This is a genomic window from Enterococcus sp. 22-H-5-01, from assembly GCF_050310005.1.
GTDB classification, from domain to species: Bacteria; Bacillota; Bacilli; order Lactobacillales; family Enterococcaceae; genus Enterococcus_A; species Enterococcus_A hailinensis.
In genome coordinates this window covers 921,922-978,084 of record NZ_CP189993.1, presented here as the reverse complement: position 1 = coordinate 978,084, position 56,163 = coordinate 921,922, and the positions used below count along the sequence as shown (strand labels likewise).

At 37.6% G+C, this 56,163-nt stretch carries 63 protein-coding genes, 1 tRNA gene, 1 pseudogene and 1 other annotated feature (2 of these 66 cut by a window edge); of the genes and pseudogenes, 53 read left to right on the top strand and 12 right to left on the bottom strand.

Going from position 1 to position 56,163, the window contains the following annotated elements; genetic code table 11:
* Positions 1 to 281, top strand: partial view of a Panacea domain-containing protein gene (locus ACQKTA_RS04990; RefSeq protein WP_427814407.1) — the 3' end only. Its footprint begins 475 nt before the window's first position; 281 of the gene's 756 nt are visible here — the last part of the coding sequence; its start codon lies beyond the left edge, outside the window; the stop codon is at positions 279 to 281.
* Between the two features lie 5 nt (positions 282 to 286).
* On the opposite strand, the gene ACQKTA_RS04985 is transcribed toward ACQKTA_RS04990, so the two are convergent.
* Together ACQKTA_RS04985 and ACQKTA_RS04980 are read right to left on the bottom strand one after the other, a co-directional pair.
* Positions 287 to 478 carry a hypothetical protein gene (locus ACQKTA_RS04985; protein WP_427814406.1) on the bottom strand — a complete coding sequence of 64 codons (192 nt, stop codon included), beginning with the start codon at positions 476 to 478 and terminating at the stop codon, positions 287 to 289.
* 400 nt (positions 479 to 878) lie between these two features.
* A complete protein-coding gene (locus tag ACQKTA_RS04980) occupies positions 879 to 1,136 on the bottom strand; it encodes a hypothetical protein (RefSeq protein WP_427814405.1) in 258 nt (85 codons plus the stop codon).
* A gap of 468 nt (positions 1,137 to 1,604) precedes the next feature.
* Here ACQKTA_RS04980 and ACQKTA_RS04975 point away from each other — a divergent pair, with 468 nt between their 5' ends.
* Both ACQKTA_RS04975 and ACQKTA_RS04970 read left to right on the top strand, forming a co-directional pair.
* Positions 1,605 to 1,805, top strand: coding sequence for a cold-shock protein (locus ACQKTA_RS04975; RefSeq protein ID WP_332580294.1), 201 nt, complete (start codon positions 1,605 to 1,607; stop codon positions 1,803 to 1,805).
* A gap of 350 nt (positions 1,806 to 2,155) precedes the next feature.
* Entirely contained in the window at positions 2,156 to 2,416 is a 261-nt protein-coding gene (locus ACQKTA_RS04970; RefSeq protein ID WP_427814404.1) for a DUF1648 domain-containing protein, read from the top strand.
* Between the two features lie 92 nt (positions 2,417 to 2,508).
* On the opposite strand, the gene ACQKTA_RS04965 is transcribed toward ACQKTA_RS04970, so the two are convergent.
* Complete coding sequence (locus ACQKTA_RS04965) at positions 2,509 to 3,198, bottom strand: CPBP family intramembrane glutamic endopeptidase (protein ID WP_427814403.1); 690 nt, start codon at positions 3,196 to 3,198, stop codon at positions 2,509 to 2,511.
* A gap of 150 nt (positions 3,199 to 3,348) precedes the next feature.
* On the opposite strand from ACQKTA_RS04965, the gene ACQKTA_RS04960 reads away from it, so the two are divergent.
* The 4 genes from ACQKTA_RS04960 (at position 3,349) to ACQKTA_RS04945 (ending at position 6,051) form a co-directional block, all read left to right on the top strand.
* The gene (locus ACQKTA_RS04960) at positions 3,349 to 3,564 is read left to right on the top strand and encodes a hypothetical protein (protein WP_427814512.1); all 216 of its coding nucleotides are present in this window, start codon (positions 3,349 to 3,351) and stop codon (positions 3,562 to 3,564) included.
* Positions 3,551 to 4,498: an SPFH domain-containing protein gene (locus tag ACQKTA_RS04955; protein ID WP_427814402.1), complete on the top strand. Its 948-nt coding sequence runs from the start codon at positions 3,551 to 3,553 to the stop codon at positions 4,496 to 4,498. Before ACQKTA_RS04960 ends, ACQKTA_RS04955 begins: the two co-directional genes overlap by 14 nt.
* A gap of 71 nt (positions 4,499 to 4,569) precedes the next feature.
* Positions 4,570 to 5,223: a DNA/RNA non-specific endonuclease gene (locus tag ACQKTA_RS04950; protein ID WP_427814511.1), complete on the top strand. Its 654-nt coding sequence runs from the start codon at positions 4,570 to 4,572 to the stop codon at positions 5,221 to 5,223.
* A gap of 186 nt (positions 5,224 to 5,409) precedes the next feature.
* Entirely contained in the window at positions 5,410 to 6,051 is a 642-nt protein-coding gene (locus ACQKTA_RS04945) for a lactate utilization protein (RefSeq protein ID WP_427814401.1), read from the top strand.
* 36 nt (positions 6,052 to 6,087) lie between these two features.
* Here ACQKTA_RS04945 and clpP read toward each other — a convergent pair whose 3' ends face one another.
* Positions 6,088 to 6,681 (bottom strand): ATP-dependent Clp endopeptidase proteolytic subunit ClpP, encoded by a 594-nt coding sequence (gene clpP, locus ACQKTA_RS04940; RefSeq protein WP_071858544.1) that lies wholly within the window; start codon positions 6,679 to 6,681, stop codon positions 6,088 to 6,090.
* A 406-nt stretch (positions 6,682 to 7,087) separates the two neighbouring features.
* Here clpP and ACQKTA_RS04935 point away from each other — a divergent pair, with 406 nt between their 5' ends.
* The 7 genes from ACQKTA_RS04935 to glnA all read left to right on the top strand — a co-directional run bounded on the left by ACQKTA_RS04935 (position 7,088) and on the right by glnA (position 13,876).
* Entirely contained in the window at positions 7,088 to 7,603 is a 516-nt protein-coding gene (locus tag ACQKTA_RS04935; protein ID WP_427814400.1) for a hypothetical protein, read from the top strand.
* A 41-nt stretch (positions 7,604 to 7,644) separates the two neighbouring features.
* Positions 7,645 to 8,379: a glycerophosphodiester phosphodiesterase family protein gene (locus tag ACQKTA_RS04930; protein WP_427814399.1), complete on the top strand. Its 735-nt coding sequence runs from the start codon at positions 7,645 to 7,647 to the stop codon at positions 8,377 to 8,379.
* Complete coding sequence (gene miaA / locus ACQKTA_RS04925; protein ID WP_427814398.1) at positions 8,376 to 9,299, top strand: tRNA (adenosine(37)-N6)-dimethylallyltransferase MiaA; 924 nt, start codon at positions 8,376 to 8,378, stop codon at positions 9,297 to 9,299. The genes ACQKTA_RS04930 and miaA overlap by 4 nt, the downstream gene beginning before the upstream one ends.
* The gene (gene hflX, locus ACQKTA_RS04920) at positions 9,296 to 10,540 is read left to right on the top strand and encodes a GTPase HflX (RefSeq protein WP_427814397.1); all 1,245 of its coding nucleotides are present in this window, start codon (positions 9,296 to 9,298) and stop codon (positions 10,538 to 10,540) included. The genes miaA and hflX overlap by 4 nt, the downstream gene beginning before the upstream one ends.
* Positions 10,524 to 11,777 (top strand): aminotransferase class I/II-fold pyridoxal phosphate-dependent enzyme, encoded by a 1,254-nt coding sequence (locus ACQKTA_RS04915; RefSeq protein WP_427814396.1) that lies wholly within the window; start codon positions 10,524 to 10,526, stop codon positions 11,775 to 11,777. The genes hflX and ACQKTA_RS04915 overlap by 17 nt, the downstream gene beginning before the upstream one ends.
* A 326-nt stretch (positions 11,778 to 12,103) precedes the next feature.
* The gene (locus ACQKTA_RS04910; protein ID WP_071858538.1) at positions 12,104 to 12,484 is read left to right on the top strand and encodes a MerR family transcriptional regulator; all 381 of its coding nucleotides are present in this window, start codon (positions 12,104 to 12,106) and stop codon (positions 12,482 to 12,484) included.
* A 51-nt stretch (positions 12,485 to 12,535) separates the two neighbouring features.
* Entirely contained in the window at positions 12,536 to 13,876 is a 1,341-nt protein-coding gene (glnA, locus tag ACQKTA_RS04905; RefSeq protein ID WP_332580285.1) for a type I glutamate--ammonia ligase, read from the top strand.
* Between the two features lie 84 nt (positions 13,877 to 13,960).
* On the opposite strand, the gene ACQKTA_RS04900 is transcribed toward glnA, so the two are convergent.
* A complete protein-coding gene (locus ACQKTA_RS04900; protein WP_427814395.1) occupies positions 13,961 to 14,428 on the bottom strand; it encodes a TspO/MBR family protein in 468 nt (155 codons plus the stop codon).
* Between the two features lie 211 nt (positions 14,429 to 14,639).
* Between ACQKTA_RS04900 and ACQKTA_RS04895 the strand changes: the two genes are divergently transcribed.
* From ACQKTA_RS04895 to ACQKTA_RS04860, 8 genes are all read left to right on the top strand, one after another.
* A complete protein-coding gene (locus ACQKTA_RS04895; protein ID WP_071858535.1) occupies positions 14,640 to 14,906 on the top strand; it encodes an IreB family regulatory phosphoprotein in 267 nt (88 codons plus the stop codon).
* Complete coding sequence (ruvX, locus tag ACQKTA_RS04890) at positions 14,906 to 15,334, top strand: Holliday junction resolvase RuvX (protein ID WP_332580282.1); 429 nt, start codon at positions 14,906 to 14,908, stop codon at positions 15,332 to 15,334. Before ACQKTA_RS04895 ends, ruvX begins: the two co-directional genes overlap by 1 nt.
* A gap of 15 nt (positions 15,335 to 15,349) precedes the next feature.
* Positions 15,350 to 15,655, top strand: coding sequence for a DUF1292 domain-containing protein (locus ACQKTA_RS04885; protein ID WP_332580281.1), 306 nt, complete (start codon positions 15,350 to 15,352; stop codon positions 15,653 to 15,655).
* A 172-nt stretch (positions 15,656 to 15,827) separates the two neighbouring features.
* Entirely contained in the window at positions 15,828 to 16,931 is a 1,104-nt protein-coding gene (locus tag ACQKTA_RS04880) for an alpha-hydroxy-acid oxidizing protein (RefSeq protein ID WP_427814394.1), read from the top strand.
* Positions 16,932 to 17,152: 221 nt separating this feature from the next.
* Positions 17,153 to 17,962 (top strand): transporter substrate-binding domain-containing protein, encoded by an 810-nt coding sequence (locus ACQKTA_RS04875; RefSeq protein WP_427814510.1) that lies wholly within the window; start codon positions 17,153 to 17,155, stop codon positions 17,960 to 17,962.
* A complete protein-coding gene (locus ACQKTA_RS04870; RefSeq protein WP_332580278.1) occupies positions 17,962 to 18,621 on the top strand; it encodes an amino acid ABC transporter permease in 660 nt (219 codons plus the stop codon). The genes ACQKTA_RS04875 and ACQKTA_RS04870 overlap by 1 nt, the downstream gene beginning before the upstream one ends.
* A 196-nt stretch (positions 18,622 to 18,817) precedes the next feature.
* Positions 18,818 to 19,024: a hypothetical protein gene (locus ACQKTA_RS04865; RefSeq protein WP_332580277.1), complete on the top strand. Its 207-nt coding sequence runs from the start codon at positions 18,818 to 18,820 to the stop codon at positions 19,022 to 19,024.
* 117 nt (positions 19,025 to 19,141) lie between these two features.
* A complete protein-coding gene (locus ACQKTA_RS04860) occupies positions 19,142 to 20,605 on the top strand; it encodes an amidase (protein ID WP_427814393.1) in 1,464 nt (487 codons plus the stop codon).
* A 46-nt stretch (positions 20,606 to 20,651) separates the two neighbouring features.
* Here the strand turns inward: ACQKTA_RS04860 and rnhC are convergent, their stop codons facing one another.
* Positions 20,652 to 21,560 carry a ribonuclease HIII gene (rnhC, locus tag ACQKTA_RS04855; RefSeq protein WP_427814392.1) on the bottom strand — a complete coding sequence of 303 codons (909 nt, stop codon included), beginning with the start codon at positions 21,558 to 21,560 and terminating at the stop codon, positions 20,652 to 20,654.
* A 135-nt stretch (positions 21,561 to 21,695) separates the two neighbouring features.
* Here rnhC and zapA point away from each other — a divergent pair, with 135 nt between their 5' ends.
* From zapA to ACQKTA_RS04800, 11 genes and pseudogenes are all read left to right on the top strand, one after another.
* Positions 21,696 to 22,130 carry a cell division protein ZapA gene (gene zapA / locus ACQKTA_RS04850; protein ID WP_407855678.1) on the top strand — a complete coding sequence of 145 codons (435 nt, stop codon included), beginning with the start codon at positions 21,696 to 21,698 and terminating at the stop codon, positions 22,128 to 22,130.
* Between the two features lie 12 nt (positions 22,131 to 22,142).
* Positions 22,143 to 22,691 carry a CvpA family protein gene (locus ACQKTA_RS04845; RefSeq protein WP_427814391.1) on the top strand — a complete coding sequence of 183 codons (549 nt, stop codon included), beginning with the start codon at positions 22,143 to 22,145 and terminating at the stop codon, positions 22,689 to 22,691.
* A 60-nt stretch (positions 22,692 to 22,751) separates the two neighbouring features.
* Complete coding sequence (locus ACQKTA_RS04840; protein WP_427814390.1) at positions 22,752 to 25,112, top strand: endonuclease MutS2; 2,361 nt, start codon at positions 22,752 to 22,754, stop codon at positions 25,110 to 25,112.
* A 114-nt stretch (positions 25,113 to 25,226) separates the two neighbouring features.
* Positions 25,227 to 25,541: a thioredoxin gene (gene trxA / locus ACQKTA_RS04835; protein ID WP_071858470.1), complete on the top strand. Its 315-nt coding sequence runs from the start codon at positions 25,227 to 25,229 to the stop codon at positions 25,539 to 25,541.
* A 122-nt stretch (positions 25,542 to 25,663) separates the two neighbouring features.
* Positions 25,664 to 27,439, top strand: coding sequence for an excinuclease ABC subunit UvrC (uvrC, locus tag ACQKTA_RS04830; protein ID WP_427814509.1), 1,776 nt, complete (start codon positions 25,664 to 25,666; stop codon positions 27,437 to 27,439).
* Between the two features lie 89 nt (positions 27,440 to 27,528).
* The gene (locus tag ACQKTA_RS04825) at positions 27,529 to 27,732 is read left to right on the top strand and encodes a helix-turn-helix transcriptional regulator (RefSeq protein ID WP_332580270.1); all 204 of its coding nucleotides are present in this window, start codon (positions 27,529 to 27,531) and stop codon (positions 27,730 to 27,732) included.
* Positions 27,732 to 28,196 (top strand): hypothetical protein, encoded by a 465-nt coding sequence (locus tag ACQKTA_RS04820; protein WP_427814389.1) that lies wholly within the window; start codon positions 27,732 to 27,734, stop codon positions 28,194 to 28,196. Before ACQKTA_RS04825 ends, ACQKTA_RS04820 begins: the two co-directional genes overlap by 1 nt.
* A gap of 57 nt (positions 28,197 to 28,253) precedes the next feature.
* Positions 28,254 to 29,153 (top strand): ABC transporter ATP-binding protein, encoded by a 900-nt coding sequence (locus ACQKTA_RS04815; RefSeq protein ID WP_332653915.1) that lies wholly within the window; start codon positions 28,254 to 28,256, stop codon positions 29,151 to 29,153.
* Positions 29,146 to 30,405: an ABC transporter permease gene (locus tag ACQKTA_RS04810; protein WP_427814388.1), complete on the top strand. Its 1,260-nt coding sequence runs from the start codon at positions 29,146 to 29,148 to the stop codon at positions 30,403 to 30,405. Before ACQKTA_RS04815 ends, ACQKTA_RS04810 begins: the two co-directional genes overlap by 8 nt.
* A 75-nt stretch (positions 30,406 to 30,480) precedes the next feature.
* On the top strand, positions 30,481 to 31,296 hold the full coding sequence (locus ACQKTA_RS04805) for an aldo/keto reductase (RefSeq protein WP_427814387.1): 816 nt from the start codon (positions 30,481 to 30,483) through the stop codon (positions 31,294 to 31,296).
* 165 nt (positions 31,297 to 31,461) lie between these two features.
* Positions 31,462 to 32,907 (top strand): annotated as a pseudogene (locus ACQKTA_RS04800) (alanine/glycine:cation symporter family protein).
* Between the two features lie 51 nt (positions 32,908 to 32,958).
* On the opposite strand, the gene ACQKTA_RS04795 reads toward ACQKTA_RS04800, so the two are convergent.
* Positions 32,959 to 33,681, bottom strand: a complete 723-nt coding sequence (locus ACQKTA_RS04795) for a gamma-glutamyl-gamma-aminobutyrate hydrolase family protein (RefSeq protein WP_427814386.1) — start codon at positions 33,679 to 33,681, stop codon at positions 32,959 to 32,961.
* 317 nt (positions 33,682 to 33,998) lie between these two features.
* On the opposite strand from ACQKTA_RS04795, the gene ACQKTA_RS04790 reads away from it, so the two are divergent.
* The 9 genes from ACQKTA_RS04790 (at position 33,999) to ACQKTA_RS04750 (ending at position 42,606) form a co-directional block, all read left to right on the top strand.
* On the top strand, positions 33,999 to 34,418 hold the full coding sequence (locus ACQKTA_RS04790) for a hypothetical protein (RefSeq protein ID WP_427814385.1): 420 nt from the start codon (positions 33,999 to 34,001) through the stop codon (positions 34,416 to 34,418).
* Positions 34,001 to 34,048: a sequence feature (sodium ion sensor (DUF1646 type); this cis-regulatory element may regulate processes involved in with the transportation of sodium ions), on the top strand. Its footprint overlaps the gene before it by 48 nt.
* Positions 34,405 to 36,366, top strand: a complete 1,962-nt coding sequence (locus ACQKTA_RS04785) for a V-type ATP synthase subunit I (RefSeq protein WP_427814384.1) — start codon at positions 34,405 to 34,407, stop codon at positions 36,364 to 36,366. Before ACQKTA_RS04790 ends, ACQKTA_RS04785 begins: the two co-directional genes overlap by 14 nt.
* An 18-nt stretch (positions 36,367 to 36,384) precedes the next feature.
* The gene (locus ACQKTA_RS04780; protein WP_427814383.1) at positions 36,385 to 36,855 is read left to right on the top strand and encodes a V-type ATP synthase subunit K; all 471 of its coding nucleotides are present in this window, start codon (positions 36,385 to 36,387) and stop codon (positions 36,853 to 36,855) included.
* A 58-nt stretch (positions 36,856 to 36,913) separates the two neighbouring features.
* The gene (locus ACQKTA_RS04775; RefSeq protein WP_427814382.1) at positions 36,914 to 37,495 is read left to right on the top strand and encodes a hypothetical protein; all 582 of its coding nucleotides are present in this window, start codon (positions 36,914 to 36,916) and stop codon (positions 37,493 to 37,495) included.
* 19 nt (positions 37,496 to 37,514) lie between these two features.
* Entirely contained in the window at positions 37,515 to 38,501 is a 987-nt protein-coding gene (locus ACQKTA_RS04770; protein ID WP_427814508.1) for a V-type ATPase subunit, read from the top strand.
* Entirely contained in the window at positions 38,491 to 38,802 is a 312-nt protein-coding gene (locus tag ACQKTA_RS04765; RefSeq protein WP_427814381.1) for a V-type ATP synthase subunit F, read from the top strand. Before ACQKTA_RS04770 ends, ACQKTA_RS04765 begins: the two co-directional genes overlap by 11 nt.
* Before the next feature lie 13 nt (positions 38,803 to 38,815).
* Positions 38,816 to 40,597 (top strand): V-type ATP synthase subunit A, encoded by a 1,782-nt coding sequence (locus ACQKTA_RS04760; RefSeq protein ID WP_427814380.1) that lies wholly within the window; start codon positions 38,816 to 38,818, stop codon positions 40,595 to 40,597.
* Complete coding sequence (locus ACQKTA_RS04755) at positions 40,590 to 41,966, top strand: V-type ATP synthase subunit B (protein WP_427814379.1); 1,377 nt, start codon at positions 40,590 to 40,592, stop codon at positions 41,964 to 41,966. Before ACQKTA_RS04760 ends, ACQKTA_RS04755 begins: the two co-directional genes overlap by 8 nt.
* A gap of 4 nt (positions 41,967 to 41,970) precedes the next feature.
* On the top strand, positions 41,971 to 42,606 hold the full coding sequence (locus ACQKTA_RS04750; RefSeq protein WP_427814378.1) for a V-type ATP synthase subunit D: 636 nt from the start codon (positions 41,971 to 41,973) through the stop codon (positions 42,604 to 42,606).
* Positions 42,607 to 42,623: 17 nt separating this feature from the next.
* Here ACQKTA_RS04750 and gloA read toward each other — a convergent pair whose 3' ends face one another.
* A complete protein-coding gene (gene gloA, locus ACQKTA_RS04745; protein WP_427814377.1) occupies positions 42,624 to 42,992 on the bottom strand; it encodes a lactoylglutathione lyase in 369 nt (122 codons plus the stop codon).
* Between the two features lie 138 nt (positions 42,993 to 43,130).
* On the opposite strand from gloA, the gene ACQKTA_RS04740 reads away from it, so the two are divergent.
* Positions 43,131 to 43,577 carry an NUDIX hydrolase gene (locus ACQKTA_RS04740; protein WP_427814376.1) on the top strand — a complete coding sequence of 149 codons (447 nt, stop codon included), beginning with the start codon at positions 43,131 to 43,133 and terminating at the stop codon, positions 43,575 to 43,577.
* A 20-nt stretch (positions 43,578 to 43,597) separates the two neighbouring features.
* Here ACQKTA_RS04740 and ACQKTA_RS04735 read toward each other — a convergent pair whose 3' ends face one another.
* The gene (locus ACQKTA_RS04735; protein WP_427814375.1) at positions 43,598 to 44,947 is read right to left on the bottom strand and encodes an HD domain-containing protein; all 1,350 of its coding nucleotides are present in this window, start codon (positions 44,945 to 44,947) and stop codon (positions 43,598 to 43,600) included.
* Positions 44,937 to 45,746 carry a lipoate--protein ligase family protein gene (locus tag ACQKTA_RS04730; protein WP_407855656.1) on the bottom strand — a complete coding sequence of 270 codons (810 nt, stop codon included), beginning with the start codon at positions 45,744 to 45,746 and terminating at the stop codon, positions 44,937 to 44,939. Before ACQKTA_RS04730 ends, ACQKTA_RS04735 begins: the two co-directional genes overlap by 11 nt.
* Positions 45,747 to 45,888: 142 nt before the next feature.
* Here ACQKTA_RS04730 and ACQKTA_RS04725 point away from each other — a divergent pair, with 142 nt between their 5' ends.
* From ACQKTA_RS04725 to ACQKTA_RS04715, 3 genes are all read left to right on the top strand, one after another.
* Positions 45,889 to 46,323, top strand: a complete 435-nt coding sequence (locus tag ACQKTA_RS04725) for a DUF1934 domain-containing protein (protein ID WP_332580251.1) — start codon at positions 45,889 to 45,891, stop codon at positions 46,321 to 46,323.
* Between the two features lie 118 nt (positions 46,324 to 46,441).
* Complete coding sequence (gene rpoE / locus ACQKTA_RS04720; RefSeq protein WP_427814507.1) at positions 46,442 to 47,005, top strand: DNA-directed RNA polymerase subunit delta; 564 nt, start codon at positions 46,442 to 46,444, stop codon at positions 47,003 to 47,005.
* Positions 47,006 to 47,120: 115 nt separating this feature from the next.
* Positions 47,121 to 48,380, top strand: a complete 1,260-nt coding sequence (locus ACQKTA_RS04715) for a cytochrome P450 (RefSeq protein WP_427814374.1) — start codon at positions 47,121 to 47,123, stop codon at positions 48,378 to 48,380.
* 42 nt (positions 48,381 to 48,422) lie between these two features.
* Here the strand turns inward: ACQKTA_RS04715 and ACQKTA_RS04710 are convergent, their stop codons facing one another.
* Entirely contained in the window at positions 48,423 to 48,782 is a 360-nt protein-coding gene (locus ACQKTA_RS04710; RefSeq protein WP_427814373.1) for a MerR family transcriptional regulator, read from the bottom strand.
* Between the two features lie 80 nt (positions 48,783 to 48,862).
* Between ACQKTA_RS04710 and ACQKTA_RS04705 the strand changes: the two genes are divergently transcribed.
* Positions 48,863 to 49,705, top strand: coding sequence for a patatin-like phospholipase family protein (locus ACQKTA_RS04705; RefSeq protein ID WP_427814372.1), 843 nt, complete (start codon positions 48,863 to 48,865; stop codon positions 49,703 to 49,705).
* A gap of 193 nt (positions 49,706 to 49,898) precedes the next feature.
* On the opposite strand, the gene ACQKTA_RS04700 is transcribed toward ACQKTA_RS04705, so the two are convergent.
* Positions 49,899 to 49,970 (bottom strand) — tRNA-Arg (locus ACQKTA_RS04700).
* A 52-nt stretch (positions 49,971 to 50,022) separates the two neighbouring features.
* Here ACQKTA_RS04700 and rpoN point away from each other — a divergent pair.
* The 6 genes from rpoN to eno form a co-directional block, all read left to right on the top strand.
* On the top strand, positions 50,023 to 51,324 hold the full coding sequence (rpoN, locus tag ACQKTA_RS04695; protein WP_427814371.1) for an RNA polymerase factor sigma-54: 1,302 nt from the start codon (positions 50,023 to 50,025) through the stop codon (positions 51,322 to 51,324).
* A 174-nt stretch (positions 51,325 to 51,498) separates the two neighbouring features.
* Positions 51,499 to 52,542 carry a sugar-binding transcriptional regulator gene (locus ACQKTA_RS04690; RefSeq protein WP_332580245.1) on the top strand — a complete coding sequence of 348 codons (1,044 nt, stop codon included), beginning with the start codon at positions 51,499 to 51,501 and terminating at the stop codon, positions 52,540 to 52,542.
* Between the two features lie 34 nt (positions 52,543 to 52,576).
* The gene (gap, locus tag ACQKTA_RS04685) at positions 52,577 to 53,578 is read left to right on the top strand and encodes a type I glyceraldehyde-3-phosphate dehydrogenase (protein WP_332580244.1); all 1,002 of its coding nucleotides are present in this window, start codon (positions 52,577 to 52,579) and stop codon (positions 53,576 to 53,578) included.
* Positions 53,579 to 53,729: 151 nt separating this feature from the next.
* Entirely contained in the window at positions 53,730 to 54,920 is a 1,191-nt protein-coding gene (locus ACQKTA_RS04680; protein ID WP_427814370.1) for a phosphoglycerate kinase, read from the top strand.
* 32 nt (positions 54,921 to 54,952) lie between these two features.
* The gene (gene tpiA, locus ACQKTA_RS04675) at positions 54,953 to 55,708 is read left to right on the top strand and encodes a triose-phosphate isomerase (protein ID WP_332580243.1); all 756 of its coding nucleotides are present in this window, start codon (positions 54,953 to 54,955) and stop codon (positions 55,706 to 55,708) included.
* A gap of 109 nt (positions 55,709 to 55,817) precedes the next feature.
* On the top strand, positions 55,818 to 56,163 hold the start of the coding sequence (eno, locus tag ACQKTA_RS04670; protein ID WP_427814369.1) for a phosphopyruvate hydratase. The gene runs 968 nt beyond the window's last position; 346 of the gene's 1,314 nt are visible here — the first part of the coding sequence; the start codon lies at positions 55,818 to 55,820; its stop codon lies off the right edge, out of view.

Genomic DNA, 56,163 nt, shown 5'->3' with positions numbered 1-56,163 from the left:
AAGCAATTGAAGATGAAGATGGCCCGAAATTTCAATTAAAGGATGTTCCTATTCCGGCTCCTTTAGCAAAAATTGCTTTGAGTAATTCGGCAAAAGAAATTTTAGAAGCACTCCAAATAACTCTCAATGAATATGGGAGCATGACTGCTTCAGAATTAGTCGAACAATCACATGTAAAAGGTGGTCCTTGGGAACATGCCTATGATACAGGAATTTATAATTGTGAGATAACAGATGAAATGATAAAAAATTATCATTATAAAGAAAGAAAAAATTTTTAAAGACCCTAGCAATCGCTAAGGTCTTTTTTTCTATCCTCAATCAGTTGTTCTAACTCCGCCAGATCGTCGAGCGTGGCAACTTTAACAAAGCCTTTTGCAGCAGAACGTTTACGAATATAATTCATTTGTTCTTTATTTTTTTCTTTCCATTTCTTATTAGCTCTTAATTGGGCTTCGGAAGTTTTCTTTTCGGTCATTATTTCTTATCCTTTCTATCCACTATCAATACGTAAACTATTATCAATGGGAATATACCGCCTATTATAGGCAAAGGTCTATCAAGTATAGTTAGTACTAAGGCAATAATACACATTACAAATAGAACAGCATACATAATTTTATTTTTCATGAAGTTCATGCTATTATAATAATATAGAGAGGGGCTTAGCCCCTCATGGTTAGTCATCTGAATTGTTTTCGTTGATTTTTTTAAGTAGCTGTACACTACTTAGAAAGTAGAAAACAATTTTGATGGCTTTTTCTATATTGTCTAGCATTTTCTCAACTCCTTTCTATATTTATATTATACCTCCGAGGTATAACAAAGTCAATGCTTTTCCCTAATAAAAACAAAAAAATCCCGAATTATCAGGGCTATTACATACTTTTCATACTAGTAAATTCCATCATCATTTTAGTCTGACCGATTACCGCATATTTCTTCACAACAAACTGTTTTCTACTATTATATACACCAGCAACTGCTATCCGCATTCCGTTTTCGACATCAGCCATAAAGTTCAACGAGTGACTAGCAATTAAACACGATTGATCATCTAACTTAAAATACAGCAGGGGACGTTCAGAAAACTTCAATATTTTGATACTACCCACAATACCATTTAAAGATTCCATGCAATTACACCTCGACTTTGTTAATTACATTATACGAACAAACGTTCTATTTTGTAAAGTGTTAATTACCCAAATATTACCCAAAAAGTATTCGATGTTAAAAGTAAAGACACATCACAAAAGATGTGCCTGAGTATATATAAAGCGGAAATTAAACTTAACAAAATGGTCTAGAAACTCGTCACCCGCTTAAAATACTAAATGACTGTTGTTAAGATAGTTATTTAGTATTTTTTTTATGGCTTAAAATGCTGTAATAATCGCTTTAAAGCTTTCTTTAGGAAAATATAACTATATTAATTCAGCAAATAGGTAGCATTATAATTCGGAGCATGCTATACTAATTAAGTAATCGATTTTGAAATGTGATTTGAGCTATATATTTAACAGTATTAAACTCCTTTTACTATCAACAATTAATTGCAAAAATAAAGAACGTACTTTGATGCGTATCAGGAGGAAATATTTATGAATAACGGTACTGTAAAATGGTTTAACTCAGATAAAGGCTTTGGTTTCATCACTGGCGAAGACGGCAACGACGTATTTGCACACTTCTCAGCAATCCAAGGCGACGGATTCAAAACTTTAGAAGAAGGCCAAGCAGTAACTTTTGACGTTGAAGAAGGCCAACGTGGACCTCAAGCAACTAACATCGTTAAAGCTTAATTAAAACAACTATGTTACCGTCTCTTTTTTAGAGGCGGTTTTTTTGTATCTAAAAAGTTAAAGGACTGCTTGCTATATTTTTACTATGTGATGTATGCTAAGTAAGGTGTGAGAGTTCATCTTTTGCATAGGCGCCATTAGTCGCTGAAGTAACCAACGTTTGTGGCTGAGCGTTGGTTTTTTTGTTTATATAGAGCGTATCGCAAAAGAATATTTTCTATTGAAAGTTATAAATTTAACTCAGTCATATCAAGAATTAATTGTAAATAGAAAAAAATGTTTTTCTATTCCAATCCGCTAGTGTTTGGTTTATTAGAAATTTATACTAATTAGCCAAAGAAGGAGAAAAAGTGAAAAAGTGGCAAATTTATCGTTGGATTCAGCGAATCAGTTATTTGTGTGCAACGGTTTATCTTCTTATAGGTATTTTTTATTTTAGTTATCTGCCAGAAAACTTACCGATTCAAATCGATTTTAGCGGTAAGTTCAGCAATTGGGTGAATAAGTGGCTGCTCTTTTTATTTCTGGTGATTTTGTTTTTATTCGCATGGGAAAATGAGCAACGTTTGAAAACTGAAAGGTATGACTTTTCTTTGGAAGTGTTTATTTAGGCTATTAGTCAACTATTAATTTGTGGGATAGGTGGCCTTTTATTTTTTAGCTACACGCAATTATGACAACAAAAAAATCCTCACAAGGAGGATCAAGACGTAAGGCCAAAAAAGCTTAAAATCAGGATAAAAAGTGCTGGGAGTAATGAATTTATTGTATTCAACATCCAATGGACGATCAGTGAACTCCAAATATTTTTTGAAAAGAGATAGATCACGCCTAAGTAAATCCCGACTACCATATAGGGGATAGTTGCATAGACATTTCCGCCAAAAGAATGCCAGTGGATCAAGCCAAATAAAATTCCTTGAATAATCAACATCGGGACACGAAGAAAATTATTGGCGATTTTGCCGAGCAATAAATAGCGGAAAGTCAATTCTTCAGCAAAAGGTGCTAAAAAAGGCGTTATAGCGGCTAAGACAGCCCAACCAGGTTTACGAAGTACGGCAGCGCTAGAAGTAGTTGTTGTAGTTTCAAGTAAATGGTCAGGAATTAGTCCGCGTACCAAAGAAATTATAACGAAAACCCCGACCATCAAAATAATACTTAATAGCAATTTACGAAAAAGTTTTGGGCGGTAAAGTCGCCATTGGGCTTTTAAAAAATCATGGAAAAGATACATCATGATTAGAAATCCTAAAATAAATAAAATCGTAGTACTTATTAAATTGATAATTGGATCTTTTTCAATGTTGAAAAGGGGGAAAAGATAAAAATTGATGATCATTTCCACCGGGATCACCAATAGTCCCCACCATTGTTTTTTACTTTTATCCATTTGAAACCTCCATTCTTTCGTTAGTTTAAAAAAAGTCTAGCTAAGTGTAAAGTGTTTTAAAGGAATAAAAATATATTAACTGAAATTCTGATATACTATCACAAAGGGAGAGAAACACCTTTGGAAGGAGTGGAGAAAGTGGATTATCAAATGCAGAAAACAATTGGGAAATGTTTTCGCAGTAAAAGTGCCATTGAACTTGGGATTATTCGCATTTTTGGTAGTTGGTATGATTACAAAGTATTGAATGGTCCGCCGGAAGAGGGGGACATGCTGGAAGTCATCGACTTTACGAGTCGAGAATTGTTAGTGGTTGTCAATAATAGTCTAAAAGAAAGTGATGTGAATTATATTGTTAATCTTTAATATCGTTCTATTTATCTTATTAGTGATCGTCGTTTTATTTGTACTTAGTCAGTTGATCGTGATCGTCCAACAAGGGGAAGTCAAAGTAGTTGAAAGCTTTGGTAAATATGTGAAAACGTTGGAACCGGGTCTGCATTTCTTGATTCCGATCCTTTATGTAGTTCGTCGCCGTGTTTCATTAAAACAAACACCGATTCAAATCGAACCTCAAAATGTTATTACAAGAGATAATGTGATCGTCGAAATTGATGAAGCAATCAAATATCACGTAACGGATGCGCGGGCGTTTGTTTATGATAATGAAGATTCTGTCACTTCAATGATCCAAGACTGCCAATCTAATTTACGTGGCATTATTGGTAAAATGGAATTGAATGAAGTATTAAACGGGACGGAAGAAATCAACGTTAATCTCTATGAAAGTGTCAAAGATATTACAGCTGGCTACGGATTGTCGATCGATCGGATCAATATCGGTGAAATTTCAGTTTCGAATGAGATCGTTAATTCTATGAATAAATTGATCACTGCCAGTCGTGACAAAGAATCATTGATCACGATTTCTGAAGGGAAGAAACAATCAGTTATTTTAGAATCAGAAGCGAAATCATCTGAAATGCAAATTGATGCTGAAGCGCGAGCGCGCCAAACAAAAATTGATGCGGATGCACGCGCTGAACGTACACGAATCGATGCGATGGCAGAAGCAGATCGCATCGAAAAAATCACCCAAGCAGAGACTGCCCGAATCAAAGAAATTAACAAAGCTATTGCCGAAAGTAATCTAACGGATGAAATGATTGCTTATCTTGGAATTGAAGCATTCAAACATGTGGTTGAAAATAATGGCAATACGGTTATCATGCCAAGTAATTTGACAGAGTTAGGGAATGTTCCAGCTATCAAAGAGATTTGGCAACAAACCAATAAGTAGGAATTAGGAGTGGAAAGACCATCGCAACAAAGAAAAAAAACTCTACGATAATCTCGATCGTCGCTGTGATTATCGCAGCAGTTTATGGCGTCTATACACAAGTAAAACCAACGGAATCAGTAAATGAAACCAAACAGGTTGCTGTAAGCAACGTTTCGGATGTTCCTGATTACGATGGGAAAAATCAAACGATCCAATTGAATGCAAATCAACCAGATTTTTCAAAAGCAGATCTTTCCTTAACCAAAGGTTCGTGGACGACTTTTTCAGATTTGGATTCACTGAATCGTGTTGGACAAGCGAATGCTATGTTAGGTAAAGAATTGATGCCAACTAAAGAGCGGGAAAGATTGTATGTAAAACCAACAGGATGGCATCAGAAATTCTATCAAGATGAGCCGCTCTACAATCGGGCACATCTGATTGCTTTTCAATTTTCTGGTGAGAATAATAATCTAAAGAATTTGATGACGGGGACTGCTTCGTTGAACGATCCTGGAATGAATGAGCATGAGATTGAAATCGGTAATTATATCCGTAAAACCAATCATCATGTGCGCTATCGCGTGACACCTTATTTTAAAGGTGACGAGCTAGTTGCTCGTGGGGTACAGATGGAAGCCCAAAGTGTCGAGGATGATCAGATTTCATTTAATATTTTCGTTTACAATATTCAAAACGGGATCACGATCGATTACCAAACCGGTTATTCGCAAAAAGCGTAAAAACTTTCTAAATCAGAAAATTATTTAAAATAGGTGCTGCCGATTTTTAAATATCTGGTTTAGAAAGTTTTTTTGTTTGCTACATTAAAATACTTACTGTAAATCAAAAAAATACTATTATTTTGGGTTGTTATTTTTTTGTAGATACTTGAAAATAGTAGTAGGAAAATAAAGGAGCGTAGTGCGATGGAAAGGTATGTGAAAGAGCGGTATGAACTAGCAGCACAAACACTGAGTAAAAAATTGGAACGAAGAAATTTTGAAGTAATTATTTGCCAAAATTTAGAAGAAGCAAAGCAAAAAGCATTGTCAATGATCGCATTGGATAAAACAGTTGGCTTTGGTGGATCGATTACGATTGAAAAATCTGGCCTTATCGAAGCATTATATCAACGCAATCAGCAATTGATTGATCGTGAAAAAACAGAAACACTTGAAGAACGACATCGTGTAATGAAAAAAGCGTTGACTGCCGATTATTTTTTGACGAGCATCAATGGTATTTCAGAAGATGGGCAGTTGGTCAATGTAGATAGTGTAGGGAATCGAGTAGCCGCTTTAACATATGGTCCAGATAAAGTTGTGGCTTTTGTCAGCATGCGTAAAGTTTACGGAGATGTGGATACAACTTTAGAAATGGTTCGTAAAAACACAGCCCCCTTAAATGCCCATCGATTAGGACTGGAAAAAACACCTTGTATCAAAAAAGGAAATTGTGGGGACTGTCTTCAGTCAGAATGTATTTGTAATACGATCGCAATTACCCGCCGTTCGATGACAAAAAATCGGATTGCTATTTTTTTGATTTTGGAAGATATTGGTTTATAAATAAAAAAAAACCGAGGCTATCCTCGGTTTTTTTATTTAGCTTAAAGAGCTACTGTTTTCCATAACTTCATCGATCAAACCGTAAGCTTTTGCTTCTTCAGCAGACATGAAGTTATCACGATCTGTATCACGTTCGATCACATCGATCGGTTGACCTGTGCGTTCAGCTAGAATGTTGTTCAAACGTTCGCGGGTTTTTAAAATGTGACGAGCAGCAATTTCGATCTCAGTCGCTTGACCTTGAGCGCCGCCAAGCGGTTGGTGAATCATGATTTCAGCATTTGGCAAAGCAAAACGTTTGCCTTTGGCACCAGCGGTTAATAGGAAACTTCCCATTGAAGCGGCCATACCTAATACGATTGTTTGTACATCAGCTTTGACAAAATTCATTGTATCAAAAATCGCTAAACCAGCTGAGACACTCCCACCAGGAGAGTTGATATAAAGATAAATATCTTTTTCTGAATCCTGTGCGTCCAAGAAAAGTAATTGGGCGATGATTGTATTTGCCATATCATCGTTTACTTCACCACTTAACATAATGATGCGGTCTTTTAATAAACGAGAGTAAATGTCGTAAGCACGTTCGCCACGGGATGATTGTTCGATAACTGTAGGAACTAAATTCATAGTGGAATCCTCCTTAAAATATTGTTCATAAATTATTTTAGCACAATCAAGGATAGAATGCTAAAACCTAAGACAAAGTATACAACTTTGGTCAGGGTTGGTCAAATGGATTGTTCGTAAGAATTAGATAAGTCAAACTATCCTATAAATAAGAAAATATGGTACTATTGATAACGATGAGGAGTGGTTATTTCTAGCTATTTTATAGTAGTTAGAAAACTTCGACCAATTAAATAAAGCGACAAATGAAAGATAATTCATTTTCATTGATCAACAAGAAATACTAGGATAACAAAATTAAATTAATTTAGCGAACGATCAAGCTGATGTTTAATACAAGTAAAGTAGGCGTTCGCTCATAGATAGACTGAATATTAAAAGTGAACAGACATTGGAGGAACGTAGTGTGGAAGTTGCAATTATTGGATTGATCGGTGTTTTATTAGGTGCTTTGATTGCCGGAATCGCTGGATTTTTGGTGTTTAGACATATCGAGTTACGTCAGCGTCGAGAAAGAGAATTGGAACATAAAGTAAGAGAGATTGAAACGATCAACTTATTGAATAAAAAGGTCAATGAGATTCTTTCGAAACGAAATGTTTTGATGCAAGATTATGTGTCTTTTAATGCCTTTGATGATTGCTACATCACTATCGATGATTTTATTTATTTAAATTCTTTTGCAGCACAAAATAGTTTCTATTTACCAACCTATCTAATTGAAGAATTCTTTAAAAATATTTCGCATCGAAAAGTGATTTTATCTCCAGAAGAAACTGTAAAAATCGGCGGTTACACGTATAAAGGTGGACGTATTGTGATGGAGACTTTCTCTGATCAATTAATAGAGATCTTAAATGAAAAGAAACAGACGCTTTCTCGCTCGACTAAACAACCGTTGAGCTATTTCAAAGTTCAATAAACAGAACAAAGCAAATAAAAAATGGATGGGAGTGGTAAATGATGACAGTAATTATTGCTCATCGAGGTAGTGCGGGCACGCATCCCGAAAATACACTGCCAGCATTTATGGAAGCTGTACGAACAGGAGCAGATGGTATTGAATTAGATGTACATCTGACTGCAGATCAACAGTTGATCGTGATTCACGATGAGAGTGTCGATCGGACGACCGATGGCAAAGGTTTGGTCCGAGAATTGACATTAGAGCAAATAAAAAAATTAGATGCGGGTAGTTGGTTTGATAAGAAATATCAAGCAACAAAAATCTCTACTTTGAATGAAGTACTGAATTTACTTTTGCAAATGCGCTTCCGGGGATTTCTATGCATTGAGATCAAAACCAATAAATTCCATTATCCCAGAATTGAAGAAAAACTTTCGGAAGTTATGACAAGTCAAGCGTGGCCATTTACTTATGGTTATTGTAGCTTTAATGTGGATTCATTAAAAATCATGCATGAGTATGAACCAGATGCACAGTACGATTTGATCCAAAAAAATGATCCTGAAAAATATCAATGGGTATTAGAAACAGATTATTTAGAAGGTCTACATCCTAGTTATGATTGGATCAAAAAAAATCCAGCAATCGTTGAATCATATGCTAAGTCACTTCGTCCTTGGATCCCAAATCTATACGAAACGATGATGACTTGTTTTGAAAATAATCTAGCAGGAATCATTACTGATTTTCCTGAAAAAGCCATTCGTGCAAGAAGTAGGTATAAGCAATGAAAGTAATAGCAATCGTAGGTCCCACCGCCGTAGGAAAAACCAGTCTTAGTATTGAATTAGCAAAAAAATTTAATGGTGAAATCATTAGTGGTGATTCTATGCAAGTCTATCGCGGATTAGATATTGGGACAGCAAAAGTAACACAGACAGAAATGGAAGATATCCCACATCATCTAATCGATGTACGAGATATCGATCAACAATATTCAGCAGCTGATTTTCAGCAAGCCGCACGTAAGGCAATCGAAGACATAACGCAACGAGGAAAAATACCAATTATCGTAGGTGGAACAGGCTTGTATATCCAATCGTTGTTATGGGACTATAAACTAGGTAGCGAAGGCGGACCAGAAGACGGTGCCTTACGAGAAAAATATGATCTTTATGCCGAAGAAAATGGCAATCAAGCGTTATGGAAAAAATTACAATCAGTGGATCCGCTAGCAGCAGTAAAAATCCATTACAATAATCGAAAAAAAATGATTCGAGCGTTAGAAGTATTTGAATTGACGGGCCATTCGATCTTAGAGCCTAAAGAACAACCCAAAGAACTATATGATAGTTTTTTGATTGGTTTGAATACAGATCGGGCGCTCTTATATCAACGCATCAATCAACGAGTCGATATAATGATGGAACAAGGACTGATCGCGGAAGCTAAAATATTAGCTGAGACACCCGAAGTTCAGGCTGCTCAAGGTATTGGCTATAAAGAATTATTCCCTTACTTATCAGGAGATATTTCTTTAGCAACAGCAATTGAAGAAATCAAGTTACGATCACGACGCTATGCAAAACGTCAATTGACTTGGTTTAGAAATCGGATGACTGTTCAATGGTATGATTTAGTACAGCATCCAGATGAAATGCAAGAGATCGAAATGACCATCGAAAAATGGTTACAGGAGGGATCGGATTGACAGAAAAAGTCATTTTAGTAGGTGTCGAAACCGACGAAAACAAAAATAACTATTTAGAATCGATGCATGAGTTAGCTGGGCTTGCCAAAACAGCTCAAGGAGAAATCGTTCATTCACTGACTCAAAAAAGACCACGTGTAGATCGTCAAACGATCATTGGAAAAGGCAAGGTTGAAGAACTCGCACAATTGGTAGATGCGCACGAGGCTGAGCTAGTTATTTTTAATCACGCATTAACTCCGCGCCAAAGTCAAACGATTGAAACAAAAGTTGGCGTGCCTGTGATTGATCGGATCCAATTGATTTTAGACATCTTTGCCCAACGTGCGCGCTCTAAAGAAGGAAAATTACAAGTTGAATTGGCGCAGCTGGATTATTTGTTGCCGCGTTTAGTCGGACAAGGTCAAAGCCTTTCTCGTCTAGGTGGTGGAATCGGTACTCGTGGTCCAGGGGAAACCAAATTGGAAACAGATCGCCGTCACATTCGTCAAAAAATTTCGGCTATCAAAAAAGAGTTAAAAGAAGTTGAAGCTCATCGTGAGAGGAGCCGTCAAAAACGTCAGCAGTCGAGTATTCTTCAAATGGGTTTGATCGGGTACACAAATGCTGGGAAATCAACTATTTTAAATTTATTGACCAATGCAGATACCTATTCGAAAGATCAATTATTCGCAACGTTAGATCCGTTGACAAAACGCTGGCATCTTCCGCAAGGAATGGAAACGACGATTACGGATACTGTTGGCTTCATTCAAGATCTACCGACCCAATTAGTCAATGCTTTTCAATCGACATTAGAAGAAAGTAAAGGCATGGATTTATTGCTGCATGTTGTCGATGCAAGCGCAGAAGACCGTCAGCAGCAAGAAAAAACGGTAATGGCGCTATTAAAGGATTTAGAGATGGATGATATTCCTGTGTTGACGATTTACAATAAAGCAGATCGAATCGACGCTTTTTCATTCACGCCGACACTGTTTCCGAATGTATTGATCTCAGCGAAGTCGACAAAAGGCAAAGAGGCACTTGCAGAAGCAATTAAATTAGAAATCATGGATCTATTAGAACCGTATTTACTAACATTGGATGCAGCTGAAGGTCAAGCGTTGAACGAAATGAAAAGAGAAACATTAGTTTTAAGCGAGACTTTTGATGAAGAAAAAGAAGCATATATTGTACGAGGATTTGCTAAGAAACAATCGCTTTGGATTAGGAGAATGGAAGATGAATTGGACAACTGAGCTAGCTCCTGAGTTAGTTGAAAAAATTGATAAAGTGGATCGGAAAATTGCGAATCGTTTACAAGAGATTCGAGAAGTTGCTTTATCGAATCAGGCGAAAGTTTTAACTGCTTTTCGCGAAAATCATGTCTCAGAAAGCCATTTTTTGCCATCGACTGGTTATGGAAATGACGATCAGGGAAGAGACGTCTTGGAAGCTGTCTATGCTCAAACTTTAGGCGCAGAAGCAGCGCTTGTGCGGCCACAAATCGTTTCGGGAACACATGCTATTGCTACTTCGTTATTTGGTGTATTACGTCCTGGCGATGATCTACTGTATATCACGGGTACCCCATATGATACTTTATTAGAAGTGGTTGGTGTTCAAGGAAATGGTATCGGTTCATTCAAAGAATACAACATCGGATATGACAAAGTAGAGTTGCTTGAAAATGGTGATGTTGATTTTGAAGGTATCAAGAATAAATTGACTGAAAAAACAAAAGTCGTGGCAATCCAACGTTCACGTGGCTATGCTGCGCGTCCGTCGTTTACGATTGAAAAAATCAAGGGAATGTGTGATTTTGTTAAAACTATCGCCCCAAATGTCGTGATTTTTGTCGATAATTGTTATGGCGAATTTGCTGAATTAATAGAACCGGTTCAAGTGGGAGCCGATTTGATGGCCGGTTCGTTGATTAAGAATCCTGGCGGAGGCATTGCAAAAACGGGTGGCTATATCGCAGGGAAAAGTGATTTGATCGAACGCTGTGCGTACCGTTTGACGACACCGGGAGTTGGAGCGGAAGGCGGAGCGATGCTAGGAAGTGTCTTTGATATGCTACAAGGATTTTTCTTAGCGCCGCATGTAGTAAGCCAAGCGATTCAAGGAGCTGTTTTTTCTGCAGCGCTATTAGCAGAATATGATCTGGAACCAACACCTAAATGGGACCAACCACGAACAGATTTGATCCAATTGATTGATTTTCGTGATCGAGAAAAAATGATTCAATTTTGTCAGGCGATTCAAAAGTATTCTCCAATCGATGCATATGTTGCTCCGATACCTTCATACATGGCGGGGTATGAAGATGATATTATCATGGCGGCTGGAACCTTTGTTCAAGGTGCAAGTATCGAATTGAGTGCAGATGGTCCATTAAGAGAACCGTATTCTTTATATTTACAAGGCGGGTTAACTTTTGAGCATGTAAAAGTTGCAGTAGCAAACGCTGTGAACGAAGTATATTATCGTTAATACAAATCCAAAGTCACTGTGACTTTGGATTTTATTTTTTGTCAAAAAATTTGTTTTTAAGCAAAGATGAACTTTTTTGAATTTGATGTAAGAAAATATGACATTAACTCTTGACGATTGGTCTATCGGGTGGTATCCTTTTTTCAACATCAAAATAAACGTTGTGAAAAGCAAAGTTTATCTTTTTGAAAAAATCAAATTTTTACTTATTTCTTAAACTGATGATTAGCTAATAGCTGTTAATTCAAAGGTATAGAGCATGAACATCATGTGTAGTTTTTTTATTTAAAATTAACTACATCATCAACAACGAGGAGGAAAATGTAATGCGGGAAAAAGAATTGCGACGCTCACTTGCTGTTTTTCCAATTGGTACAGTTATGAAATTGACTGATTTGACTGCACGGCAGATTCGGTACTATGAGGAGCAAGAATTGATCCATCCCGAACGAAGCGAAGGAAACCGTAGGATGTATTCTCTGAATGATATTGATGTATTGCTGGAAATTAAGGACTATCTATCTGATGGACTTAACATGGCAGGAATCAAACATGTCTATCAGATGCGTCAAGAAGAAGTTAAAGCTGCCAAAGAAAAACCACCATTGACCGATAAAGATGTTCGTCGTATTTTTTATGACGAAATGTTGACACAAGGTGGTTTACAACAACAACATCCATACCAGTCACAAGGGCCAAAGCTGTAAGTGATTGTGGAATATAAAAAAAACGAAGTGCGAGAAAGGGATTAGATAGTTATGCCGAAAAGAGACCTAAGCAAAGAGGATATCAAACGAATAGTTGAAGAGGAGAACGTCCGCTTTTTACGTTTGATGTTCACCGATATTATGGGAACAATCAAAAATGTTGAAGTGCCAGTTAGTCAAATGCAAAAAGTATTAGACAACAAAATGATGTTTGACGGTTCTTCAATCGAAGGTTTTGTACGTATTGAAGAAAGTGATATGTACTTATATCCAGATTTAACAACTTGGATGGTTTTCCCTTGGGAAAGTGAACATGGAAAAGTTGGTCGTTTAATTTGTGATATCTATGGACCAGATGGAAAACCTTTTGCTGGCGACCCTCGCGGAAACTTAAAACGTGTCCTAAAAGGAATGGATGAATTTGGTTTCAAATCATTCAACTTAGGACCAGAGCCAGAATTCTTCTTATTCAAAATGGATGAAAATGGCAGCCCAACATTAGACTTGAATGACAAAGGCGGATATTTCGACTTTGCACCAACTGACTTAGGTGAAAATTGTCGTCGTGATATCGTTCTAGAATTAGAAAGCTTAGGTTTTGAAGTGGAAGCTTCTCACCATGAAGTAGCGCCTGGACAACACGAAATCGACTTCAAATATGCGGATGCTATCGAAGCTTGTGATAATATCCAAACATTCAAATTGGTCGTTAAAACAATTGCTCGCAAACATGGTTTACATGCGACATTTATGCCTAAACCTCTTTATGGAATCAATGGTTCAGGTATGCACTGCAATATGTCTTTATTCAATGATGAAGGCAATGTATTCTATGATGAAGATGGCCCAATGAAACTAAGTAAAACTGCTTATCAATTCTTAGCAGGTTTATTGAAACACGCTCGCGCATACACGGCAGTATGTAACCCAATCGTTAACTCTTACAAACGTTTAGTTCCTGGTTTCGAAGCACCTGTATACGTTGCTTGGAGCGGACGTAACCGTTCACCATTGATTCGTGTCCCTGAATCTCGTGGATTGTCTACTCGTTTAGAATTACGTTCTGTTGATCCAGCAGCAAATCCATATTTGGTAATGGCTGTATTGATTGAAGCTGGTCTAGATGGTATCCGTAATGACTTAACACCTCCAGCAGCAGTCGATCGTAATATCTATGTGATGACAGAAGAAGAACGCAAAGAAGCAGAAATCTATGATTTACCTTCAACGATCCACAATGCGATCAAAGCATTGCGTGAAGATCAAATTATGGTCGATGCTTTGGGCACACATATCTATACGAACTTCAATGAAGCAAAACGTATGGAATGGGCAGCCTTCCGTCAAACAGTTTCTGAGTGGGAACGCGATCAATATTTAGAACTATACTAATCCAATCGCTTGAGCTCTTGAGGAATTCCTCAAAAGTTTTTTTTATAAAAAAACTACCAGAAAAAAATTCTGGTAGCATAAAATTTAATTTAGAATAGCTAATCCAAAAGATAGGTATGTAGCAAAAGCTACCCATGCGAGATAAGGAATGAAACAAATGGCAGCCACTTTTGAGATTCTGCGAAACTCACGGATGCTGAATAAAATGGAAATCAATAAAAAGAGACTGATGAATGAAGCAATCCAAAAATGAGAAGCCCCAAAGAAAATAATACTCCAGATGAAATTAAGAATTAATTGAATCGCAAAAAGTAAATAAGCGAATGTTTTACTGCGCCTTTCCTTGCTGTCAATCACTAAAAACAAGGCCAATCCAATCAAAGCATATAGAATGATCCAAACAGTTCCTACCAAACTTCCCGGTGGTGAAAATAGTGGTTTGTTTAGTTGTGCGTATACTGCAGGAATATCACCGGCAAAAAAGCCTGAGATTGATCCAACCAACTCTACGCCGATCACACAGGCAAGTAGTGTAAAAAATCTTTTTAACATAATGCTGTCCTCCTTTTAGTTAAAGTATAACGAGCTTTTTGACTAAAAGAAAAAAAGATGCTTAATAAAAATACGAATTTAAGTGAAATCATGTTATAATAATTCGGAAGATTTTGTTAAGTCAGCGATTTAAGAGCTTGCCAGATTTGTAAGTTTTGTTTTCTTTTAGTAAAATATAATTGTTGATACTTTCAAAGAGAGGTGTGAGAAAATGGGATACACAGATGAAACAGTCCGTTTTGATTTTGATGATAATCATAAAAGAGAGATCAGTGAGACATTGACGATCGTTTACAATGCATTAGCTGAAAAAGGCTACAACCCGATCAACCAAATCGTCGGCTATTTATTATCAGGCGATCCTGCCTATATTCCTCGTTATCAAGATGCAAGAAACTTGATTCGTCGTCACGAACGTGATGAAGTGATGGAAGTTTTAGTGAAATACTATCTTAAAGATCATGGTATTAACGTTTGATGCGAGTGATGGGATTAGACGTGGGTTCAAAAACCGTCGGCATCGCAGTCAGTGATCCTTTCGGCTGGACCGCACAAGGAGTAGAAATCATTCGAATCGATGAGGCTAATGAAGAATTTGGTTTTGATCGCTTAGGCGAACTGGTCAAAGAGTACAAAGTAACTAAATTTGTAGTAGGTCTCCCTAAAAACATGAATAATACGATTGGCCCGCGTGCCGAAGCTTCAATGGCTTATGCGGAACAAATCAAGGAGCTTTTTGGTTTACCTATTGAATTTCAAGATGAACGTCTGACGACAGTTCAGGCAGAACGAATGTTAGTTGAACAAGCAGATGTTTCACGTTCAAAACGTAAAAAAGTAATAGACAAGCTTGCGGCAGTCATGATTTTACAAAACTATCTTGATCGCACAAGCAGCAAATTTTAGAAAAGAGGAATGACAATGGCACACGAACACACACATGACCATGATCACGAACATGAATTAATTACTTTAGTAGATGATGAAGGAAATGAAACCCTTTATGAAATTCTTTTGACGATCGATGGTCAAGAAGAATTTAACCGTAACTATGTGTTACTTTATCCAGCAGGAGCACCTGAAGATGAAGATGTAGAATTACAAGCTTACGCTTACGTTGAAAACGAGGACGGCAGTGAAGGTGACTTACAACAAATTGAAACAGATGCTGAATGGGATATGATTGAAGAAGTATTCAATACATTCATGACTGAAGAAGAAGAGTAATTAGTTAAAAAGCTTACCTCTAATATTGGAGGTAAGCTTTTTTGCTCAAAAAAAATGAATATTTATTGTTTATGTGCTTGAAAATGTAGTGTAAACAAATCGTTTGTCTCAAAAGGATTGGTAGCGTAACATAAAATTTGTAAACGTTATCAATTTGAAGGTAGGGATTTTAATGGAAAAAATATATCAAGCAAGTACAGCTGAAGGTATGATCGATTTTATCAATATGTATGACTTAGAAGTAGCAGCAAAAGAAGTCATACCTAAAGGTGGATACGGATATATTAGCAGTGGGGCAGGAGATATTTTTACCTATAAAGAAAATGAAAGGGCTTTTAATCATAAATTGATTATTCCGCATGTATTACGCGATGTCGAGCTACCTGATACAACAACGGATTATTTTGGTGAAAGTTTAGCGGCACCAATTATTATGGCGCCAGTCGCAGCTCATGGTTTGGCTAATATTGCAGCTGAACGAGCATCAGCAAAAGGTGTATCTCGTTTTGGAACAATCTATACGGCAAGTTCATACGCTTCATGTACTTTAGAAGAAATTCGTGAAGCAGGCGGAGCTGAAGCATCTCAATGGTTTCAATTTTATATGAGTAAAGACGATGGGATCAATCGAGATATTTTAGCTTTAGCCAAACGTAATGGTGCGAAAGCAATCGTTTTGACTGCAGATGCAACTGTTGGTGGAAATCGTGAAACCGATCGCCGAAATGGTTTCACTTTTCCATTAGCAATGCCGATCGTTCAAGCCTATCAGTCCGGGATCGGACAAACAATGGATGCTGTTTACGGTTCTTCAAAACAAAAATTAAGTCCAAAAGATGTCGAATTTATTGCTAAACAGTCGGAATTACCTGTATATGTTAAAGGTGTTCAATCAGAAGAAGATGTGGAACGCTCATTGGGTTCTGGTGCTACAGGAATTTGGGTATCAAATCATGGCGGTCGTCAATTAGATGGTGGACCGGCAGCCTTCGATTCTTTACAATATGTAGCGGAAGCAGTTGCTGGTCGTGCGCCGATTGTTTTCGATAGTGGTGTGCGTCGTGGGCAACATGTGTTTAAAGCTTTGGCATGTGGTGCTGATCTAGTTGCAATCGGCCGTCCAGTCATCTATGGTTTGGCTTTAGGTGGAGCAACCGGCGTGCAGCAAGTCTTTGAATTTTTCAAAAAAGAATTAGAAATGGTGATGCAATTGGCAGGAACCCAGACAGTGGAAGATATAAAAAAAATCACGTTAAGAAATAATCAATATCTATAGTAAGAACGAAAAAACATGTCGAAAAATATTCGATGTGTTTTTTTATTTATAGTTTGTTCTATTACAATTGTTAAGGATTATCCTCTGTATTATCGACTGTTTTTCATGAGCAACTTTCTACAGGTAACCGTTTTTAATATGCTATAAAGAGCTAGTAACAAAGAAATTTTAGTTAATGAAAAGAGGAATAAAGCGTGAAAAAATGGTGGGTAGGCTTATTATTGGTAGTAGCGGGTCTAGTAGTAACTGCTTGTGGAAATACACAATCAGCAAGTGATGATAGTTGGAAAAAAGTAGAAGATAAACAGGAGTTAACAGTAGCGACCTCTGGAACGTTATTCCCATCTTCTTATTATAATGATAATAACAAATTAGTAGGTTACGATATTGATGTAGCAAAAGCAGTCGCCAAAAAATTAGATCTAAAAATTAAATTTAAAGAATACAATGTCGATGGCCAAGTAACAGCGGTAAATCGAGGAGAAGCTGATTTCGCAGCTAATGATTTTGGGATGTCGAAAGAACGTAGTAAAAAATTCTCATTGTCATCGCCAATCAAATATTCATTTGATAGTATGATTGTTAGAACAAGCGATGATTCCGGTATCCATTCATTAGAAGACTTAAAGGGCAAAAAAGCAGCGGGTGAACCAAACACTAGTTATATGAAAATCGCAGAAAAATATGGAGCCAAAGCGGTCACTTATGATAATGCAACCAACGATCAGTATCTGACAGACGTAGCGAATGGTCGTACAGATGTGATTTTGAATGATTACTATTTACAAAAAATGTCCATTGGTGCATTGCCAGATATTCCAGTTAAAATTTTAGAAGATGTTTATTTTAATGCGAATTCTACTGGGTTTTTATTCAATAAAAAGAATCAATCATTAAAGGAAAAAGTAGATGCTGCATTAACTGAATTAAAAAAAGAGGGAACACTAAAAGAGATTTCAGAAAAATATTTTGGTACGAATGTTTCTGTTAAACCGAAACAAGAAGTTAGTGAGAAAGTTCCAACGGAATAATGTATATACCAACACTTGATTTTTCATTAATGATCGATTCTATTCCGTTTTTATTGAGCGGATTAGGATATACGATTGGAATCAGTTTTGCAGCCTTCTTTTTGGGAAATCTTTTAGGAATAATGATGACTGTCTTAAATTATCTTCCGATACCGCCAGTTCAATGGTTCGTCCGCTTTTATCTATCTTTTTTACGAGGGACTCCAGCACTGGTGTTATTATTTTTACTCTATTTTGGCTTGCCGTACCAATTAAATGCCGTGTTGGCAGCAGTAATTTGTTTTAGCTTGACTAGCAGTGCGTTTATCGGTGAAATCTACCGAGGATCGATCGCAGGTGTCAACGCCGGCCAGTGGGATGCTGCGTATGCATTAGGAAATCGTTTCTTTCCGACGATGCGTTATATTATTTTGCCCCAGGCTTTACGGATTTCAGTTCCTGCGCTAAGCAATGTAGCGATGGATCTAGTAAAGGGAACGTCATTGGCAGCCATGATCACTGTACCTGATATTTTTCAAAAGGCTAAAATTATTGGTGGTCGAACGTTTGACTACTTATCGATGTATATTTTGGTCGCTTTGATTTATTGGTTGCTGTGCATCGGAATCGGTCATCTTCAACGCCGGTTAGAACACTATTTTCAACAGAAGTATATTTAATGAGATGAAGGATTTATCTTTAAAGATAAATCCTTTTTTGATATAACAAAAAATCATAAGCGTGATCGCTGATTGAATAACTAAAAATTATTCTTTTTACTTGATTTATTAAAGGTTTAGAGTAAAATATAGAATTAATTCAATCGGTTATTGATTTTTAATAAGTGGAGAATAAAATAGATAGGATGTGTTTATTATGGGATATATGCCACCTGCGAAATTTTCGTTGAATGATAATGTGCAATTCAAAGTCGCGAATGATGTCTTAACCGGCGTGATCGAATTAGCTAATTTTGCTCATGCGTCTGATAACGGATATCATTCATATAATATTTTTGTGGAAGAACGCGAGTGTTCTTATACACATGTCCCAGAACAAGACGTCTTAAAAAAGTTTAGTTAATAGAAGTTGGATAAACAGATACAGGAACTGTTTATCCAACTTCTTTTTTTTTGAGTTCTGTTGCTAGTATTCTTTGGAAAATTTTGTGATAATAAGGCAAAAAGTGGGGTGCGAATTTTGAGAGACGGAACTTATTGGGCTGAAAAATTAAGAAGCAAAGAAATTAGTTTCCAAGAACTATTAGCTGCGATCGAAGAAAAGGCACAGAAACAAAATCCAGTATTAAATGCCTTTGTTGCCACGATGGAACAGGACGCAGTCGCTGAGTACCAAGAACAAAAAGAAGTTTTGATACGCCCCTTTGCTGGCTTGCCGATCCCATTGAAAATGTTAGGACAAGAAAAAAAAGATTGGTTAAGTACTTCGGGTTCACGTCTATTTTTAGAAAATCATGCAAAGCAAACGAGCGATTATACACAGCAGCTGATCAAAAATGGTTTGATTCCGTTTGCTCAAACTAATACGCCAGAATTTGGGTTTAAGAATATCTCTGATGCCAAAATTTATGGCCCCGCTAGAAACCCATGGAATTTAGATTATTTTTCTGGCGGTTCAAGTGGTGGTGCCGCCAGTGCAGTCGCTGCTGGAATTGTTCCGATTGCAGGAGCAAGCGATGGCGGCGGTTCGATTAGGATCCCAGCTTCTTTCTGTGGGTTGATTGGATTGAAACCAAGTCGCGGAACGATGCCTGTCGGTCCTAATGGTATGCGCGGGTGGCAAGGCGCATCGATTGATTTTGCTTTGACTGTTTCAATGCGTGATACCGAGAAACTTTTTTATGGGATGCGCGGGATTGATACTAGTGCTCCCTATCAAGCTACACAAAATGAGTGGCAACATAAACAAGCCGCACAACAAACAAAATTGAAGATCGCAGTTTTGATTGAATCACCAATCGGATCAAAAGTTTCTCCTGAAGCAGCGAGTGCGGTAGAAAAAGCTTCCGATTTTTTAGTTAACCAAGGTCATGAGATTCAATTGATTTCTTATCCTTTCGATGGTAAGCAGTTGATCAGTAGTTATTATTTGATGAATGGCGCTGAAACAGCTGCGATGTTTGCCGGGATCGAAAAAGGGCTAAAACGCCCCGCAGAAAAACACGATATGGAATTAATGACGTGGGGGATCTATCAATATGGCAAAAAAATTCCAGCAAGTCATTATATCAACGCGCTGAATTTTTGGGATACTGTAACAATGAGGATGGAGAATGTATTCCGAGAATATGATTTATTATTAACGCCCACTGCAGCGACGGCCGCACCGAAAATCATAGAGGATTTGCAAAGTGATGAGATTCGTGATGGATTAGAAGTTGCGGCTAATCTATCAGAAAAGGAATTAGCAAGTCTAGTTGATCGAATGTTTGATAAAAGTTTACAGATTACGCCTTATACTCAACTAGCTAATTTAACAGGGCAACCAGCAATTTCTTTACCTACGTATGTCACCAAAAAAGGCTTGCCTTTAGGGATTCAATTCATGGCTGCTAGAGGTCGGGAAGATTTGTTGTTTCAAGTTGGAAAGTTATTTGAAACAGAGTATGGCTTCCAATTACCGGAGTATTACCGAGAATCATAAAAAAAGATCGACAAATAGCTTGTCGATCTTTTTTTACTACAACTAATTAGACTAGTTTCTGAGCCTTTTCAGTATTTGCAAAATGGAGTTTGGCATATTTTGTTAATAACTCGATACCGCCTTGACGAAGAAGCTTAGCAGCCAGCTCATCAGAAGGTCTTCCGGCGCCGGAAGGAACTTTTACGCCGAGGTCTAAAGAAGCTTTGTCTAATTCTTCTAAGAAGCTAGCGCGGGAAATTATGGAAGCTGCAGCGACAGAAAGATGGTATTGCTCGCCTTTAGTGATAAAGTAGATCTTTTCTTTTACAGCTTGTGCCTCTTGTTTCACGTACTTCATGTAATTGGCTTCTGAAGTAAATTGATCAATCAAGATTGCTTCAGGTTTTGTTGGTGCGATGTCAGATAGCAGCAAGCGGATCGCTTGATTATGCAAAGCAACTTTCATTCGGACAGCATTATATTTTGGTTGGATCTCATTGTACTTTTCGGGGTTAACGACGAGCAAGCGATAAGGAATCAATTCTTTGATTGCTACAGCCATTTGACGAATCTGCGGATCAGTCAGCATTTTTGAATCTTTAACACCTAATTGTTTCAACGCGGCTAAATGATCTTTATCAGCAAAAGCAGCGCATACACATAGCGGACCAAAGTAACTGCCATTTCCGACTTCATCGCTGCCTAAAACAGCAAGTGAAGCAAAGTTTTTAGGCAAATTACTTGTAGCGGCTTTCTTTGGATTTGAAGTGGCGGAGTTGCCCCAACGAGCTGCTTCTTGTTCCGCATTATTTCCTTGAAATAAAACTTTGCCTGAGGTATAGGCGGTAATACTTATTCCGTTCTTTTTAGCCGAAAATTCACTATAAGGGACTTTTTTGCTAGACAGATAATCTACATAATAAGATTTCAATTTTTGAATTTCAGTTTTGGTTAATTTTAAGACAGCTGAACTCATCATTTCGCTCTTTTCTTTAAGTTATTTACTTTTGGTTAATCAAAGTTGTACATACGCCAAGTTTTAGCATATAATATATTAGTATTTTTAGTTGCATCGTACTTTGTAAAAAATGTTTTAGAGAGGTTGATCAATATGGCGCAAAATCGCTATAAGGCCATCGTTGCCGGTCAGACTTATACTATCATTGGACAAGAATCCAAGCAACATATGGATATGGTTACTGCCTTGATCAATGAACAGTTAAATGAAATCATGTCATTATCGCCAGACATCACAGAAGAAAAAGCATCAATCTTATTAGCTATCAATGCTGTTTCTGATCAATTAAAGAAACAAGAAGCCTTGATGAAGTTAGAAAAACAACAAACGACATTGGATGGACAGGCTGCACATAATTTGGAATTAGAAAATCGCATCAAAAAAATCGAAGCGATCGAAGCGGAAGCCAAAGAAATTATGCGTAAAAATGGAAAAGCCGATGTACCGATTCGTAATCATGTCGAAGCTCAACAGATCGTCAATGAAAACCGCAAACGTGAGATTCAAAAAAGAGCGGCAAACAAATAAGTGAGGGAAACTATGTTAACATTGATAATTTTATTTGCATTATTGCTGTCCTTTTATTTAGGATATCGTAGAGGCCTAGCGTATCAATTGGTGTTTACAGTTGGCTATATCCTTTCATTTATTGCTGCGTGGGTGTTTTATCAACGTTTGGGAGCAGGTCTAGATTTATTTGTTCCGTATCCATCGGTGACCAGCGAATCAAAAATGATCTATTATTCGGTTGATCAAGCGTTTAATTTGGATCAAGCATTTTATGCGGGCGTTGCTTTTGTTGCAATTTTAGTCATCGGCTGGTTGATCACTCATTTTATTGCAATCTTTTTCAAGAATTTATTATTTGAAACGATTTTGCCGCAATATGATGGAGTTGCCGCAGGTGTGATCCAAGTATTTATTTGCTACGTAGCGATCTTTTTACTATTGAAATTGGTCAGCTTTGTACCGATGGTCTTGATCCAAAATCAACTAGAAAATAGTTGGCTAGCTCGGATGATCATTGAACATTCACTGGTTTTGAGTCCAGTGTTTGACAATTTATGGGTAACAAAAATTATTGGATAGAGCAAAAACCGAGACGCTGCTTGACAGGTTTCGGTTTATTTATTTATAGAAGGTGAAAAAATGAATGAACGTATTCTAAAAACATTAGAATTTGAACAAGTGAAGAAAATGATTCAGCAGTATTTGACGACTGAACAAGGGGAAGAAGAGATCTGTCAACTTGTCCCTTCTAGCGACAGCGAGACTGTTCAAGCATGGCTCGAGGAAACGGAAGACGGGATCAAAGTTCAACGGTTGCGTGGCGGCTTGCCGATTCCTAAGTTAAACAATATCAAACCGCATATGAAACGGATCGAAATCGGGGCAAACTTGAATGGGTTAGAATTAGCAGAAGTTTCTCGTGTCCTTTCTACAACGAGTGAATTGGTTCGTTTTATCGAAGATTTAAAAGATAGCGAATTAGAATTTAAACGTTTATATTTTTGGGAAGAACAATTAACGACATTACCCGAATTAAGTGGAAAACTCCGTCGTTCGATCGAAGAGGATGGTCGCGTACGAGATGAAGCTTCGGTTGAATTGCGTACGATTCGAAGTCAAATTCGTCGTAGCGAACAAACGATTCGAGAACAATTAGATGGATTGATTCGCGGGAAAAATGCAAAATATTTAAGTGATAGCCTGATTACGATGCGTAATGATCGCTACGTTATTCCAGTCAAACAAGAGTATCGTGGGGTCTTCGGCGGTGTGGTCCATGATCAAAGTTCTTCAGGACAAACGTTATTTATGGAACCAAAACAAATCGTTGAATTGAACAATCGTCTACGTCAACAACAAATTGCTGAACGGACTGAGATCGAGCGGATTCTAGCTGAATTGTCAGCTGAATTGGTAGCGCCGCGAAAAGATATTTTGCATAATGCTTACGTCTTAGGACGTTTTGATTTAATGAATGCCAAAGCACGTTTTGCCAAAGCCCTAAAAGCGATCGTTCCGACAATCAATGCTCAAAATCATGTCTATTTCAAACAAGCGCGACATCCGCTACTAGATCAAGAAAAAGCAGTAGCAAATGATTTGATGATTGGTGAAGGTTTCCAAGCCGTCGTTATCACCGGTCCTAATACAGGTGGTAAGACGATTTCGTTAAAAACTTTGGGACTATTACAATTGATGGGGCAAACAGGTTTTCCATTACCCGTGGCTGAGGAAAGCGAAATGGGGATCTTTGCTGAAGTCTTTGCGGATATTGGTGATGAACAATCGATTGAACAAAGTTTATCGACATTCTCTTCTCATATGACCAATATCGTATCGATTTTAGATAAAATTGATGAACATAGTTTAGTATTATTTGATGAACTTGGTGCTGGGACGGACCCTCAAGAAGGGGCAGCTTTAGCAATTGCGATCCTTGATGCGGTCGGTGCTAAATCAGCTTACGTCATGGCAACAACTCATTATCCTGAATTGAAAATCTATGGCTATAATCGTTCAAATACGATCAATGCCAGCATGGAATTTGATGTGGATACATTAAGTCCAACCTATCGTTTATTGATCGGTGTTCCTGGCCGAAGTAATGCTTTTGAGATCTCGCGCCGCTTAGGATTAGATTCAATGATTATTGACAGTGCCAAACAAATTATTGATGAAGAGAGTCAAGACTTGAATGAAATGATTTCTGATTTAGAAAATCAAAGAAAAGCGACAGAGACTGAATACTTAGAAATTCGTCACTATGTCGATGAGTCAGAAAAACTATATCGTGATTTGAAAAATGCGTATTCTTACTTCTTTGATGAACGGGAAAAAGAAATGGAAAAAGCGCGTAAAGAAGCTAATACACTTGTGAGTGATGCACAAGAAAATGCTGAGAAAATCATCAAAGAAATTCGTCAAATGCAATTGGATGGTCAAGGACAAGTCAAAGAACATCAATTGATCGATGCGAAATCACAGCTTGCAGATTTAAAACAGGATGAACAATTAAAGAAAAACAAAGTACTGCAAAAAGCAAAAGCTAAAAAACAATTTAAACCAAATGATGAAGTGATTGTTGAAACGTATGGTCAACGCGGCACGTTGATTAAAAAAGTCGGCGACAGTGATTGGCAAGTTCAACTGGGCATCCTAAAAATGACGGTGGCTGAAGAAGATATGACCTTAACCACACCGATTGAAGAGCCGAAACAGCGAGTTGTCACAGGAGTCCAACGGGGAGTAAGTGCTCGAGTAAAACCAGAACTAGATCTGCGTGGCAAGCGTTATGAAGAGGCTTTAGCAGAAGTAGATCAATATATCGATGCAGCCTTATTAGCAAACTTTGCACAAGTCCGGATCATTCATGGAAAAGGTACAGGTGCTTTAAGAAATGGTATCATTGATTATTTAAAGAATAATCGAAATGTGAAAAGTTTTGAATTTGCACCCGCAAATCAAGGTGGAAACGGCGCAACGGTCGTAACTTTTAAATAGTTTACAAGTGTAAGCAGAAGAGTAGCGCAGATACAAAGAGCGTGCTATACTACTTTTAGTAAGAATTAGATGACTTCGAAGCTATTCTTTGAAGTGAATATAGGAGGAATACACATGTCACAAGTAGTTACTGATAAAACTTTTAGCGAAGAAACGGATAACGGACTTGTATTGATCGACTTTTGGGCAACTTGGTGTGGCCCTTGTCGCATGCAAGCACCAATTTTAGAACAATTATCTGAGGAATACGATGAAGATGAATTCCGCGTTGTTAAAATGGACGTTGATGAAAATCCAGAAACACCTGCTTCATTCGGGATCATGAGCATTCCGACACTTGTTTTAAAGAAAGATGGACAAGTTGTAGATAAAGTGATCGGTGTTCATACAAAAGATCAATTAAAAGAGCTAATTCAAGCTCACATGTAAGAATACTGGATGGGTGTGACAAGTGTCACACCCATCTTTTGTCGATTGCTCATTTTGAAAAACGAAAAAGCTAAAAAAGTGTGAAAAAGTTCGACACTTTTTTAGCAGAAGGGAAGCAAGGCATGAACGAACGAATCAAAAATAAATTAGCATTGCTGCCAGATCAACCTGGCTGCTATTTGATGAAAGATAAAAATGGAACGATCATCTATGTTGGGAAAGCCAAAATCTTAAAAAATCGAGTTCGTTCTTATTTCACCGGTAGTCACAATACGAAGACAGAACGTTTAGTCAGTGAAATCGTAGATTTTGAATATATCGTCACTGAATCGAATATCGAAGCGTTATTACTAGAAATCAATCTGATCAAAAAAAATGATCCTAAATACAATATTATGTTGAAGGATGATAAAACCTATCCTTTTTTGAAAATCACGAATGAAAAGTATCCGCGTTTGATGATTACGCGAAAAGTATTGAAAGATAAAGCCTTGTATTTTGGCCCATATCCAGATGTCAATGCAGCCAATGAAACAAAAAAATTATTAGATCGGCTATTCCCGTTAAGAAAATGCAAACCGTCGCAAAAGACCCCTTGTCTGTATTATCATCTAGGCCAGTGTTTGTGTCCGTATGCGTTTGATGTTGATCCACAAGTCTATAAAGATATGGTTGAAGAAATCAAATCATTTTTAAATGGCGGACATACGGAGATCCAAGATCAGCTTAAAGAAAAAATGAATCAAGCAGCCAGCGATATGGAATTTGAAAAAGCAGCTGAATATCGTGACCAAATTCGTGCGATCGAAACTGTTATGACGAAACAAAAAATGACCAATACGGATCTAGTGGACCGTGATATTTTTGGATATGCAACCGATAAAGGCTGGATGTGTGTTCAAGTCTTCTTTGTTCGCCAAGGTAAATTGATCGAGCGGGATGTTTCAATGTTTCCATTTTATAATGACGCAGAAGAAGATTTTCTGACTTATATCGGTCAATTTTATCAAGAAAATGAGCATTTTATCCCTAAAGAAGTGTTGATACCAGATAATATCGATAAACCGAGTGTTGAAGCTTTGCTAGAGACAAAAGTAATTCAACCACAGCGCGGCGATAAGAAAAAATTAGTAAAACTAGCTGGAAAAAATGCGCAAGTAGCGTTAAATGAAAAATTTGATTTGATTGGTCGTAGTGAAGCACGGACGATCGGTGCGGTGGAAAAATTAGGGGATGCGATGAACATTCCAGCACCGATTCGGATTGAGGCTTTTGATAATTCAAACATCATGGGAACAGATCCTGTATCTGCGATGGTCGTATTCATCGACGGCAAACCGGCGAAAAAAGAATACCGAAAATATAAAATCAAAACAGTCAAAGGTCCAGATGATTATGCTTCGATGCGAGAAGTCATTTATCGCCGCTATTCAAGGGTCTTAAAAGAAGGACTGCCATTCCCTGATTTGATCGTGATCGATGGTGGGAAAGGCCAAGTCGATGTGGCAAAAGATGTTCTAGCCAATCAATTAGGAATTGATATTCCAATTGCTGGATTAGCAAAAAATGATAAGCATAAAACGAGTGAACTATTGTATGGTCCAGAATTAAGCGTGGTACCATTAGAGCGCAATTCACAAGAATTCTTTTTATTGCAGCGGATCCAGGATGAAGTCCATCGTTTTGCAATCACTTTCCATCGTCAATTACGAAGCAAAAATAGTTTTGCTTCTAAACTAGATAATATTGATGGTTTAGGACCGAAACGTAAAAAAATGTTGTTGAAAGAATTCAAGTCATTAAAAAATATTCAAGAAGCATCCATCGAAGAATTACAAAAAGTCGGCTTGCCAAAAGCAGTAGCTGAAAGTACCCACAATCAATTGCAACAAAAATAATGTATAGTTTCCTTTACAAAAAAAGTAAAGGATGCTATACTTTTTTTGTCTTAAGATGTAAAGCTAACTATACATGAGGAAGTGCTCTATTGCAGAATCGAATTCAAAAATTACGTAAAGAACGTAAACTCACCCAAAGTGAACTAGCAGAAAAATTAGAAGTAACTCGTCAAACGATTATTTCATTAGAAAGTGGTCGTTATAACGCTTCATTGATTTTGGCTTATAAGATTGCGCGATTATTTGATTTAAAAATTGAAGATGTTTTTATTTTTGAAGAGGAGGATGACTAATGCAAGATTTATCAAAACTAGATCAGGAATATTTAAAAAGCTTAAAACGACTCAATCGTTACTATTTAGCAACAGCTATTATGTTGATCACATGTTTAGTAATTTTATTTTTAGGAACAAGTTTTTATGAATTGAAAATCAACCAACGTGCGTCAGATTATTTAAGTGGCTTCTTATTAGCAATTGCAGTAATTCTGTTCATTTACGTAATTCGCAATCAAAAACTGATGAAAGATCCTAAATTGCTCAAAAGAGAGCGAATAAAAAATTCAGACGAACGTAATGTAGAAATCATGAAAAAGTCACTACAGTTCACAAGTTATTTCATAGTAATCGCACTGGTACTAACGAGTGTTGCGGGGAGTTTTTTATCTGAAGTCATCATGCAAATGGCTAGTTTATTGATTGCGCTATTTTTTATTAGCTACTTAGTATGTTATCTTTATTTTAAGAAAAGGCTTTAATGCATTATAGGTATAGTGAGAAAGTTGTAGGTTAGAAACAATCAAAGGAGTGAGTAAATGTTACAAGTAGAGCATTTAAGCAAAAGTTTCGGTTCGTATAAGGCATTAGATGATATGAACTTTACGATCGAAGATGGAAAAATATTAGGATTGATTGGTCAAAATGGTGCGGGGAAAACCACGACTTTTCGTCTAATTTTAGATTTTTTATCAAAGGATGCCGGCAGTGTCTTATGGAATGGCCATCCATTATCAGGAAAAGATTATAATACGATCGGCTATCTACCGGAAGAACGCGGTCTTTATCCAAAAGTGACGATCGAGAATCAATTACTCTTTTTTGCTTCACTTAGAGGGAAAAAGAAACAAGAGATTGAACCAAAAATTGATGAATGGATGGATAAATTTCAAGTCAAAGGGAAGAAAACCGATAAAGTAAAAGCTCTTTCAAAAGGCAATCAGCAAAAAGTTCAATTGATATCGACGTTGATCCATGAACCTAAATTAGTGATCTTGGATGAACCCTTTAGTGGGTTGGATCCAGTAAATGCCGAACTATTGAAAAACGGTATTATTGAACTGAAAGAGAAAGGCTCTTGTGTAATTTTTTCCAGTCATAATATGGATAATGTAGAAAAAATTTGTGACCACTTGATTATGCTGCGAAATGGTGAGACAGTCTTGAATGGTAAAGTCCACGATATCAGAGAATCCTTCGGTCGTAGTAAATTATATTTAGATTCTTCTTTGAGTAAAACAGAATTAACAGCTTTTGCTGGAGTTGAAAAAGTATTACAAAAAGAAGATGGCAGTTTTGATATCACATTGAGTGATCCGTCTGCAGGGAAAGAAATCTTTGAACAGGCAACTAAAAATGGGTACATCCCGATGTTCAATCAACAGCCACCGACACTCGAAGAAATCTTTAAATGGAAAGTAGGTGGCACACATGAATAAGATGGGAATCATTGTTAAAGATGTTTACAAAAAGAATGTTAAATCAGCCGCTTTTTTAATCATGATTTTAGCACCTTTCTTAGTGATGGGAATTTTTTATCTATCGCAGCATTTTTTTGGCGATGCAAATGATATCAATAAAATCGGAATCGTCAGTAATCAATCTGCCGTGGCTGAAGAATTAGTTAAAACAAAAAACAAAGATTATTCGTTTACGGTTATTTCGAGCGAGCAGGCTGCGCAAAGTCAATTAGAAGATAAAAAAGTTGACGCTTATCTAACTTTAAAGTTAGGCCAAGAAAAGGTTACGGGAAAACTTTATAGTAAGGCTTCTTTAGGAACTTCGACCGAGACGCAATTACAGCAGATACTGAATAATTTGCAAGCATCTATGCGAGCGAGTCAATTAAATTTGACGACTGCACAAGTTCAAAAAGTTATGGAACCGGCAGCTTTTACAGCGAATAAAGTCACTTTTGAGCAAGGAAAGATGCAAAGTGATGGCGGTGATTCAAGCATCCAATTTGTCCTTAGTTTTTTAACTACGATCATTATGTTTGTTTTCATCATGAGTTATTCTTCGATCATTGCTCAAGAAATTGCTTCAGAAAAAGGGACAAGGATCATGGAAGTTCTGCTGTCGAGTATGAAAGCCAAGACTCATTATTATGGCAAATTAGTAGGAGTCTTATTAGTAGCACTGACACAATTACTGATTTACGGGATAGCATTAGTCATAGGGTATCGACAGTTCAAAGATTTTCCAATGGTTAAAGATTTCATGAACAATGTATCGATCAAAAGTGTATTAGGCAGCAACGTATTTATTATTATGGCTTTTATGTTGATCGGCATCTTTTTATATGCAGTCCTTTCTGCTCTTTGCGGTTCATTAGTCAGCAAACCGGAAGATACAGCTAAAGCGATCCAGCCAGTGATGTATCTTTCCATGATCGGGTATATGTTAGGCTTAATTTTAGGCGCTTCTGATCCAACCAATATCATTATCAAAGTTACATCGTATATCCCATTTTTATCTTCTTATAGTATGCCATTACGTTTGGCGTCAAATACTGCAGGAACTTCTAGTGCTTTGATTTCATTAGGCATTTTGATTATCTTTACCCTGTTATTGACTATTTTTTCTGCGCAACTGTATAAATCAAATGTTTTAGTTTATAGTGAAGGCGGAACATTTAGTGCATTGAAACAGTCAATTTCAATCATGCGAAATGATCGTAAAAGGAACTAAACAAATCATTTGACCAACGAAGGAATGTCTCTCACAATAGAAGTTGTAACACAAACTGCATGAGGAGGAACTTTGATGGATACAATGAAAAAATTAGCAAATGGAATCGAAATGCCTCGACTAGGTTTAGGTGTTTGGCGAGTAGAAGAAACTGATGCGACAAATTCAGTTAAATGGGCGATCGAAAATGGGTATCATTTGATTGATACCGCCGCTGTTTACAAAAATGAAAAAGGTGTTGGTGAAGGGATTCGTCAATCAGGGATCAAACGTGAAGAGCTCTTTGTCACAACTAAACTTTGGAATGCGGATCAAGGCTATGATTCTGCATTGAAAGCTTTTGATGACAGTTTAGAACGTTTAGGTTTAGACTATGTTGATCTTTATTTGATTCACTGGCCAGTGGAAGGGAAATTCAATGATTCTTGGCGGGCGATGGAAGAAATCTATGAAAGTGGTCGTGCAAAAGCGATCGGGGTCTCTAATTTCCACCAACATCATATCGAAAAATTGATGACGACTGCTAAAATCAAACCAATGGTCGATCAAATCGAGTTGCACCCAACGTTCACTCAAGAACCTTTACGTGAATATTTAGCACAAGAAGGAATCGCTGTAGAGGCGTGGTCACCACTTGGACAAGGTAAGATTTTAGAAAATCCGACTTTGATTGAGATTGGGAAAAAGTACAATAAATCAGCTGCTCAAATAATCATTCGTTGGCATTTACAAAGTGACATCATCGTGATTCCAAAATCAGTCCATGAAGAACGAATCAAAGAAAATTTTGATGTTTTTGATTTTGAATTAAGCTCTGACGAAATAAAACAAATCGATGGACTGAATATCAATGAACGCCTTGGCGGCGACCCAGATAATTTTAATTTTTAGTACGCTTAAAAATACTTGTAGTGAATCGGTCAACGATTCATTGCAAGTATTTTTTTATTTATTTTTTATCCTTAATAAAATAAATAATTTTGATTTTTTAGTTTTTTATAAAAAAGCGGATAATGAAAAAACTATGCTACTATTTTTGAAAAAGGGGAGAAACCGATGGCTAGTTTGTTGTCAAAGATCAATTCGTTCGTTTGGGGTGCACCACTGATTCTATTGATTTTAGGAATCGGAATTATTTTAACGATTGGGACTAAGACCATTCAGCTACGTCGCTTGCCACTTGCGCTGAAGTATATGGTAAAAAATGAAGAAGGTGGCCAAGGAGATGTTACGAGTTTTCAGGCACTGTGCACAGCATTGTCAGCAACGATCGGAACTGGAAATATCGTCGGTGTAGCTACAGCAATTGTGGCAGGCGGCCCTGGAGCATTATTTTGGCTAGAAATCGCAGGCTTTTTAGGAATGGCTACAAAATATGCAGAAGGTTTATTAGCTGTAAAATATCGAACATTTGATGATCATGGGAAAGCATTGGGCGGGCCATTTTATTACATTGAAAATGGGTTGGGAGAACGTTGGCGCTGGTTAGCAAAAATGTTTGCATTTTTTGGAGTTTTCGTTGGGTTATTTGGTATCGGGACATTTGCTCAAATCAATGGAATCACTTCAGCAGCAGAAAATTTTTTTGATCCCAATAAAATGTATGCGGTTTCTTTATTTGGCAATAATTATTCATGGGCATTGATCGTTACTGGAGTAATAGTAACTGTATTCGTTGCTGTTGTGTTGATCGGTGGTGTTCAACGGATCGCACAAGTATCTGAAATCATCGTACCATTAATGATCGTGATCTATGTGGGGCTTTGTCTGTTTATGATTATTTTGAATATTACGAAACTTCCAATGGTGATCGTTGAAATCGTTCAAAGTGCTTTTGGACTAAGGGCTGCTTCTGGTGGGGCACTGGGGGCGATGATGATCGCGATGCAAAAAGGAATTGCCAGAGGAATTTTTTCAAATGAATCCGGCCTGGGAAGTGCACCAATCGCTGCCGCGGCTGCTCAATCTAAAGAACCTGTCAGACAGGGGTTGGTATCGATGACAGGAACTTTTATTGATACGTTGATCGTTTGCAATATGACAGGCATGGCAATTATTCTAACTGGTGCTTGGGAAACCGGATTAGATGGTTCAGCTGTAACGATTTACGCATTTTCTAAAGCATTACCGCTATCTCAAACAATCGCTTCTTTACTTTTGATGATTTGTTTATCATTCTTTGCTTTCACAACGATCTTAGGTTGGAACTATTATTCTGAACGTTGTTTAAGCTATTTGACTGGTGGTAATACAAAATTCTCAACAATTTTTCGCTAGATTTATATTGCGGCAATTTTTATCGGACCGTACTTAACGATCTCGGCTGTTTGGACATTAGCTGATATCGTTAATGGACTAATGGCTTTGCCTAATATTTTGGCATTGATTTTACTAAGCCCCGTTGTTTTTAAAGAAACAAAAAGTTATTTTAGCCGGTTGGATACTGGGGAAATAGAAGATGGAGTTAGTCAAAAACAAATTCTTTCAGTAGATGAAGAATAAAAAAACTGACATGAAGACACGCTTATGTCAGCTTTTCCTAAATTAAACGTACTAAAATTCTTGTACAAAATAATCAAATAAGCGTTGCTCTTTCGGATCGTTCTTATGTGTTAATTCAGGATGCCATTGAACCCCAAGAATTTTATGGCTGCGATCGCGACTTTCGACAGCTTCGATGACTTCATCTGTTGACCAAGCAATTGGAACTAGACTTTCTGCTAAATCTTTCAATGCTTGATGATGATAGGAATTGACCTGATTTTTTTCACCCAGAATAGCCGCTAAAGAGGAATCTCCTTTAACAGTAATCGAATGCAAACCAAAATCAGGAACAGTTGGAAACATATCGTGTTTAACCGTCCAATTTTCATAATATGATAAATCTTGATACAACGTACCGCCTAAAGTCACATTCAATAATTGTGTACCGCGGCAGACGGCTAAGATAGGTTTGTTTTGTTTGATGGCTTCTTTGATCAAGGCCATCTCAAAAGCATCACGTTCCATACTAGTAGCACCTAATTTTGGATCGGGTTCTTCTCCGTATAAAATTGGTGAAACATCTTGTCCGCCTGCTAGTAATAGTTTATCAATAGTTGCTATATAATTGCTGGCTAGTTCAGGATCACTGATTGGTAATAGAACTGGGACACCACCAGCTTGATGAATCCCGTCAATAAAACCCTGAGGACTGTAAGTAAATTGTTGATCAAAAAATTCTTGGTTTTTTTGATAATGCTGATTTGCTGCGATACCGATAATTACTTTTGTCAAAAAGGCCACCTCTTTATTCAATCTATTCTTTAAATTGTCGCTAGTTCTAAACGTTGATACTAAAAATCTATCATACTTCTTTCTTATCATAGTTGAGAAAGGATAGCAAGAATTGCGCTAGCTAGTAAAATAAAAATATTTTTGCGTGATTTATTCTAATGCTAGAAAAGCAACACATTTAAATAAGATAAAACCAATATTTAATTACGTAGAACGTAAGATCCATTTTTTTAGAACCAACTATTTTTGAATTTTAAGGTCTTTTTTTTAGTTAGTACATTTGTTACACTGAAAAAGAGATTTTTTTATAAATTACAATGGTTGGGCGCAAGCTTCAAGGATCATGTTCTTCAAGGGGTGAGAAGAACGATCTAGAAGTTTGCGCTCTTTTTGTATCAAAAAGGAGGGGTTATGTGTTAGAGGCTTTGGAAAAAATAAAAATAGCAGAAGAACAAAATGAGTTGAAGAAAGAGTCTTTGAAAAGTGATTTAGCTTCATATGAAGCAGCTAAAAAACAAGAATTACAAATAAAAAAAGGACAATTAAAAGAGATTTTTTCCAGTATGGTTGATCAAAAAGCGTATAGTTTAGCAGAATCTTTAGCAGCAGAAAAGCAAAAACTTGCTGAGGTAGCTGAGGTAGAAACTCGCCAGATGGAGGAAAAGTATTCAGTAAAAAAATCACAGATGATTCAAATGATAGTCGAAAGGGTGATCACAGAATATGGCAGTCAGTAAAATGAGCAAGCTGACGTTGATTGCTCCACAAGGGTACAGTGAAAAAATTCTTTCAACCGTTCAAGGATTCCAAGGGGTAGAAATTCGAGATCTCTTCCAGCAAATAGTCAGTAATGCCTGGGTGGCAGATTATTTTAATGAGGTAGAGCCTTTGGCTAGTCAAACTGAATTGATAAAAATTGAAGACCAGTTAAAGGCGATAAGCGAAGCCATTCAATTTATAGAACGTCACGGCAGCAGTAAGGAAAAAAGCTTTCATTTAAAACGTCGACAAGAGACATTAAAAGTATTGGAAGAAACCTTTGATGAGACGGATTTTTTAGCTGAGCTGATAAATATCCAGGATTTAGAAAAAAATTTTTTGAAAACCGAAAAGACAAGACAAGCCTTACAAGAAGAAGAGATCCTGTTACAAAAATGGCAATCCTTAGATTTTATTCCAAAAAACTATTCACTCTACTCAACGAACTTTTTTTTAGGCAGCGGTGATCCTGAAGCATGGGAACGAGTCGAACATCAAATGAAAAAGCAACAAATTTATTATGAAGTGATTCATAGCGATGACCAAACGATTCATTTTGGGTTGCTGTATCTGCGAGAAAAAAATGAGCTTGTTCAGGAGTTGATTAGGCAGTTTAGCATCAATTCGTTTCATTATGATTTGCCTATATTACCTAAAGAAAAATTGGCAGAAATCCAGCAGGCATCACTTGAATTAATTGAGCAACAGAAGCTGTTGACTCGATTGATTGGACAAAAAAAAGTCATGATTGAAAAGTTAGAGTTAGCAGAAGAAATCTTATTGGCAAAAAAAAATCGCTGGCTTATTTATCATCGTTTTATTAAAAATGAACGCGTATTTCTTTTACAAGGTTGGATAGAAACAGAAATGTTCGAAACACTCAAAGCTTTTTTAGCAGAATCAGTAGATCTAACGAATTTCTATATTGAGATTGAAGAGCCATCGGATTTTGAAATTGAGGAAGAGATTCCGACAAAATTAAAGAACAATCGCTTTGTTCGACCATTTGAGATGTTAACAGAAATGTATAGCTTGCCAAAGTATCATGAAGTTGATCCAACACCTTGGTTCATGCCCTTCTATTTTGTATTTTTTGGCATGATGGTGGCTGATGCAGGGTATGGGGCACTGATGTTAGTAGTAACGACAATCGCATTACGCACACTGCTCCCACGAGTAATGGAACGATTTATGCAATTTTTCCAAATTTTAGCTGTACCAACTATGTTGTGGGGATTGATCTATAATTCCTTTTTTGGCTTTTCATTTAGTTATCAGCCACTCCTTTCCACTAGTAATGATGTCATCAGTATCTTGATTTTATCGATTATTTTTGGTGTTATTCAAATTTTTATTGGCTTAGGACTAGCTGCTCGCGAAAAGATCAAAGTTAAAAATTATCTTGGAGCTATCTCTGATGGCTTTGCGTGGCAAGGAATCCTAACAGGGACTATTGTTGGCGGCTTAGGAAAAATAGTTATGCATAGTCAAGCATTTTTTACGGTGGGAGTTGTTCTTGCTAGCTTCAGCGCATTGCTGGTCGTGATTATGCCGATGTTTCAATCAAAATCAAAGCTTCAAGGACTAGCTTCGGGGGCCTACAACCTTTATGGAATTACAGGGTACATTGGTGATTTGGTCAGCTACACTCGTTTGATGGCACTTGGGATTTCTGGAGGGAGTATTGCAGCTGCTTTTAATATGCTAGTAAGTTATATGCCGCCCATCGCTCGATTTAGTGTAGGAATTTTATTGATGGTGGTATTACATGGATTGAATATCTTTTTATCCTTATTGTCAGCTTATGTTCATGGGGCACGACTACAGTACGTAGAATTTTTCGGTAAATTTTATGAAGGTGGCGGCCGGGCTTTCCGTCCATTAAAAACCGAAGAAAAATATGTAAATATCAAACAAGAAAAATAATTGGAGGAGTTTTAAACAATGATGGAGTATTTGATTAGCAACAGTGGCGGGATTATTTTTGCAATTTTAGGGATGGCGACAGCAACGATCTTTTCCGGAATTGGTTCATCTAAAGGGGTTGGTATGACTGGAGAAGCTGCGGCAGCTTTGACCACTAGTCAACCAGAAAAATTCGGACAAGCATTGATTTTACAGCTATTACCCGGTACTCAAGGGCTCTATGGATTCGTTATTGCGTTCTTGATTTTTACAAATTTATCAAATGATCTTTCCGTTGTTCAAGGATTAGGCTACTTAGGAGCAGCATTACCGATCGCTTTTACGGGACTATTCTCGGGAATTGCTCAAGGAAGAGTTGCAGCAGCAGGGATTCAAATTTTAGCGAAAAAACCCAAGCATTCAACGAAAGGAATCATTTATGCGGCAATGGTTGAAACTTATGCCATTTTAGGTTTCGTTATTTCATTCTTATTAGTCGGACAAGTTTAAATGAGTGATCTCGACTTATTTTGGATTTGGAAAATGAAGGTCAAAAAGGAGTTTTTTGATGGAAGCAATTGAGAAAATAGTTGAGCAATTGAATCAACAGGGTGAGTTAGAACGTCAGCAATTAAAGTCAGCAGAAATTACTAGAATCGATCAATCTTACCAAGCAGAATTACAGGAAATAGAAGTAGATCATCAAAAACGTTTAGAAAAAAAGCTAGCAGAGCTAAAAAAAAGCTATAAGCAAAGCAGTAATCGATTGAACGTTTCACAAAAACAAGTGATTCTTAACCATAAACAAGCGATTCTAGAACGAATTTTTAGCGAAGCAATCATGGAGATGGAAAAATTACCGCTGGAAGAACAACAAGAATTTGCCGCCAATGCCTTATCAAAATTGCAATTATCTGATGAAGTGATTTTTAGCGCGGGTGAAAAATCGGCAGGTATTTTTAATGAACCATGGTTAGATAGACAAAATGAAGTCCTCACTTATCAATTAGTCAGTGGCGATTCGATTTCAGGTCAAGCGGGTTTTTTACTAGACAAAGCCGGCGTACAGTATAACTTTCTGTATCAAAGTATAGTAAGAGAATTCCAATCAAGAGAGAGTTATCAATTTGCTCAACGACTTTTTGAATAGGGGGAATAGCATGAAACAAATGACGTATCATGAATTGAATCCGCTAATTCGTTTGAAAGAAATGGAATTACTAACCACTGAGCAAATGACAAAAATGTTAGAGTCTGTAGACTTGAAGGAACTAGAAGAGCTTTTGAGAGGAACTATCTACGGAAGCTATTTAACAGTGGATTTCTTTGCGGATTTTGAAAAAGCTTTAAGCCAAGCCCAATCAGATTTATTAATGGAGCTAGTCCCATTAGTTCCAGATCAAAATGTAATTTGGATCTACACTATGCGTTCAACTTTTCATAACCTTAAAGCATTGCTCAAAGCAGAATTATTAAATCAAAATTTTGATGAACTATATATTTTTGATGGTTTTTATTTGCTTGAGAAAATAAAAACGGCAATTCGGAATGGTCAAGCGACCGGTGTTCCGGCGAGTATACTCGAAAGTATTCGAGAAGTAAGAGAGCACTTTGAAGAGTCTAATAGTTTACAAGGGATCGATATTATTTTGGATCGTAACTATTTAGCGTGTCAACGTGAAATCGCTGATCGAATCGGAGAGCCTGAATTGGTAGCAGAAGTAATCAGCTTTATTGATTTTACCAATATTTTGATGACAGCGCGGGGAATCAAGCAGAATAGAACTCGCAATTTTATGTCAACTGTTCTGTCTAGTCGAGGCAGTATTCCTAAAGTAGAATTATTGTCTTATATAGAAACCAGTTTAGAGCAATTAACAGCCTATTTATGCTCGACTGTCTATGGTGAAATCATTGTACCGATTGTTCAAGAGAACACTTTAGACTTAACAGAATTAGAGCGCGTGTGTGATGATTGTTTGACAGAGCTTTACGAAATTGCACAAACTCAAGCGTTTGGTCCATTGCCAGTATTAGCCTTATTAAATGCGAAGTCAATCGAGGTGAAGAATTTACGATTGATTATTACAGGGAAACAAGTTGGTTTATCAAAAGAGCAGATCAGAGAGAGGATGCGTGTGACCTATGGCACATAAAATTGGTGCAATCGGTGATAAAGACTCGATCTTGCCGTTCAGGATTTTTGCTTTTGATACCTTTGTAAGGAAAGACAAAAAGTTGATTCGTCAAAAAATTGATGAGATGGCACAAGAAGAATATGGGATCATTTATATCACGGAAGAGTTCGCTCAACTTGTTCCAGATACGATCAAGCGTTATGAGGAGAAAATCATCCCTGCAATCGTGCTTATTCCTAATCACCAAGGAACTTTGGGAATCGGTAAATCAATGATTCAAGATCAAGTAGAGCGAGCGGTTGGACAGAATATTTTATAAAGGAGCTAATAACTTGCAAGAAGGTAGAATAACAAAAGTTTCTGGCCCATTAGTGTTGGCAGAAAAGATGGACCATGCAGCTATTCAAGATATTTGTTATGTAGGGGATCTTGGCGTCATCGGTGAGATAATTGAAATGCGCGGCGATATTGCTTCAATTCAGGTGTATGAAGAAACTGCTGGGATTGGGCCGGGAGAACCAGTTAAAACAGCAGGTGAATCTCTTTCGGTTGAATTGGCACCAGGAATCATTTCTCAAATGTTTGATGGAATCCAGCGGCCCTTAGATAGTTTTAAAGAACAAACAAAAAGTAATTTTTTAAGTCGAGGAGTTCAGATTCCCGCCTTGGATCATGAAAAAAAATGGTATTTTGAAGCAACTGTAGCAGAAGGAATTTCTGTATCGGCAGGTGATGTGGTAGGAACTGTTCAAGAGACTAAGATTATTACACATAAAATCATGGTGCCAAATGGCATTAAAGGAAGACTTAAAAAAATTACTTCTGGAGAATTTACGATTGATGAAATTATTTATATTATCGAAACTGATTCTGGAGCACAAGAATTTTCGATGCTGCAAAAGTGGCCTGTTCGAAAAGGGCGACCGGTAGCTGAAAAATTAAATCCTGAATCCCCTATGATTACTGGACAACGAGTCATTGACACTTTTTTTCCAGTTATAAAAGGTGGATCCGCAGCGGTTCCTGGTCCATTTGGCGCTGGGAAAACTGTTGTCCAACATCAGATTGCGAAATGGGCAGATGTTGATTTAGTTGTTTATGTTGGCTGTGGAGAACGTGGAAATGAAATGACTGATGTATTAAATGAATTTCCTGAATTGATCGATCCAAAAACGGGAGAGTCTTTGATGGAGCGAACAATCTTGATCGCCAATACATCTAATATGCCAGTGGCAGCTCGAGAGGCATCAATTTACACGGGGATCACGATTGCCGAATATTTTCGAGATATGGGATATAATATCGCGATCATGGCAGATTCTACTTCACGTTGGGCTGAAGCTTTACGGGAAATGAGCGGACGTTTGGAAGAAATGCCAGGTGATGAAGGGTATCCCGCTTATTTAGGTAGTCGTTTGGCTGAATATTATGAACGTTCCGGTCGAGTAATTGCTTTAGGACACGATAGACGTGAAGGATCAATTACAGCAATCAGTGCCATATCACCATCTGGTGGAGACACTTCTGAACCAGTGACGCAAAATACGCTACGGGTGGTGAAAGTTTTTTGGGGACTAAGTGCTACACTAGCGCAACAACGTCATTTTCCATCAATTGATTGGCTGCAAAGCTATTCATTGTATTCTTCTGAGGTCGGAAAGTATTTGGATAATGATTTGCAAGTAAACTGGTCACAAATGGTGGGTGAAGGTATAAAAATATTGCAAAAAGAATCGGAATTGAATGAAATTGTCCGTTTAGTCGGAATTGATTCTTTATCAGAAAAAGATCGATTAACTTTGGAAGTCGCTAAATCTTTGCGTGAAGATTACTTACAACAAAATGCATTCGATGATGTCGATACGTTTACTTCACGTGAAAAGCAATTCAAAATGATCGCCAATATCTTAACATTCAATCGAGAGTGTCAGCAAGCATTGGCGCTAGGGACTTATCTAAAAGAACTGATGGAAGGCACCGTTATTTTACGTGATCGCATCGCTCGGAGTAAATATATTCCAGAAACAGAATTAGAAAAATTGGATCAAATCAATCTAGATATTCTGACTGAGATCCAAGCAATCGTTGCTCAAGGAGGAATGACCAATGATTAAAGAATATAAAACAATCAATGAAGTAGTCGGACCTTTGATGGCAATTGACCGAGTAGAAGGTATCAAATACGAGGAATTACTTGAGATTCGCTTGAATAATGGAGAATTACGCCGTGGACAAGTATTAGAAATCCACGAAGATAAAGCTTTAGTCCAAATTTTTGAAGGAACTAGTGGAATCAATTTGAAAGAATCGACTGCCCGTTTTTTAGGACATCCTTTGGAGTTAGCTGTTTCTGAAGATATGGTCGGACGGGTATTTGATGGTTTAGGCCGCCCAAAAGATGGGGGTCCAGAGATTTTAGCTGAAAAAAATGTCGATATTAATGGAGAAGTTATCAACCCGGTTTCACGAGATTATCCGGACGAATTCATTCAAACAGGTATTTCTGCAATCGATCATTTGAATACTTTGGTTCGTGGTCAAAAATTACCCGTCTTCTCTGGTTTTGGACTGCCTCATAAAGAATTGGCTGCTCAAATAGCACGACAAGCTACTGTGTTGAATAAAGAAGATGATTTTGCAGTTGTATTTGCCGGAATTGGAATTACTTTTGAAGAGGCAGAATTCTTCATGGAAGATTTTCGTCAAACAGGTGCGATCGATCGTTCCGTAGTCTTTATGAATTTAGCGAATGATCCGGCGATCGAACGAATCGCTACACCGCGGATGGCTCTGACAGCTGCTGAATATTTGGCGTACGAAAAAGGAATGCACGTTTTAGTTATTATGACGGATATGACGAATTATTGTGAAGCTTTACGAGAAATTTCAGCTGCACGTCGAGAAGTTCCTGGGCGTCGAGGTTATCCGGGTTATTTATATACTAATTTGGCCACTTTATATGAGCGGGCAGGACGTATTCGGGGATTGAAAGGATCAGTTACACAGATTCCGATTTTGACCATGCCTGAAGATGATAAAACCCATCCAATTCCTGATTTGACTGGTTATATTACAGAAGGTCAGATTATTTTATCTCGAGAACTAGATAAAAATGAGATTCAACCACCGATTGATGTCTTGCCATCACTTTCTCGCTTAAAGGATAAAGGTACTGGTGAAGGAAAAACCAGAAAAGATCATGCACCGACGATGAATCAGCTGTTCGCTGCGTATGCTCAAGGAAAACAAGCAAAAGAATTAGCAGTTGTATTAGGAGAATCTGCTTTGTCTGATACGGATAAAATCTATGCTAAATTTGCTGAACGCTTTGAAGAAGAATATGTTAATCAAGGATTTTATGAAAATCGTTCGATAGAAGAAACACTGGATCTTGGTTGGGAATTATTAGCGATGCTACCACGCACGGAATTAAAGCGGATCAAGGACGAAATGTTGGATGAATATTTGTCAGAAGGTGTTTAAGACTATGGTAAAATTAAATGTTAATCCAACTAGAATGGAACTTACACGGCTGAAAAAACAATTAACGACTGCCAGTCGTGGTCATAAACTTCTAAAAGATAAACAAGATGAATTGATGCGTCGTTTTATTCGATTGATCAAAAAAAATGATCAGTTGCGGACGCAGGTCGAAGAAGCTTTGCAGCAAGCGATGCAAAATTTTTCAATGGCAGATGCTTTATTGAATGATAAATATCTCGAGGAATTACTTGCTGTTCCTAAGAAAAAAGTAACACTAGATGTGATCGAACAAGATATCATGAGCGTAACAGTTCCTGTCATGAATTTTAGTCATGACCGAAGTTTAGCCGATGGTCCGCTGGAATATGGTTTTCTAAATTCTAATGATGAATTAGATCAGAGTATTTTGAAATTTACTGAAGTTCTGCCCAAATTATTAGAACTAACGGAAATCGAAAAAACATGTCAACTAATGGCTAAAGAAATCGAAAAAACGCGTCGGCGAGTCAATGCTTTAGAATATCTGACGATTCCTCAGTTGGAAGAAACAATTTATTTTATAAAAATGAAGTTGGAAGAAAATGAGCGGGCAGAAGTAACTCGAATGATCAAAGTAAAAAACATGGGAACTACTTTTTAGTAGCACCCATGTTTTTTTTAGCGGATCACTTCAATTTTGTAACCATCTGGATCGGTAATAAAGTAATATGAAGGATCTGTTCCTGGTAATCCTTTTAAATCGGTCACTGTGAAGCCTTTTGATTTATGTTGTTCATGAAGGGTTTCAAGATTTTCTGCTTTGATCGCAATGTGGCCATAGCCATCACCTAAATCGTAAGCTGCATGATCGTAGTTGTAAGTAAGTTCCAATTCATAGTCATCACCAGGTAAGGTTAAATAAACCAAGGTGAATTTTGAATCTGGGAAATCACGGCGACGTGATTCTTCAAAATCAAAAGCCTCTTGATAAAATTTTACTGAAGCTTCTAAATCTTTTACTCGGACACATGTGTGAGCCATTTTCATTTTTGAATCATCCTTCCTAAATGTACTATAGTTATCATATCATAAAACAATTATTTCTAAGCTTTTATGCTCAACGGTTGTTTATGAGTTTTTTTTAATGTAAACTAACACATAAATATAATTTGCAGGAGGTTACCAATGACCCAAGTATTTGGCGTAAAAGAAACTGGAAAAAATTATCAGGCACGTTATGCCGCTTATGCAATTTTAATAAATGATGAGCAGCAAATTGCATTAGTGCAAGCTCCAAATGGTGCGTATTTTTTACCTGGAGGAGAAATCGAGGGCGAAGAAACGAAAGAGGAAGCCATCGAGCGAGAGATGCTTGAAGAATTAGGTTTTGAAGTAGTATTAGCTGAATACTTAGGACAAGCGGACGAATATTTTTATTCACGTCATCGGGATACTTATTTTTATAATCCAGGCTATTTTTACGGGACTAAAAGTTGGACCAAAGTTTCGGAACCGTTAGAAGAGGGCAACCAAAGCAGTTGGGTATCACCAGAAAAAGCGATTGAATTATTGAAACGTGGTAGTCATAAATGGGCCGTCAAAGAATGGGCAGCTAAAAACCTTTCTAAATAATTTAGAAAGGTTTTTTTATTTTATTCAATTAATTCGCCGTTGCGGATATGTTTGGCAAAAGTTTGATAATAGTCTTCAAAGAGATCGGAATTCAAATTATTTTGCTGGGTCATTTCTTTTGGGTAATAAAAACGAACATCACCTTGTCCCTGCCCAGTCAAAGCGGCAACTAATTGACTCGCTCTGGAGAGTTCAATCAACGTACCATCTTTTTGCATCAATTCGATCTGAGTTCGATGGCTTCCTTTTTCAGGATGATAAAGGTCATAAGGCAGGTCATAACTTGAATTGATCGCTGTGTAATAGTGAGGATTGAATCCAGCTTTTTCAACTAATGATTTCATTTTGATCAATAAAGGATTCTCGCTGGAATCAACAAGAATAGATTTCAAAGGTTTACGATTCAAGAACCGTGAAGCTAAATCGCTTAAAATCAAATCTTGCTCATCGATCCATTGAGAAAAGTAAGTATTCAAAACGCCATCGTCTAATTTTAAATAATCTTCTAATGAGAAGTCTTCCTTCAAAAAAGGAATCAATAGTTGTGAATGAAGTGAGAAGAATTCCGCATCTTCTTGATACAATTCATGTGCGCGATCCAAAAGATGCGCCAATAAGACTTCCATACTCCGAGAGACAGGATGGAAATAAACTTGGACATACATTTGATAACGGCTGACGATATAATCTTCAACGGCATGCATGCCATTCATCGCAAATGCGATCCCACCTTCATAAGGACGAATGACCCGTAAGATGCGAGTTAAATCAAATGTTCCGTATTCAGTCCCAGTGAAATATGCATCTCGTAATAAATAATCCATGCGATCGGCATCGATCTGGCTGGAAATCATTTGAACGACTTGAGGATTTGGATAAGTCTTAGTAATGACACTCGCTACTTTTTCCGGAAAGCCTTCTTCAACATTGTTTAAAATCTGAAAGACTTCGGTTTCGGGTGAGGTAATGATCGCAACTGTTAAAGCCTCGTGATCCGTATGAAAAATATGTTCAAAGGTATGTGAGTAAGGACCGTGACCGATATCATGTAGTAAGGCAGCACACAATGCTACTAACCGATGGGAGTCGTCCCAACCATCTTTGCCTAATTTTTCTTGCGGATAATTTCGTTTGAAAATATCACAAATTCTACGAGTGATCTCATACACACCGAGTGAGTGGGAAAACCGGCTGTGTTCAGCTCCGTGAAAAGTATATGAAGTTGTCCCTAGTTGTTTCACGCGTCGTAAACGCTGGACTTCTTTTGAATTGATCAAATCTAAAATCACTTGATGTTGGACATGGATATAATTATGGACCGGATCACGAAAGACCTTTTCCAATGGCAGCATTTGATATTTATAACTCATGGAGCACCTCCTGAATAACCAAATTGCGTTGTTTCATGTTTTGTACGCGGCGTTGGTATTCTTCTAATTGATAAAATGTTGATAATGAGTTTGTTGTTTCTTGATAAGGCATGACTCGCAACAATTCTTTTTTTACGGATTCGACAGTTACTGGAAAAGGAGCGATCTCAGCCAGTGTGGTCATGCTGTCAGGGCGGACGGGTGGATAATCTTGACCAAATTTTTCTTTTAATCCGCTTTGATAAAAGGCACGAACAACTTCTCCGCGCGTTTTTTGATTGCCGTTCACACTAAGATACATCATGATTGCGACGCCTTCTTTGACTCGTCGTTGAGCGATCCCGGCAATTTTTTTGCCATTGATCGAAAGATCGAATTTACCTGGACAATACGAATCAGCTATTTCACCGACTGTAAGGTTGAATTGACCAAAACTAGTTTTTTTCAACCAGTCTACTAGCGCTTGATAGCCATCATCGATCGATAGCTCAGTGATACCTTTTTTTGGTAAAATCAATGAGACGTTTAAAATACCGGGATCATTGATAACACCTAGACCACCGGCATTTCTTAATAATAAATGATAATTTTTCTGATGGACGGTCTTTAAGGCCTCGGCAAAATAAGTGACGCGGCTATCTTTCATCCCTAAAATCAGGGTAGCTGGTAATTGCCAAAAATGAATAATAGGCTGATCATGATCACCGCTATATTCGGTTAAAACATCCGTTAGAGCAAAAGGATTGTATAAGTCCTGTTCGTCGATCATTTTCTGATCAAATAATAAAGCTGTGTTCATTCAAGCACCCTCTCACTTTCTAATTCCTTTCTATTATAAACAAAAAAAGATCAATGAGATAACTAAGTCGCTCAAAAAGCAGAAGTAGTTGACAAAAGAAGGAAAAGTATGAAAAATAAAGACTGGAAGGAGTGGAAGCTCTGTGAATATTAAAGATGGAATTCCGGCAAAAATTAAAGTACAAACGAAAGTCACGCAAAATAATGAAACTGAAAATTTCGTGTTCGATCTTCCTGGTCAAGTAGTTCAAATGGGAGATACCTTGTACATTCGTTACAAAGAAGTTCAACCTGATGGTCAAGAAGCACCGGTGACAGTTAAGGTCACGCCCGATTCGCAAGTTCAATTGATTCGTGCAGGTGAGTCTAGAATGCGGATGCGTTTTGCGTACCGTGAAAAAATGGAGACTAACTATAAAACGCCGTATGGTATGTTTATCATTTCTACTTATGCACAAAATCTTCATGTGACGTTGAAGGATCGACCATTTTCAGGGGTGATCAACATCGATTATGCCCTATACATGAAAGAAGAAAAAATCGGTGATTATCAGTTAGTTTTAGAATTTACGACTTAAGTAGAATAAAGGTTTGCTTTTTAGCTTTTGATTTTGTATGATAAGGAGTAGACTTTGAAAGGACGTGTCATACTTGAAACTTAGTATTTTTGATGGTTTAAACAAGGATGAATTATCAATGATTGAAGTGGCACACGCAATTCTGGAAGAACGCGCAGATGTAATGGATTTTTCTGATTTAGTCAATCAAATCCAAAACTATCTTGGCAAATCAGACAGTGAGATTCGTGATGCATTAGCACAGTTTTATACCGATTTGAATATTGATGGAAGTTTTATTTCTCTAGGCGATAATCGCTGGGGATTACGTTCATGGTACGCGATCGACTCAATTGATGAAGAAGTAAACCATGGCTTAGAAGATGAAGAAGAAGACAAACCACGTCGTAAAAAACGTAAAAAAGTCAATGCCTTCATCAACGGTGACGACGACGCCATCGACTATAACGATGACGATCCAGAGGATGCTGATCTATTAGCGGACGACGATGACGATGATATCGACGACGATGATGATGATGACGATGATGAAATCGCAGCATACAATACAGATCTTCACGAAATTGGCGCTGATTCAAATGAGGATGACGAAGAAGTTGTTCCTGGCGGAATCGAAGATGACTTAAGTGTGATCGACGACGATGATGAATTTGACGACGATGAAGAAGACGAAAAAGAGTAGATCATTTGATCTATTCTTTTTTTATAGATCGAATATTTTGTAAGGGTTGTCTTTTGTTCTTTTATTTGAAAAACGATACTATTAAAGTAGACGAAATGAATGAAAGGTGATCATTATGGAAAAAGTACCTGAAATCAAAATCAAATTAACAGATGTCAGCCAACGTTTGGATGAAGGGTATCTGCTTTTATCTGAATTGCGTAAAGAAGCTGATGCACCTGTAGTAAAAGCTCGCTTATTAAATAAAGAAGTCATTGCAGTCTACGGGAAAGAGGCCGCTCGTGCATTTTATGATCCTGCCAATTTTAAACGCAAAGGGGCAATGCCAAAGTTGGTATTAAAAACTCTTTTTGGTGAAGAGGGCGTCCAAACATTAGATGATGAGGAACATAATCAACGAAAAAAAGTATTTATGGATCTAATGACTCCGAAAAGAATGGAAGACTATCATCGAATTGTTGATCGGACGCTTACCGAAAAAATGGAACATCTGCAAGGTGAACTTGAGTTGTTCGATATAGCAAAAGATGTTTTATTTCGTTCGATTTGTGAATGGTCGGGGATTGATTTGACGAAGATGAATGAACGAGAAATCAACCAATTGGCAGAATACCAAATTTCGATGATCAGTTCGGCAGTGACGAATCCGACAACTCATATCAAAGGGATCGAAAATCGTAAAAAATCCGAAAAATGGGCACAGTCATTGATTGAGGAGGCAAGAATCAATCCAGTTGCAGGCAAAGAAAATGTAGCTTTGTACGCATTCGCAAATGCAAAGGACACACAGGGAAATCTATTACCGATCGATGTTGCTGCAGTCGAATTATTGAATATTATTCGCCCAACTGTCGCTTTGACTGTCTGGATTGCCTTGATGGGACATGCCTTATTTAGCCGTCCGGATATTTATCAACGATTACACACAGAATTTGATGAATTACAAGATTCGTTTATTCAAGAAATGCGTCGTTATTACCCGTTTTTTCCTATGGTCCCAGCATTTGCTAAAAGGGATGTCACGATCGACGGCTACTTGATCCCTGAAGATAGTTGGGTGGTATTGGATCTCTATGGGACCAATCATGATGAGCGGTCGATCGAAACACCGGAAGTCTTTCGTATCTCACGATATGTAGGGAAAGAAAAACATATTTCCTATGATGAAGAATACGAAATGATTGCACAAGGCGGAGGGAAGTTCGAAGCAATGCATCGTTGCGCGGGTGAATGGATCACGTTACATGCATTACGTGTTTTTTCAGATCAGTTAGTGAATAAATATAAATTTTCTGTCCCGGAACAAGACTGGACGATTCCGATGAATCAATTTCCCACTTACCCAAACAGTAAAGCGAAACTTTATAAAAAATAAAAACAAGGCAGCAGATAGAACTAACTATTTGTTGCCTTGTTTTTATTTAGTTAACTGTTGTTTTTTATTTGAGAGCATGTGGTTTAAGATTCTTTCTGTTTCGGCTAATTCTTTTTGCTTTACCTTGATTTCGCCCAATTTGTCTTCTAATAATTGAATATTTTCTTCTAGAGTACGAGAATCTCCGAATTTTTCATTGATTTGCAGCAACTCTGCGATTGAAAAACCATTGGCTAATAAAAGGACAATAAATTTTAACTGTGAAACGGCGGAAGTGTCATAATTTCGGTAGCCATTTTTATCGCGTGTAAAATAGTTGGTTGCAAGGAGACCTTTGCGTTCATAGAACCGAATAGTCGATATGGGTAATTTGGTTTCCTTAGCTAAGTCACTGATTTTCATAAATGTCTCCTTTGATTTGCCTTGAACTATAGTTCATAGTTTATACTATGTGAAATTAAAAAGAAAAGGAGCAAGAAAAAATGAAAAAAACTTTAGGAATCGTTTTAGGCGGTGGCGGAATTACCGGGATTGCTTGGGAAATAGGGATTATCAATGGATTAATCAGTCAAGGTATTGAACTTGAAACGGCGGATAAGATCCTCGGTACTTCCGCCGGTTCTTTTGTAGGAGCGGCATTAGCGAACGGCTTTGATATGCATGTATATATGGAGAAATTTAAAGATCCTGCAGCTTTTAATGAGTTTGCAAAAGTGAGACCTGAAGTAGCAAATCTATGGATTCAAGCTTTTCGTTTAGGTGGAAATGATCGTCAAACAGTGGGGCGATCGTTTGGCCAGATTATAAAAAAATATCCCGCATTAACTAGTTTAGAAGACCGGCTAACAATGGTCCGAAATAGATTGGTCACAACTGAGTGGGCAACGAATTTAGAAATCAGTATGATCAATGCTGCTACAGGAGAAATTCATTTTTTTGATCATCATAGCGGCATTTCATTGGTTGAGGCAGTTGCGGCTAGCGGTGCTGTTCCTGGGGTTTGGCCTCATATGCACTTCTTAGCTGCTGATTGGATCGACGGGGGAATGGTTTCATCAACCAACGCTTATCATATGAAGGGGATAGATATCGTATTAGTTCTGGCGCCATTACCTCAAAAATATGGTGCAATTCCCAGCCCTGCTGAAGAAGTTGAACAACTGCGTCAACAGGCAACCGTTGAATTGATCATTCCTGATGAAAAAAGTCATTCGGAAATTGGTGCTAATATCTATGATGCATCTAATTGTGCTGAGATTGCCCAAGCAGGCTACAAACAAGGTCAGGCTTTAGCCGCGAAGATCCAATCATTACTTGAAAATTAAAGACGAAAAAAATGTGCGCAACGATTTTTTGCGCACATTTTTTGATAAGGAATAAATATTTTGGAGGTTGAATAGTTTCTGATAGAATTGCTAAGTAGTAGCTAAAAAAGTATAATAGATTCCATGAGCAATGCAGCGTGGTTCGTTAATCAACAAAAAAAACCATCTCTCAATCGAGAGATGGTTTAAAATATGCGCCCTGAGGGAATCGAACCCCCGTCTCAAGAACCGGAATCTTACGTGATATCCACTACACTAAGGGCGCAAGCACGAATATTAGTTTAGCATATAAATAAAAAAAAACAAGGGGAAAGTATATGAAGTTTCAGCAAGGATACTCGCAAAAGCAGCAGCAGACACAGAAACTGGCGATGACTCAAGAGTTGCAACAAGCTATTCAAATTCTTCAATTCAATACAGAAGAACTACAAGACTATGTTGAAACTATTTCGTTAGAGAATCCATTATTTGAGATCGTTGCTCCGAAAATGCAGAGTGATTTGATGCAAATGCATAGTGGCGGCATTAAAAAAGAATCGTTTATCCAAATCGCCGATCACCCTGTCTCTCTCTTTGAACATTTGATTCACCAAATAAATTTGAATTATCGAGATACGTTCATCCGCGAAATCATGTTGGCATTGGTAGAAAATATCGACATAAACGGGTATCTAAAAGTAGACGAAGAAAATTTTAAAACAGAGATCAACGCAACGGATATCCAATTTTTAGACGGATTGACCCTTTTACAGCAGCTAGATCCGCCAGGGGTAGGGGCCAGAAATTTACAGGAATGTTTAATGCTCCAAACTGAGCAAGATGACTATGCTCCTAATTTGGCTTATCTTATTTTAGAAGAATCTTTTGACGAAATTGCTAAGCGAAAGTTTGAGATCATTGCCAAAAAATATCAATTGTCGTTAGCGCAAATCCAACAAATCATGGATTATATCCAAAATTTGAATCCTTTTCCAGGTGCTGGCTTTGGTAGTCAAGATTCAAACTTTATCATTCCTGATTTAACCTTGGTCCGTAGAGCAGATGAATTGGTGGTTTTATCCAATAAACGTGGACAGATCCGTTTAAACTTTCAAGAGAACTATTTCAATCGGCTAAAAGCGCAAGCGGATGAAGAAACAAAAATCTACTTAAAAGAAAAATTGCAACAGTTTGAATGGTTGAATAAGACGATGGGTCAACGTAAAGATACAATTTTAGAAGTAGGTAAAATCATTGTCCAACAACAAGCCCATTTTTTTGAAACAAAACAAGGTGCGTTAAAACCATTGATGTTGAAAGATATCGCAAAGCAATTGTCTGTGCATGAATCAACGATCAGCAGAGCTGTGAATGGAAAATATATTGAGACGGATTTTGGTATATTTGAATTACGTCGTTTTTTTGTCAATAAAGTTAATGATGAGGATACTTCAGCTGATGAAGTAAAAAAAATGATTGCTGATTTTGTTGAAGACGAAGATAAACGCAAACCATTATCAGATCAAAAAATCGTCGAAATGCTCGCAGAAAGAGAACAAAAAATTTCAAGAAGGACGGTTGCTAAATATCGTGATGCCTTGAAAATACCTAATTCATCGAAAAGAAAACGTTTTGATTAGGCCAAGAATATTTCTTGGCTTTTTCCTTGCAAGAAATGAATAAAACTGGTACACTTTGTCATGTAAGAAATTCGAAAATTCAAATGAATGTTTTGGGCTTCTTGCAATTTTTTTAAAGTTCATGGGTCGCTAAAAGTCTATGAGGGACTACTTAAGTCCAACGGAGGAATTCCTTTGTTAAGTGAATTAAGAGTACTTGAAGCAATCGCCCCTGATGTGTTAGAGGTTGTAAAAAAAAGATTTCGTATTATGCAGAATATTTTTTGGATGCAGCCAATCGGTCGAAGAAACTTAGCGGATTCCTTAGGTCTAACTGAGCGAGTCTTGCGAAGCGAAACAGACTTTCTCAGAGAACAACATTTGATTGATGCAACAAAGAGTGGTATGTTACTTACTGAAAAAGGCAAAGATTTATTGCAGCGGCTTGAAGTCGTGTTAGAGCAATTTACTGGCATGGATCAGTTAGAGAAACAATTAGCGTCACTTTTTGGAATTGATCGTTGTTTGATCGTTTCTGGTAACAGCGACGAACAAGAGAAAGTGATCAGTGAATTTGGAGTCTTAGTCGAAGAAGCTTTACGGCGAGAATTACCAGATGGCCGAAACATTATCGCAGTAATGGGCGGTACAACGATGGCAGAAGTCGCCAGACACGTCAGTCCATTAGAAACAACGAAACGCCATAATCTTTTTGTTCCAGCAAGAGGCGGTATCGGAGAAGCTGTTGCGATCCAAGCCAATTCTGTTAGTGCATTGATGGCTGCAAATGCTCACGGTGAGCATCGCGCTTTATATGTGCCTGAACAATTAAGTGAAGAAGCGTATCACACATTGCTTAAAGAACCTTCAATTAAAAGTGTTCTAGCAATGATTAAAGAAGCCAACTGTGTTGTTCACAGCATTGGTCGTGCTTTGCACATGGCAGCAAGACGAAAAATGTCAGAAGATGAGATTATTCGTTTGAAACAAAAGAATGCTGTCGCTGAATCATTTGGTTACTTTTTTGACGAAAATGGAGCAATCGTTCATAAAGTACCACGAATTGGATTGTCTTTAGAAGATATCCAAAAGATGCCGATGATTCTAGCCGTGGCAGGTGGCAGAAGTAAAGTTAAAGCCATCACCGCGTATATGAAAAATGCTCCAAAACAAACGTGGCTCATCACAGATGAAGCTGCCGCAAATGAGATTTTAAAAGGGAATACCCCTTTAAAATAAATATTTTTTTGATTCCATGAGGAGGAAATCTTAAATGACAGTAAAAGTTGGAATTAACGGATTTGGACGTATCGGACGCTTAGCATTCCGCCGTATCCAAGATGTAGAAGGATTGGAAGTTGTAGCTATCAACGACTTAACAGACGCTAAAATGTTGGCTCACTTGTTAAAATATGATACAACTCAAGGCCGCTTTAACGGAACTGTTGAAGTTCACGAAGGTTCATTCAACGTGAACGGCAAAGAAGTAAAAGTTCTTGCTAACCGCAACCCTGAAGAATTACCTTGGGGAGACCTAGGAGTAGATATCGTTTTAGAATGTACTGGATTCTTCACTTCAAAAGCTGCTGCTGAAAAACATTTAACAGCTGGCGCTAAACGTGTTGTTATCTCAGCTCCTGGTGGTAACGATGTTCCAACAATCGTTTATAACACTAACCACGAAACTTTAACTGGTGACGAAACAGTTATCTCTGGTGCTTCATGTACTACTAACTGTTTAGCTCCTATGGCTAAAACTTTAAATGACGAATTTGGTGTTGTTGAAGGATTAATGACAACTATCCACGCTTACACTGGTGACCAAATGACTCTTGATGGACCTCACCCTAAAGGCGACTTCCGTCGTGCACGTGCTGCTGCAGCAAACATTACACCTAACTCAACTGGTGCTGCTAAAGCAATCGGTCTAGTTATCCCTGAATTAAACGGTAAATTAGACGGAGCTGCTCAACGTGTTCCTGTTGCAACTGGTTCATTAACTGAATTAGTTACTGTTCTTAACAAAAAAGTTACTGTTGACGAAGTAAATGCTGCTATGAAAGCTGCATCTAACGAATCATTCGGTTACAACACTGACGAAATCGTTTCTTCTGATATCGTAGGTATGAACTATGGTTCATTATTCGACGAAACTCAAACTAAAGTTATGACAGTCGGCGACCAACAATTAGTTAAAACTGTTGCTTGGTACGACAACGAAATGTCTTACACTTCACAATTAGTTCGTACTTTAGAATACTTCGCTAAACTTTAAGATTTATTTTAAAATAGAACGATAGTGTCTGAAATAGGCGGGGAAGCAACGCGCTTCTCCGTTTTTTTCGTAAGTCTATCATTGGCTCTTTTAATAGAAAGAGTTGTATAATAAAAAAAGATTTAAAAATCATACTTGGAGGTTTTCTTTCATGGCAAAAATGACAGTTAAAGATCTTGACTTGAAAGACAAGAAAGTTTTAGTTCGTGTGGACTTCAACGTTCCTGTTAAAGATGGCGTGATTACTGATGACACTCGTATTAAAGCGGCGTTACCAACAATCAACTACATTTTAGAACAAGGCGGAAAAGCTATTCTGTTCTCTCACCTTGGTCGTGTAAAAAAAGAAGAAGATAAAGCAGGCAAATCATTAAAACCTGTAGCTGTTCGCTTAAGCGAATTATTAGGTAAAAATGTTACATTTGTACCTGAAACTCGTGGCTCTGAATTAGAAGCAGCGATCGCAGACATGAAAGACGGCGACGTAGTTGTATTTGAAAACACTCGTTTCGAAGACATCGACGGCAAAAAAGAAAGCGGCAATGACGCTGAACTTGGTAAATACTGGGCTTCATTAGGCGACGTGTTCGTTAATGATGCATTCGGTACTGCTCACCGTGCTCATGCTTCAAACGTAGGTATCGCTTCTACTGGAATCCCAACTGTAGCTGGATTCTTAATGGAAAAAGAAATCAAATTCATCGGCGAAGCTGTTGAAGAACCTAAACGCCCTATGGTTGCAATCCTAGGTGGCGCTAAAGTTTCTGACAAAATCGGCGTAATCAAAAACTTGATTCCTAAAGCTGACAAAATCTTGATCGGTGGCGGAATGACTTATACATTCTACAAAGCTAAAGGTATGGAAATCGGTAACTCATTAGTAGAAGCTGATAAAATCGAATTAGCAAAAGAATTGATCGAAGCAGCTGGCGACAAATTAGTTTTACCAGTTGACTCAATCACAGCGGCTGAATTCTCAAACGATGTTCCAACTGAAGAACATACTGGTGATGTTCCAGCAGGACAAATGGGTCTTGACATTGGACCAGAATCAATCGCTTTATTCTCTGAAACATTAAAAGGTGCTAAAACAGTTGTATGGAACGGACCTATGGGTGTGTTCGAAATGAGTAATTTCGCTCGTGGAACAATTGGTGTTTGTGAAGCAATCGCAAACTTAGAAGGCGCAACTACTATCATCGGTGGTGGGGATTCTGCAGCTGCAGCTGAACAACTTGGCTTTGCTGATAAATTCACTCACATTTCAACTGGTGGCGGTGCAAGTCTTGAATTATTAGAAGGTAAAGAATTACCTGGTCTTGCAGCAATCAACGACAAATAAAAACCTTACTACCAAAAAAGGAGTTTTTTTAAATGCGTAAACCTATTATTGCTGGTAACTGGAAAATGAACTTAACTGCTTCAGAAGCAAAAGATTTTGCAGAAGCAGTAAAAAACAACATTCCTGCAAACGATAAAGTGGATTCAGTTATTGGATCACCAGCTTTATTCTTACAAGAATTAGTAGAAGCAGCTAAAGGCACAGAATTAAAAATTTCTGCTCAAAACTGCTACTGGGAAAATGCTGGAGCATTCACTGGTGAAACTTCACCTGCAGCTTTAGCTGATCTTGGTGTGGACTATGTGATCATCGGCCATTCAGAACGTCGTGAATACTTCCACGAAACTGATGAAGAAATCAACAAAAAAGCCAAAGCTATCTTTGCAAATGGCATGTTACCAATCCTTTGCTGTGGTGAATCTTTAGAAACATACGAAGCTGGTAAAACAGCTGAATGGATCGAAGGACAAATCAAAGCTGGTTTAGCTGATCTTTCTGCTGAACAAGTTTCAAGCATGGTTATTGCTTATGAACCAATCTGGGCTATTGGTACTGGTAAATCTGCTGACGCACAAATCGCTGACGAAATCTGTGGCGTTGTTCGTTCAACAGTTGAAGGTATCTATGGTAAAGAAGTTTCTGAAGCTGTTCGTATCCAATACGGTGGTTCTGTTAAACCAGAAAACATCACTGAATACATGGCTAAAGAAAACGTTGATGGAGCTTTAGTTGGTGGAGCTAGCTTGAAAGCAGATTCATTCTTAGCTTTATTAGAAGGCGCTAAATAATTTTCAGAAAATTACAGATTTTATTTGCAACTACTCGTAATTTTCACTAATATATGGTTATAAGGGCTAATACCCTATAAAAAAACAAAACTCAAAGGAGAGACAAAACATGTCAATTATCTCAGACGTTTATGCTCGCGAAGTCCTAGACTCACGTGGTAACCCAACAATCGAAGTAGAAGTTTATACAGAAGACGGCGCATTCGGCCGCGGTATGGTTCCTTCAGGTGCTTCAACTGGTGAATACGAAGCCGTTGAATTACGTGATGGCGACAAAGCTCGTTACGGCGGAAAAGGTGTTACTAAAGCTGTTGATAACGTAAATAACGTTATTGCAGAAGCTATCATTGGCTACGATGTACGCGACCAAGCTGCTATCGATGCTGCAATGATCGAATTAGATGGCACTCCTAACAAAGGTAAATTAGGTGCGAACGCTATTCTTGGTGTTTCTA

What these genes read in the sequence shown, in the direction of transcription:
- ACQKTA_RS04770 (WP_427814508.1), top strand. Translation starts at nt 37,515, where the DNA reads ATGACGTATCATGAATTGAATCCGCTAATTCGTTTGAAAGAAATGGAA.
- ACQKTA_RS04805 (WP_427814387.1), top strand. Translation starts at nt 30,481, where the DNA reads ATGGATACAATGAAAAAATTAGCAAATGGAATCGAAATGCCTCGACTA.
- ACQKTA_RS04810 (WP_427814388.1), top strand. Translation starts at nt 29,146, where the DNA reads ATGAATAAGATGGGAATCATTGTTAAAGATGTTTACAAAAAGAATGTT.
- ACQKTA_RS04730 (WP_407855656.1), bottom strand. Translation starts at nt 45,746, where the DNA reads ATGAACACAGCTTTATTATTTGATCAGAAAATGATCGACGAACAGGAC.
- rnhC (WP_427814392.1), bottom strand. Translation starts at nt 21,560, where the DNA reads ATGAGTTCAGCTGTCTTAAAATTAACCAAAACTGAAATTCAAAAATTG.
- ACQKTA_RS04975 (WP_332580294.1), top strand. Translation starts at nt 1,605, where the DNA reads ATGAATAACGGTACTGTAAAATGGTTTAACTCAGATAAAGGCTTTGGT.
- ACQKTA_RS04880 (WP_427814394.1), top strand. Translation starts at nt 15,828, where the DNA reads ATGGAAAAAATATATCAAGCAAGTACAGCTGAAGGTATGATCGATTTT.
- ACQKTA_RS04885 (WP_332580281.1), top strand. Translation starts at nt 15,350, where the DNA reads ATGGCACACGAACACACACATGACCATGATCACGAACATGAATTAATT.
- ACQKTA_RS04870 (WP_332580278.1), top strand. Translation starts at nt 17,962, where the DNA reads ATGTATATACCAACACTTGATTTTTCATTAATGATCGATTCTATTCCG.
- ACQKTA_RS04785 (WP_427814384.1), top strand. Translation starts at nt 34,405, where the DNA reads ATGGCAGTCAGTAAAATGAGCAAGCTGACGTTGATTGCTCCACAAGGG.
- uvrC (WP_427814509.1), top strand. Translation starts at nt 25,664, where the DNA reads ATGAACGAACGAATCAAAAATAAATTAGCATTGCTGCCAGATCAACCT.
- ACQKTA_RS04750 (WP_427814378.1), top strand. Translation starts at nt 41,971, where the DNA reads ATGGTAAAATTAAATGTTAATCCAACTAGAATGGAACTTACACGGCTG.
- ACQKTA_RS04845 (WP_427814391.1), top strand. Translation starts at nt 22,143, where the DNA reads ATGTTAACATTGATAATTTTATTTGCATTATTGCTGTCCTTTTATTTA.
- ACQKTA_RS04960 (WP_427814512.1), top strand. Translation starts at nt 3,349, where the DNA reads ATGCAGAAAACAATTGGGAAATGTTTTCGCAGTAAAAGTGCCATTGAA.
- ACQKTA_RS04820 (WP_427814389.1), top strand. Translation starts at nt 27,732, where the DNA reads ATGCAAGATTTATCAAAACTAGATCAGGAATATTTAAAAAGCTTAAAA.
- ACQKTA_RS04895 (WP_071858535.1), top strand. Translation starts at nt 14,640, where the DNA reads ATGGGATACACAGATGAAACAGTCCGTTTTGATTTTGATGATAATCAT.
- ACQKTA_RS04780 (WP_427814383.1), top strand. Translation starts at nt 36,385, where the DNA reads ATGATGGAGTATTTGATTAGCAACAGTGGCGGGATTATTTTTGCAATT.
- glnA (WP_332580285.1), top strand. Translation starts at nt 12,536, where the DNA reads ATGCCGAAAAGAGACCTAAGCAAAGAGGATATCAAACGAATAGTTGAA.
- ACQKTA_RS04945 (WP_427814401.1), top strand. Translation starts at nt 5,410, where the DNA reads ATGGAAAGGTATGTGAAAGAGCGGTATGAACTAGCAGCACAAACACTG.
- tpiA (WP_332580243.1), top strand. Translation starts at nt 54,953, where the DNA reads ATGCGTAAACCTATTATTGCTGGTAACTGGAAAATGAACTTAACTGCT.
- ACQKTA_RS04965 (WP_427814403.1), bottom strand. Translation starts at nt 3,198, where the DNA reads ATGGATAAAAGTAAAAAACAATGGTGGGGACTATTGGTGATCCCGGTG.
- ACQKTA_RS04910 (WP_071858538.1), top strand. Translation starts at nt 12,104, where the DNA reads ATGCGGGAAAAAGAATTGCGACGCTCACTTGCTGTTTTTCCAATTGGT.
- ACQKTA_RS04710 (WP_427814373.1), bottom strand. Translation starts at nt 48,782, where the DNA reads ATGAAAATCAGTGACTTAGCTAAGGAAACCAAATTACCCATATCGACT.
- gloA (WP_427814377.1), bottom strand. Translation starts at nt 42,992, where the DNA reads ATGAAAATGGCTCACACATGTGTCCGAGTAAAAGATTTAGAAGCTTCA.
- rpoE (WP_427814507.1), top strand. Translation starts at nt 46,442, where the DNA reads ATGATTGAAGTGGCACACGCAATTCTGGAAGAACGCGCAGATGTAATG.
- zapA (WP_407855678.1), top strand. Translation starts at nt 21,696, where the DNA reads ATGGCGCAAAATCGCTATAAGGCCATCGTTGCCGGTCAGACTTATACT.
- ACQKTA_RS04930 (WP_427814399.1), top strand. Translation starts at nt 7,645, where the DNA reads ATGACAGTAATTATTGCTCATCGAGGTAGTGCGGGCACGCATCCCGAA.
- ACQKTA_RS04680 (WP_427814370.1), top strand. Translation starts at nt 53,730, where the DNA reads ATGGCAAAAATGACAGTTAAAGATCTTGACTTGAAAGACAAGAAAGTT.
- ACQKTA_RS04865 (WP_332580277.1), top strand. Translation starts at nt 18,818, where the DNA reads ATGGGATATATGCCACCTGCGAAATTTTCGTTGAATGATAATGTGCAA.
- ACQKTA_RS04915 (WP_427814396.1), top strand. Translation starts at nt 10,524, where the DNA reads ATGAATTGGACAACTGAGCTAGCTCCTGAGTTAGTTGAAAAAATTGAT.
- ACQKTA_RS04775 (WP_427814382.1), top strand. Translation starts at nt 36,914, where the DNA reads ATGGAAGCAATTGAGAAAATAGTTGAGCAATTGAATCAACAGGGTGAG.
- trxA (WP_071858470.1), top strand. Translation starts at nt 25,227, where the DNA reads ATGTCACAAGTAGTTACTGATAAAACTTTTAGCGAAGAAACGGATAAC.
- miaA (WP_427814398.1), top strand. Translation starts at nt 8,376, where the DNA reads ATGAAAGTAATAGCAATCGTAGGTCCCACCGCCGTAGGAAAAACCAGT.
- ACQKTA_RS04765 (WP_427814381.1), top strand. Translation starts at nt 38,491, where the DNA reads ATGGCACATAAAATTGGTGCAATCGGTGATAAAGACTCGATCTTGCCG.
- ACQKTA_RS04735 (WP_427814375.1), bottom strand. Translation starts at nt 44,947, where the DNA reads ATGAGTTATAAATATCAAATGCTGCCATTGGAAAAGGTCTTTCGTGAT.
- ACQKTA_RS04705 (WP_427814372.1), top strand. Translation starts at nt 48,863, where the DNA reads ATGAAAAAAACTTTAGGAATCGTTTTAGGCGGTGGCGGAATTACCGGG.
- ACQKTA_RS04900 (WP_427814395.1), bottom strand. Translation starts at nt 14,428, where the DNA reads ATGTTAAAAAGATTTTTTACACTACTTGCCTGTGTGATCGGCGTAGAG.
- ACQKTA_RS04840 (WP_427814390.1), top strand. Translation starts at nt 22,752, where the DNA reads ATGAATGAACGTATTCTAAAAACATTAGAATTTGAACAAGTGAAGAAA.
- ACQKTA_RS04790 (WP_427814385.1), top strand. Translation starts at nt 33,999, where the DNA reads ATGGTTGGGCGCAAGCTTCAAGGATCATGTTCTTCAAGGGGTGAGAAG.
- clpP (WP_071858544.1), bottom strand. Translation starts at nt 6,681, where the DNA reads ATGAATTTAGTTCCTACAGTTATCGAACAATCATCCCGTGGCGAACGT.
- ruvX (WP_332580282.1), top strand. Translation starts at nt 14,906, where the DNA reads ATGCGAGTGATGGGATTAGACGTGGGTTCAAAAACCGTCGGCATCGCA.
- ACQKTA_RS04715 (WP_427814374.1), top strand. Translation starts at nt 47,121, where the DNA reads ATGGAAAAAGTACCTGAAATCAAAATCAAATTAACAGATGTCAGCCAA.
- gap (WP_332580244.1), top strand. Translation starts at nt 52,577, where the DNA reads ATGACAGTAAAAGTTGGAATTAACGGATTTGGACGTATCGGACGCTTA.
- rpoN (WP_427814371.1), top strand. Translation starts at nt 50,023, where the DNA reads ATGAAGTTTCAGCAAGGATACTCGCAAAAGCAGCAGCAGACACAGAAA.
- ACQKTA_RS04980 (WP_427814405.1), bottom strand. Translation starts at nt 1,136, where the DNA reads ATGGAATCTTTAAATGGTATTGTGGGTAGTATCAAAATATTGAAGTTT.
- ACQKTA_RS04985 (WP_427814406.1), bottom strand. Translation starts at nt 478, where the DNA reads ATGACCGAAAAGAAAACTTCCGAAGCCCAATTAAGAGCTAATAAGAAA.
- ACQKTA_RS04815 (WP_332653915.1), top strand. Translation starts at nt 28,254, where the DNA reads ATGTTACAAGTAGAGCATTTAAGCAAAAGTTTCGGTTCGTATAAGGCA.
- ACQKTA_RS04740 (WP_427814376.1), top strand. Translation starts at nt 43,131, where the DNA reads ATGACCCAAGTATTTGGCGTAAAAGAAACTGGAAAAAATTATCAGGCA.
- ACQKTA_RS04755 (WP_427814379.1), top strand. Translation starts at nt 40,590, where the DNA reads ATGATTAAAGAATATAAAACAATCAATGAAGTAGTCGGACCTTTGATG.